General features: G+C 70.3%; 47 protein-coding genes and 2 pseudogenes (1 of these 49 running past the window's edge). 30 read left to right on the top strand and 19 right to left on the bottom strand.

The window, feature by feature from the left end; all coding sequences use genetic code 11:
* Nucleotides 1-107: 107 nt before the first annotated feature.
* Together OG883_RS28320 and OG883_RS28315 are read left to right on the top strand one after the other, a co-directional pair.
* Nucleotides 108-536: pseudogene (locus OG883_RS28320) on the top strand (transposase); the annotation flags it as partial.
* Nucleotides 537-758: 222 nt separating this feature from the next.
* Entirely contained in the window at nucleotides 759-1274 is a 516-nt protein-coding gene (locus OG883_RS28315) for a ricin-type beta-trefoil lectin domain protein (RefSeq protein ID WP_266546429.1), read from the top strand.
* Between the two features lie 318 nt (nucleotides 1275-1592).
* On the opposite strand, the pseudogene OG883_RS28310 reads toward OG883_RS28315, so the two are convergent.
* Both OG883_RS28310 and OG883_RS28305 read right to left on the bottom strand, forming a co-directional pair.
* Nucleotides 1593-2905: pseudogene (locus OG883_RS28310) on the bottom strand (IS30 family transposase).
* Nucleotides 2906-3341: 436 nt separating this feature from the next.
* Nucleotides 3342-6680 (bottom strand): S41 family peptidase, encoded by a 3339-nt coding sequence (locus OG883_RS28305; RefSeq protein WP_266546426.1) that lies wholly within the window; start codon nucleotides 6678-6680, stop codon nucleotides 3342-3344.
* Between the two features lie 180 nt (nucleotides 6681-6860).
* On the opposite strand from OG883_RS28305, the gene OG883_RS28300 reads away from it, so the two are divergent.
* Nucleotides 6861-7433, top strand: coding sequence for a TetR/AcrR family transcriptional regulator (locus OG883_RS28300; protein WP_266546423.1), 573 nt, complete (start codon nucleotides 6861-6863; stop codon nucleotides 7431-7433).
* Between the two features lie 135 nt (nucleotides 7434-7568).
* Entirely contained in the window at nucleotides 7569-9731 is a 2163-nt protein-coding gene (locus OG883_RS28295; protein WP_266546420.1) for an MMPL family transporter, read from the top strand.
* A 121-nt stretch (nucleotides 9732-9852) separates the two neighbouring features.
* Here OG883_RS28295 and OG883_RS28290 read toward each other — a convergent pair whose 3' ends face one another.
* Nucleotides 9853-10200, bottom strand: a complete 348-nt coding sequence (locus OG883_RS28290) for an SsgA family sporulation/cell division regulator (protein WP_266546417.1) — start codon at nucleotides 10198-10200, stop codon at nucleotides 9853-9855.
* A gap of 153 nt (nucleotides 10201-10353) precedes the next feature.
* Here OG883_RS28290 and OG883_RS28285 point away from each other — a divergent pair, with 153 nt between their 5' ends.
* From OG883_RS28285 to OG883_RS28265, 5 genes are all read left to right on the top strand, one after another.
* A complete protein-coding gene (locus tag OG883_RS28285; protein WP_266546414.1) occupies nucleotides 10354-11442 on the top strand; it encodes an energy-coupling factor ABC transporter permease in 1089 nt (362 codons plus the stop codon).
* 1 nt (nucleotide 11443) lies between these two features.
* Nucleotides 11444-12205, top strand: a complete 762-nt coding sequence (cbiQ, locus tag OG883_RS28280) for a cobalt ECF transporter T component CbiQ (RefSeq protein WP_266546411.1) — start codon at nucleotides 11444-11446, stop codon at nucleotides 12203-12205.
* Nucleotides 12202-12948 carry an energy-coupling factor ABC transporter ATP-binding protein gene (locus OG883_RS28275; RefSeq protein ID WP_266546408.1) on the top strand — a complete coding sequence of 249 codons (747 nt, stop codon included), beginning with the start codon at nucleotides 12202-12204 and terminating at the stop codon, nucleotides 12946-12948. Before cbiQ ends, OG883_RS28275 begins: the two co-directional genes overlap by 4 nt.
* Nucleotides 12949-13062: 114 nt before the next feature.
* Nucleotides 13063-14247: a serine hydrolase domain-containing protein gene (locus OG883_RS28270; protein ID WP_266546405.1), complete on the top strand. Its 1185-nt coding sequence runs from the start codon at nucleotides 13063-13065 to the stop codon at nucleotides 14245-14247.
* Nucleotides 14244-15011: an SDR family NAD(P)-dependent oxidoreductase gene (locus OG883_RS28265; RefSeq protein ID WP_266546402.1), complete on the top strand. Its 768-nt coding sequence runs from the start codon at nucleotides 14244-14246 to the stop codon at nucleotides 15009-15011. The genes OG883_RS28270 and OG883_RS28265 overlap by 4 nt, the downstream gene beginning before the upstream one ends.
* A 42-nt stretch (nucleotides 15012-15053) precedes the next feature.
* Here OG883_RS28265 and OG883_RS28260 read toward each other — a convergent pair whose 3' ends face one another.
* The 6 genes from OG883_RS28260 to OG883_RS28235 all read right to left on the bottom strand — a co-directional run bounded on the left by OG883_RS28260 (nucleotide 15054) and on the right by OG883_RS28235 (nucleotide 21801).
* Complete coding sequence (locus OG883_RS28260) at nucleotides 15054-15839, bottom strand: DUF817 domain-containing protein (RefSeq protein ID WP_266546399.1); 786 nt, start codon at nucleotides 15837-15839, stop codon at nucleotides 15054-15056.
* A gap of 60 nt (nucleotides 15840-15899) precedes the next feature.
* Nucleotides 15900-16751 carry a DMT family transporter gene (locus tag OG883_RS28255; protein WP_266546396.1) on the bottom strand — a complete coding sequence of 284 codons (852 nt, stop codon included), beginning with the start codon at nucleotides 16749-16751 and terminating at the stop codon, nucleotides 15900-15902.
* Nucleotides 16748-17266 carry a YbaK/EbsC family protein gene (locus OG883_RS28250; RefSeq protein WP_266546393.1) on the bottom strand — a complete coding sequence of 173 codons (519 nt, stop codon included), beginning with the start codon at nucleotides 17264-17266 and terminating at the stop codon, nucleotides 16748-16750. Before OG883_RS28250 ends, OG883_RS28255 begins: the two co-directional genes overlap by 4 nt.
* A gap of 51 nt (nucleotides 17267-17317) precedes the next feature.
* Nucleotides 17318-18970 carry a penicillin-binding transpeptidase domain-containing protein gene (locus OG883_RS28245; protein ID WP_266546390.1) on the bottom strand — a complete coding sequence of 551 codons (1653 nt, stop codon included), beginning with the start codon at nucleotides 18968-18970 and terminating at the stop codon, nucleotides 17318-17320.
* Nucleotides 18971-19278: 308 nt separating this feature from the next.
* On the bottom strand, nucleotides 19279-19812 hold the full coding sequence (locus OG883_RS28240) for an NUDIX hydrolase (protein WP_266546387.1): 534 nt from the start codon (nucleotides 19810-19812) through the stop codon (nucleotides 19279-19281).
* A gap of 264 nt (nucleotides 19813-20076) precedes the next feature.
* Complete coding sequence (locus OG883_RS28235; protein ID WP_266546384.1) at nucleotides 20077-21801, bottom strand: dolichyl-phosphate-mannose--protein mannosyltransferase; 1725 nt, start codon at nucleotides 21799-21801, stop codon at nucleotides 20077-20079.
* A 53-nt stretch (nucleotides 21802-21854) separates the two neighbouring features.
* Here OG883_RS28235 and rsmI point away from each other — a divergent pair, with 53 nt between their 5' ends.
* From rsmI to galK, 15 genes are all read left to right on the top strand, one after another.
* Complete coding sequence (gene rsmI / locus OG883_RS28230) at nucleotides 21855-22742, top strand: 16S rRNA (cytidine(1402)-2'-O)-methyltransferase (protein WP_266546381.1); 888 nt, start codon at nucleotides 21855-21857, stop codon at nucleotides 22740-22742.
* A gap of 128 nt (nucleotides 22743-22870) precedes the next feature.
* Entirely contained in the window at nucleotides 22871-23272 is a 402-nt protein-coding gene (locus tag OG883_RS28225) for a hypothetical protein (protein WP_266546378.1), read from the top strand.
* A 33-nt stretch (nucleotides 23273-23305) separates the two neighbouring features.
* On the top strand, nucleotides 23306-24175 hold the full coding sequence (locus OG883_RS28220) for a TatD family hydrolase (protein ID WP_266546375.1): 870 nt from the start codon (nucleotides 23306-23308) through the stop codon (nucleotides 24173-24175).
* A 172-nt stretch (nucleotides 24176-24347) separates the two neighbouring features.
* On the top strand, nucleotides 24348-25751 hold the full coding sequence (locus OG883_RS28215) for a ubiquitin-like domain-containing protein (RefSeq protein WP_323180997.1): 1404 nt from the start codon (nucleotides 24348-24350) through the stop codon (nucleotides 25749-25751).
* Entirely contained in the window at nucleotides 25748-26614 is an 867-nt protein-coding gene (gene rsmA, locus OG883_RS28210) for a 16S rRNA (adenine(1518)-N(6)/adenine(1519)-N(6))-dimethyltransferase RsmA (RefSeq protein WP_266546372.1), read from the top strand. The genes OG883_RS28215 and rsmA overlap by 4 nt, the downstream gene beginning before the upstream one ends.
* The gene (locus OG883_RS28205) at nucleotides 26611-27504 is read left to right on the top strand and encodes a 4-(cytidine 5'-diphospho)-2-C-methyl-D-erythritol kinase (RefSeq protein ID WP_266546370.1); all 894 of its coding nucleotides are present in this window, start codon (nucleotides 26611-26613) and stop codon (nucleotides 27502-27504) included. Before rsmA ends, OG883_RS28205 begins: the two co-directional genes overlap by 4 nt.
* Nucleotides 27505-27639: 135 nt before the next feature.
* Complete coding sequence (locus OG883_RS28200) at nucleotides 27640-28998, top strand: acyltransferase (RefSeq protein ID WP_266546368.1); 1359 nt, start codon at nucleotides 27640-27642, stop codon at nucleotides 28996-28998.
* A gap of 106 nt (nucleotides 28999-29104) precedes the next feature.
* On the top strand, nucleotides 29105-30913 hold the full coding sequence (locus OG883_RS28195) for an ABC-F family ATP-binding cassette domain-containing protein (RefSeq protein WP_266546365.1): 1809 nt from the start codon (nucleotides 29105-29107) through the stop codon (nucleotides 30911-30913).
* 437 nt (nucleotides 30914-31350) lie between these two features.
* Nucleotides 31351-31518 carry a hypothetical protein gene (locus OG883_RS28190; RefSeq protein ID WP_266546362.1) on the top strand — a complete coding sequence of 56 codons (168 nt, stop codon included), beginning with the start codon at nucleotides 31351-31353 and terminating at the stop codon, nucleotides 31516-31518.
* A 64-nt stretch (nucleotides 31519-31582) separates the two neighbouring features.
* Nucleotides 31583-33397, top strand: a complete 1815-nt coding sequence (locus tag OG883_RS28185) for a PQQ-binding-like beta-propeller repeat protein (protein ID WP_266546359.1) — start codon at nucleotides 31583-31585, stop codon at nucleotides 33395-33397.
* Nucleotides 33398-33475: 78 nt separating this feature from the next.
* A complete protein-coding gene (locus OG883_RS28180; protein ID WP_266546356.1) occupies nucleotides 33476-35341 on the top strand; it encodes a PQQ-binding-like beta-propeller repeat protein in 1866 nt (621 codons plus the stop codon).
* A 205-nt stretch (nucleotides 35342-35546) separates the two neighbouring features.
* On the top strand, nucleotides 35547-36242 hold the full coding sequence (locus tag OG883_RS28175; RefSeq protein ID WP_266546353.1) for a LuxR C-terminal-related transcriptional regulator: 696 nt from the start codon (nucleotides 35547-35549) through the stop codon (nucleotides 36240-36242).
* Nucleotides 36243-36486: 244 nt separating this feature from the next.
* Nucleotides 36487-37539, top strand: a complete 1053-nt coding sequence (gene galT, locus OG883_RS28170; protein WP_266546351.1) for a galactose-1-phosphate uridylyltransferase — start codon at nucleotides 36487-36489, stop codon at nucleotides 37537-37539.
* Nucleotides 37540-37550: 11 nt separating this feature from the next.
* A complete protein-coding gene (gene galE / locus OG883_RS28165) occupies nucleotides 37551-38504 on the top strand; it encodes a UDP-glucose 4-epimerase GalE (protein ID WP_266549518.1) in 954 nt (317 codons plus the stop codon).
* Nucleotides 38501-39625 (top strand): galactokinase, encoded by a 1125-nt coding sequence (gene galK / locus OG883_RS28160; protein WP_266546348.1) that lies wholly within the window; start codon nucleotides 38501-38503, stop codon nucleotides 39623-39625. The genes galE and galK overlap by 4 nt, the downstream gene beginning before the upstream one ends.
* Nucleotides 39626-39891: 266 nt before the next feature.
* Here galK and OG883_RS28155 read toward each other — a convergent pair whose 3' ends face one another.
* Nucleotides 39892-40341, bottom strand: coding sequence for an N-acetyltransferase (locus OG883_RS28155; protein ID WP_266546345.1), 450 nt, complete (start codon nucleotides 40339-40341; stop codon nucleotides 39892-39894).
* Between the two features lie 241 nt (nucleotides 40342-40582).
* On the opposite strand from OG883_RS28155, the gene OG883_RS28150 reads away from it, so the two are divergent.
* Nucleotides 40583-41362, top strand: a complete 780-nt coding sequence (locus OG883_RS28150; RefSeq protein ID WP_266546342.1) for a response regulator transcription factor — start codon at nucleotides 40583-40585, stop codon at nucleotides 41360-41362.
* Here the strand turns inward: OG883_RS28150 and tamR are convergent.
* Entirely contained in the window at nucleotides 41321-41818 is a 498-nt protein-coding gene (tamR, locus tag OG883_RS28145; RefSeq protein ID WP_266546340.1) for a MarR family transcriptional regulator TamR, read from the bottom strand. The genes OG883_RS28150 and tamR overlap by 42 nt on opposite strands.
* A 132-nt stretch (nucleotides 41819-41950) precedes the next feature.
* Between tamR and OG883_RS28140 the strand changes: the two genes are divergently transcribed.
* Nucleotides 41951-42772, top strand: coding sequence for a trans-aconitate 2-methyltransferase (locus OG883_RS28140; protein WP_266546337.1), 822 nt, complete (start codon nucleotides 41951-41953; stop codon nucleotides 42770-42772).
* 133 nt (nucleotides 42773-42905) lie between these two features.
* Here the strand turns inward: OG883_RS28140 and OG883_RS28135 are convergent, their stop codons facing one another.
* The 3 genes from OG883_RS28135 to OG883_RS28125 form a co-directional block, all read right to left on the bottom strand.
* Nucleotides 42906-44654 carry a VCBS repeat-containing protein gene (locus OG883_RS28135; protein WP_266546334.1) on the bottom strand — a complete coding sequence of 583 codons (1749 nt, stop codon included), beginning with the start codon at nucleotides 44652-44654 and terminating at the stop codon, nucleotides 42906-42908.
* Nucleotides 44655-44903: 249 nt separating this feature from the next.
* Complete coding sequence (locus tag OG883_RS28130; RefSeq protein WP_266546331.1) at nucleotides 44904-45596, bottom strand: TetR/AcrR family transcriptional regulator; 693 nt, start codon at nucleotides 45594-45596, stop codon at nucleotides 44904-44906.
* Entirely contained in the window at nucleotides 45593-46573 is a 981-nt protein-coding gene (locus tag OG883_RS28125; RefSeq protein ID WP_266546328.1) for a fatty acid desaturase, read from the bottom strand. The genes OG883_RS28130 and OG883_RS28125 overlap by 4 nt, the downstream gene beginning before the upstream one ends.
* A 212-nt stretch (nucleotides 46574-46785) precedes the next feature.
* Here OG883_RS28125 and ppc point away from each other — a divergent pair, with 212 nt between their 5' ends.
* Both ppc and OG883_RS28115 read left to right on the top strand, forming a co-directional pair.
* Nucleotides 46786-49515, top strand: a complete 2730-nt coding sequence (gene ppc, locus OG883_RS28120; protein WP_266546325.1) for a phosphoenolpyruvate carboxylase — start codon at nucleotides 46786-46788, stop codon at nucleotides 49513-49515.
* A gap of 96 nt (nucleotides 49516-49611) precedes the next feature.
* Entirely contained in the window at nucleotides 49612-50208 is a 597-nt protein-coding gene (locus OG883_RS28115; protein ID WP_266546322.1) for a Uma2 family endonuclease, read from the top strand.
* 43 nt (nucleotides 50209-50251) lie between these two features.
* On the opposite strand, the gene OG883_RS28110 is transcribed toward OG883_RS28115, so the two are convergent.
* From OG883_RS28110 to OG883_RS28095, 4 genes are all read right to left on the bottom strand, one after another.
* Nucleotides 50252-50671 (bottom strand): hypothetical protein, encoded by a 420-nt coding sequence (locus tag OG883_RS28110; RefSeq protein WP_266549515.1) that lies wholly within the window; start codon nucleotides 50669-50671, stop codon nucleotides 50252-50254.
* A gap of 168 nt (nucleotides 50672-50839) precedes the next feature.
* Nucleotides 50840-51433, bottom strand: a complete 594-nt coding sequence (pth, locus tag OG883_RS28105; RefSeq protein WP_266546320.1) for an aminoacyl-tRNA hydrolase — start codon at nucleotides 51431-51433, stop codon at nucleotides 50840-50842.
* An 84-nt stretch (nucleotides 51434-51517) separates the two neighbouring features.
* Nucleotides 51518-52111, bottom strand: coding sequence for a 50S ribosomal protein L25/general stress protein Ctc (locus tag OG883_RS28100; RefSeq protein WP_266546317.1), 594 nt, complete (start codon nucleotides 52109-52111; stop codon nucleotides 51518-51520).
* A 291-nt stretch (nucleotides 52112-52402) separates the two neighbouring features.
* Complete coding sequence (locus tag OG883_RS28095; RefSeq protein ID WP_266546315.1) at nucleotides 52403-53923, bottom strand: penicillin-binding transpeptidase domain-containing protein; 1521 nt, start codon at nucleotides 53921-53923, stop codon at nucleotides 52403-52405.
* A 148-nt stretch (nucleotides 53924-54071) separates the two neighbouring features.
* Here OG883_RS28095 and OG883_RS28090 point away from each other — a divergent pair, with 148 nt between their 5' ends.
* Both OG883_RS28090 and OG883_RS28085 read left to right on the top strand, forming a co-directional pair.
* Complete coding sequence (locus tag OG883_RS28090; protein WP_266546312.1) at nucleotides 54072-55019, top strand: LysR family transcriptional regulator; 948 nt, start codon at nucleotides 54072-54074, stop codon at nucleotides 55017-55019.
* Nucleotides 55016-55945 carry a serine hydrolase gene (locus OG883_RS28085; RefSeq protein ID WP_266546274.1) on the top strand — a complete coding sequence of 310 codons (930 nt, stop codon included), beginning with the start codon at nucleotides 55016-55018 and terminating at the stop codon, nucleotides 55943-55945. The genes OG883_RS28090 and OG883_RS28085 overlap by 4 nt, the downstream gene beginning before the upstream one ends.
* 211 nt (nucleotides 55946-56156) lie before the next feature.
* On the opposite strand, the gene OG883_RS28080 is transcribed toward OG883_RS28085, so the two are convergent.
* Nucleotides 56157-57038 carry the 3' portion of a ribose-phosphate diphosphokinase gene (locus tag OG883_RS28080; RefSeq protein ID WP_266546271.1) on the bottom strand. The gene runs 96 nt beyond the window's last position, so 882 of the gene's 978 nt are visible here — the last part of the coding sequence; the start codon falls outside the window, past its right edge — the gene reads right to left on this strand; it ends in the stop codon at nucleotides 56157-56159.

The following is a 57038-nucleotide window of genomic DNA, read 5'->3' as shown; positions in this document are numbered from 1 at the left end:
TGCCACGGTCTCGAATGGCGTCTCGAACGGATTCGCTCGCATGGGGATTCACCGGACGCGGGGGCGGCCTCCGTCTGATCATGTGCTCCGACCAAGGTGCACGTGACATGACGAAGGCGGTGAGGGTGAGTCTGCTGCCTGATGCTGTCCGGAGGAAGGCGTTCCCGGAAGCGTCACGCTTCCGGGGCGAGTTCTACGAGTGTCTGACCGCCCGGCGTGACGAGTTGTTCGAGCTCGTGGACGCGGTGCTGTGCGCGGACGGTGCGGTGAGGTCCCCGGTGGACCTGACTCTGCTGCCCGAGCACCGTCGGGGGCACGGAGCGATGTACGGCGGCTTGAACCACGGCCGCATCGACATCGGCCGACTGCGGGCCGTGCTGCCGCTGCCGCATTTCGACGGTGGGCGCCTGGTCTTGGCGGTCGATGTGTCGCCGTGGCTCCGCTCGGACGCGCCGTGCTCGGCGGACCCTCTGTTCTGCCACGTCTACGGCCGTGCGAAGACGGCGTCGCAGTTCATTCCGGGCTGGCCGTACTCCTTACATTCATGCGAGAGACGGCACCCATGCCAAGAAGCCTGCCTGGAAACCAATCTCGGGGGGCGAAGAGAGGCTGAAGCGGAGCGTCCTATTCCAGCTCAAATGTTGATCAAGTTATTGTCTATTTCAAACTCTCTCGTCTAAAGTTCAAGGCATGTCGAGGGAATCTAGCAATATCATCCCTTACTCGGTTTCGACTGCCTAGGTGAACGGTAAACATTTATGCGCAAGTCTTCGAAAATTCGCGCCGCGATGGTGATGGTATCGGTGCCGGTGATTGTGGCGGCCGTCTCCACGCCTGCATCGGCATCGTCCAACATTACCTGGCGCAACAAGGCCACAGGTGCTTGCCTTAGGGTCTGGAACAACACTGCTGTCGACACCGACGCCCAGGGTCTGTTGCACTGTTTCCACCCGCAAAAGTATGTAAGCGATAAATGGGATGACTCGCAGAGTGGTCTCGAGAATCCGAACGGCGCCTGGAAGATCACGACCAACAATACGTTTTTCTCCGGCCGCTGCCTGGCTAGCTGGTATGCCGACGAGAGCGGGCTTGGTAAGGTCCTTATCGAGCCCTGTGACAAGCCGGCCAACTATTACCAGCAGTGGTATGAGAATTGGACGGGTGACGGCATGCAGATCGTAAACCGGCAGACCGGCCTGTGTCTCGACAGTGATGCCAAGGGCCGTGTCTACACCAACAAGTGCGATGGTGGGGACTGGCAGGTCTGGAAGTAACTCCCGTCCGAGGCGCAGGAAATCTGTAAGATTCCTCCCGGCTTCGCCTGCGTGTGGGGACGCTGGCGCGTCTTGACTTGGCGGCGCGGTCAAGCATTGAAGCTGGGCGTGCCGCCGCCAGAAACGGCGGCCACACCGGCTCCTGCGCCCCGTTTCATGGCCCGCGGGGTCGCAGTCAGATGCGGTACGCGCCGACGGGTCACGGACGTGAGTGCCTGCCTCTGATAGACCGAATCGGCTGTCGAACGCACAGCAGAAGCCCCGCCCGGCATTGCTTGGGCAGATTCTAGAGATCGTCGCAACACATGATCGGTTGTGTCAGACGGCGAGCAGTTTATGCAGACGCTCGGCTGGGGTTTCCCAGTCGAGCGTTTTGCGTGGGCGTCCGTTGAGTTGGGCGGCGACGGCGTCGAGGTGCTCACGGGTATGGACGGACAGGTCGGTGCCCTTGGGGAAGTACTGCCGGAGCAGGCCGTTGGTGTTTTCGTTCGAGCCGCGCTGCCAGGGGCTGCCGGGGTTGCAGAAGTAGACCCGGATGTCCGTGGCGAGAGTGAAGCTGCGGTGGGCGGCCATCTCGGAGCCCTGGTCCCAGGTCAGAGACCGTTTGAGGTGCTGCGGGAGTCTCTGTGCGGTCTCCGTCAAGGCGTCTCGGACGCTGGCTGCGGTGTGGTCGGTGGGCAGGTGCAGGAGCATCACATAGCGGGTGCTGCGTTCGACGAGGGTGCCGATCGCCGAGCCGCTGTTCTTGCCGATGATCAGGTCGCCTTCCCAGTGGCCGGGCACGGCCCGGTCGTCCGCTTCGGCGGGACGTTCGCTGATCATGACCATGGGATCGGTGAAGCGAGGCTGTCGGCAGTTGGCCTGGCAGTGGGGCTTGCGGCGGGCTCGTCCACTGCGTAGGGCGCCGGCCAGCTCGCGCCGCAGTGCTCCGCGTCCCTGAACGTAGAGCGCCTGGTAGATCGTCTCGTGGACACGTGCATCTCCGGCCGGTGGGGGAACTGCCTGCGCAGAGCGTGACAGATCTGCTCTGGGCTCCACTGCACGTCCAGGCCCGCCTGGACGGCGTCCCGCAGCTCGGTGTTCTGGCTGATCTTCCGCGGTTTCGGGCGGGGACGACGGGCGTCGGCACGGGCCTGGGCGGCGAACGGCCGGTAGTGCCACTGGACGCGAGTACCGACAGTGCGGTTGCGGCGGATCTCCCGGCTGACCGTCGAGGGACTACGGCCGAGCTCGGCAGCGATCGCGCGGATCGATGCCTTCTCCCCGAGCCGGTCAGCGATGTGGATCCGCTCCAGCTCCGATAGATACCGCGACGGCGCAGCCGCGGCGGTTGTCAGCCCTTGACCGGTGCCGGGTACCCGCTCCTGGGGAACGGGTACCCGACCGGTGTAGGACTGTGGCCGGTCGGCCTGAGCAGCTGCCCACTGGGCATCCGCCGGCTTCCTGAGCCGCTGCGGATCCCACCGGCCATTGCGCCACTCACGGCCGGTCCGCTCGTTCACGCCGACGATCCGGCATGCGTCCTTGTTGCTGTAGCCCGCTTTCACGAGCCGGAAGTATTCCGCCCGCTCAGCGCGGAGCTTCCTGGGCCCCTGAGCCACCGTCCGGACCTTACGGACCTCGAACTCCATCGCACCCCTTGAGCTGGGGTGTTGCGACGACCGCTAGAACCCAAGATCTGCCCACACCGGGGCGGGGCTTCGGGGTGTTCCCGTGCCACGCGCGGCAGCGGCAGCTTCGCGCCGTCGAGGGTGCGGGGGCTGGGGCCCCTGCGGGTGCGGGAGTCCGTCCCCGGCTGATGAGTGGGTGTAACTGATGCCGCGCGTGGCACGGGTGCCTTCGCCGGGGCGTCGATGGGCCGGCGCTTCCTCCCTCACGCACACCGGGGCGGGGCTTCGGGGTGTTGCCGTGCCACGCGCGGCAGCGGCAGCTTCGCGTCGTCGAGGGCGCGGGGGCTGGGGCCCCTGCGGGTGCGGGAGTCCGTCCCCGGCTGATGGGTAGGTGGAACTGATGCCGCGCGTGGCGCGGGTGTTCTCGCCGGGCCCGGGGAAGCCTGCGCCCGGCCCCTCACGCACCCCGGGGCGGGAGCTTCGGGCGGCGGAGGTTCGGGGCGTCGCTGTAGTCCGGGGGCATAGCCGGGGAGTGCGTTCTCAGGAGGTCCAGGGCCAGGTGGATCGCGTCGTCCATCTCGGTGTGGCGGCCCTCCGCCCAGTCCAGGGGAGTGCGCAGCGCGTCCAGGTCCGGTTCCACGCCGTGGTTCTCGATCGACCAGCCGTACGCGTCGAACCACGCCGCGTTCATCGGGACCGTGATCACCGTGCCGTCTCCCAGGCGGTGGCGGCCCGTCATCCCCACCACCCCGCCCCACGTCCGGCAGCCCACCACCGGGCCCAGGCCCAGGAGTTTGAATGCCGCCGTGATCATGTCGCCGTCCGAGGACGTCGCCTCGTCGGCCAGCGCGACCACCGGGCCGCGTGGCGCGTTGGAGGCGTACGAGACGGGCTGGGCGTTGCGCGTCAGGTCCCAGCCCAGGATCTTGCGGGTGAGCTTCTCCACCACCAGCTCGCTGATGTGGCCTCCCGCATTGCCCCGTACGTCCACGATCAGCGCCGGCCGGGACACTTCGAGGCGCAGATCGCGGTTGAACTGGGCCCAGCCCGAACCGCCCATGTCCGGGATGTGCAGGTAGCCGCATTTGCCGCCGCTCAACTCCCGTACGACCTCCCGGCGTTTGGCCACCCAGTCCTGGTACCGCAGCGGCCGCTCGTCGATCAGGGGGATCACCGCGACCCGGCGGGCGGGCCCTTCGCCCTCCGTCGGATGGAAGGTGAGCTCGACCGTCGTGCCGCCCGCCGCAGCGAGCATCGGGTAGGGACCGGTCACCGGGTCCACCGGACGGCCGTCCACATGCGTGAGCACCGCGCCCTCGCGGATGCCCGTACCGGCCAGCGGCGAGCGCGCCTTGGAGTCGGACGATTCGCCGGGCAGGATCCGGGAGACCATCCAACTCCCGTCGCGGCAGACCAGATTCGCGCCCAGCAGGCCCATCGGCCGCTGGTAGTGCGGCGGCCCTTCGTTGCGCCGGGCCGGGCTGACGTACGCGTGGGACGTGCCCAGTTCGCCCAGCACCTCGCGCAGCAGATCCGCGAACTCGTCAGGCGACGCGACCCGTTCGACCAGCGGACGGTACTGCGCGAGCACCGCGTCCCAGTCGATGCCGCACATCCCCGGCTCCCAGAAGTACGCGCGGATGATGCGGCCCGCCTCCCCGTACGCCTGACGCCATTCGGACGCCGGGTCGACGTCGTGCAGGATCCGGCGCAGGTCCAGATAGACCGTCGAGTCGCTGTCGCCCGACTCCGTGGCCGGGACGGCGCGCAGCTCCCCGTCGTCCACGACCACCAGCCGGGTGCCGTCGCGGCTCACCGAGAACCAGTCCAGATGGCCCATCAGTTCGGTCTTGCGCGCCTTGGTGATGTCGAAGTGTTCCAGCGTGGGGCGGCCGGAGGTGTCCGCAGGGTTGGCGAAGGTCTCGCCGAGCGCACCGGAGATCGGCCAGCGCAGCCAGACCAGACCGCCGCCGCTGACCGGATGGAGTGCCGAGTACTTGGAGGCGGACACGGGGAACGGCGTCACCCTGCTCTCCAGGCCCTCGATCTCGACCGTCACCGCCGTACCCTCCTCGGAGTCGTCCAGCGGGTCGAGTCCGCCCGCCGCCGGCCGTCCGTCCGGCGACAGTGCGAACGGGGAGGGCGTCGCGGAGGACAGCGGCAGCAGATAGGGGCGGCAGCCCAGCGGGAAGGACAGGTCCCCGGTGTGCACGTCGTACACGGGGTCGAAGCCCCGCCAGGAAAGGAAGGCGAGATAGCGGCCGTCCCGGGTGAAGACCGGATTCTCGTCCTCGAAGCGGCCGTTGGTGACATCCACGATCGTACGGTCGGCGATCCGGGCCATCTTGATCTGGCGCAGCGAGCGGCCGATGCCGGGCTGCGACCAGGTGAGCCACCCGCCGTCCGGTGAGAAGGCCAGGTCGCGGACGGGGCCGTTGATGGAGCGGATCAGCTCCGTGACGTCCCCGTCGGACTCCTCGGTCGCGTCGATGAGCAGCAGCCGCCCGTCGTGCGAGGCGATGGCGATCCGTTCCCCGTCCGGGTCGGAGACCAGCTCCTGGACGTGGCCCAGCTCTCCGGAGGCCAGCCGCCGCGGCTCCCGTTCGCCGCTTGCGCGCGGCAGATAGGCGATCTCCACGGCGTCTTCGCCGTCCGCGTCCGTGACATAGGCGACCTGGCCGCCGCTGCCGAGCATCTCGGGCTGCCGGACCCGTACGCCCGGGGTGTCCGCGATCGTGCGGGCCGGGCCGTCGCGGTGCGTCAGCCAGTACAGGCTGCCGCGTACGTTGACGGCGCTGGCCCGCCCCGTCGTGTCGACCGAGATCGCGTCGACGTGATTGGCGGCGGGCACCTGGTAGGTGCGGCGTCCGGCGCGCGGGCCCCCGAGCCGTACCTCCAGCTTGCGCGGCGCCGCGTCCGGGACGGTCAGGTCGTCGACGATCCACAACTCGCCGGCGCACTGGTACACGACCCTGCGACCGTCGCTCGAGGCGTGCCGGGCATAGAAGTCGTCATGGTCGGTGTGGCGCAGGAGGCCGGTCCCGTCGGGCAGGCAGGAGTAGAGATTGCCGATGCCTTCGTGGTCCGAGAGGAACGCGATCCGCCCCGAGACGAACATCGGGCAGTCCAGATGGCCGTTCAGGTCGGGGAGCAGTCGCTTGCCGTGCAGCCACAGCCGGCCCGTCGCCCCGCCCCGGTAGCGCTTCCACGCGGCCGGTTCGTGCGGGGGCTTGCCGGTGAGCAGCAGGGTGCGGCGTTCTGTCCCGGAGTCGGCGGGCCGGGAGGAGTCGCCGGACTGGGAGTCGTCTCCTGGCGGGGAGTCGTCTGCGGGCCGGGAGGAGCTGCCGTTGAGGTCCGTGACGGCGATGTCGGCGACCGGCCCCCAGGGCAGCTTTCCGCCGGGGTGGCCGTCGGTCGGGACGGTGTAGGCCCAGGAGAAGTACGAGAAGGGCTGGCCGTGCGAGGAGACGGCGAGGATATGGCCGTCCGGAGTCCAGCCGCAGACCCGGGTGTCGGTCGAGCCCCAGTAGCTCAGCCGGCGGGCCGGCCCGCCGTCGACCGGTGCGAGATGGATCTCCGGGTCGAGGCTGCGCCAGGTCGTGTAGGCGATCTGGCGGCCGTCGGGGGAGAAGCGTGGATGGCCGATCCTGGTCCGGTCGACGGTGATACGCCAGGCGCGCCCCGGGCGGTGCCCCTCCGGCACCAGAGGGGCGACCCAGAGATCGTCCTCGGCGGCGAAGCACAGCAAGTCTTCGTGCAGATGCGGAAAACGGAGATACGCGACGTCGGTACTCACCCCCCAATGCTTTCCGCGGTAAGGGGGTGCGGCAACTCGTGGAGCCGGGTGAACCTTCTTCGCCGCCGTGCGGGCCGCGTGACCCACACCACAAGCGAAACGATTTCGTTTCGCTCGCGGTCCGGGCTATGGTCGTCCTGTACGAAACCGTTTCGTTCGGCTGGTGATGGGAGGTCGACCATGACGCGCACCCGGCTCACACCCGAGCGCGAGGCAGAGCTGTACGAAGCCGTGCTCGACCTGCTTCGCGAGGTCGGCTACGACGCCGTGACCATGGACGCCGTCGCCGCCCGCACCCGATCGAGCAAGGCCACGCTCTACCGCCAGTGGCGGAGCAAACCGGAGCTGGTCGCCAAGGCGCTGAGGCACAACAAGCCGGTGAGTGTCGCCGACATCGACACCGGCACCCTGCGTGGTGACTTCCACACAATGCTGGACCGCACCGACGACTGTCAGATGGAGAAGGACTCCGCGCTGATGCGGGGTCTGGCCCAGGCCATCCACGGAAACCCCGATCTCCACGAAGCCCTGCGGGAGCTGCTGATAGAGCCCGAGATCACCGGACTCGACGTGCTGTTGCGGCGGGCCGTGGACCGGGACGAGGTCGGCGCGGACAACCCCGCGCTGAAATACGTCCCGCACATGCTGGTCGGCGCCTTCGTCGCCCGGCAGCTGATCGAGGACCGGACCCCCGACCGGACCTTCCTCACCGACTACCTGGACGCAGTGGTGCTCCCCGCCCTCGGCGTCTGAACTCCTCCCAGCTCCCCACAGCTCCCCGCAGGTCCCCGTACCGCCAGTTCCGCCAGTTCCACCTGACGTGCGCCGCTCTCGTCGTCGGGCCGGCTCCCCATGCCCTGTTCACCTCACACACGGGAGTACGCCCTCGTGGCCACGTTCCTCTACAAACTCGGACGGTCCGCCTTCCGGCGCCGCCGTCTCGTCGCCCTGCTGTGGGTGGCGCTGCTGGCGCTCGCCGGCTTCGGTGCGGCCTCCGCGTCCACCGCTACCTCTTCCTCGTTCTCCATGCCGGGCACGGAGGCCCAGAAGGCCTTCGACCTGCTGGAACAGCGCTTCCCCGGGGGCAGCGCCGACGGCGCAACCGCCCGCGTGGTCTTCAAGGCCCCCGCCGGCCAGAAGATGACCGAACCCGGTCACAAGGCCGAGGTGAACAAGGCGGTCGGCGAGCTGAAGTCCGGCTCCGACCAGATCGCCTCCGTCACCGACCCGTACCTCACCAAGGCCGTCTCCAAGGACGGCGGGACCGCGTACGTGTCCGTCACGTACAAGGTCAACTCGATGGAGCTGACCGAGGAGACGCGCGAGGAGCTCAAGGAGGCCGGCGCCGAGGCCCGTGACGCCGGGCTGACGGTGGAGATCGGCGGCGACGCGCTGCAGGCCGCCCCCGAGAGCGGCCCCGGCGAGATCATCGGTGTCGCGGTCGCCGCGGTCGTCCTGGTCATCACCTTCGGCTCGCTGGTCGCCGCCGGGCTGCCGCTGCTCACCGCCATCATCGGCGTGGGCATAGGCATCTCCACGATCACCGCGCTCGCGAACGTCCTCGACCTCGGCTCCACCACCTCCACGCTGGCGACGATGATCGGCCTCGCGGTCGGCATCGACTACGCGCTCTTCATCGTCTCCCGCTACCGCGCCGAACTGGCCGAGGGCCGCGAGCACGAGGAAGCGGCCGGACGGGCCGTGGGCACCGCGGGCTCCGCGGTCGTCTTCGCGGGCCTGACGGTCGTCATCGCCCTCGTCGGCCTTGCCGTCGTCAATATCCCGATGCTCAGCAAGATGGGCTTCGCCGCGGCCGGCACGGTCGTGATCGCGGTCCTCATCGCGCTCACCCTCATACCCGCGCTGCTCGGCTTCGCCGGCAAGCGGGTGCTCGGCCGCAAGGCCCGCAAGGGCAAGCCGGTCGAAGAGAAGCCGAACATGGGCACCCGCTGGGCGCGCTTCGTGCTGCGGCGTCCGGTCACCGTGCTGCTCGCCGGTGTGGTGGGCCTGGGCGCCATCGCCCTGCCTGCCGCTTCGCTGGAGATGGGGCTGCCCGACGACGGATCGCAGCCCACGAGCACCACCCAGCGCAAGGCGTACGACCTGCTCTCCGACGGTTTCGGCCCCGGCTTCAACGGTCCGCTGATGGTGGTCGTCGACGGCGACAAGGGCACCGCCGACCGTACCGTCAAGGACATCCAGGGCCTGGACGGAGTCGCGGCCGTCACCCCGCCGACCCTCAACAAGGCCGGCGACACCGCGATGATCACGGTCGTGCCGAAGGACCGCCCCTCGTCCCTCGAGACGGAGGACCTGGTTCACTCCATCCGCGACGGCAGCGGCGACGACGTACTGGTCACCGGCGCCACGGCGATGAACATCGACTTCTCGCAGAAGATGAACGACGCGCTGCTGCCCTATCTCGCGCTCGTCGTCGGTCTCGCCTTCCTGCTGCTGATGCTGGTCTTCCGCTCGGTGCTGGTGCCGTTGAAGGCGGCCCTCGGCTTCCTGCTCTCCGTGGTCGCGGCGCTGGGCGCGGTCGTCGCCGTCTTCCAGTGGGGCTGGCTCGGTTCGCTCTTCGGTGTGGAACAGACCGGCCCGATCATGTCGATGATGCCGATCTTCATGGTGGGTGTCGTCTTCGGCCTCGCCATGGACTACGAGGTCTTCCTCGTGACGCGGATGCGGGAGGCGTACGTCCACGGGGAGCGGCCCGGCGAGGCGATCGTCACCGGATTCCGGCACGGCGCCCGGGTGGTCACCGCCGCCGCCGTGATCATGATCGCGGTGTTCTCCGGCTTCATCGGCTCCAGTGAGCAGATGGTCAAGATGATCGGCTTCGGCCTCGCGATCGCGGTCTTCTTCGACGCCTTCGTCGTCCGGATGGCGATCGTGCCGGCGGTGCTCGCGCTGCTGGGCGAGAAGGCCTGGTGGCTGCCGCGCTGGCTGGACCGGGCACTGCCCAACGTGGATGTGGAGGGCGAGAAGCTGCACAAGGAGCTCGCCACGGACGGGGACCCGGACGAGAAGCGGGAGTTGGTACGCGTCTGACTCCGGCAGCCTGCGTCAGGCACAGGACCCCGGGGGCGCCGCTTGAGCGGAGCGCGCGTCCCCGGTAGCGCGGCGGCACCGTGGGGACGGGGGCCGGCGCGGTGCGCGGTGGTCGTATCCGTCAGCCAGTGGGGGCGGGTGCGGCCGCTTCGTATGTGTGGTTCAGAAAGCGGATCAGCACCTTGGTGTCGAACTGGAGCACCGCGACACCGTCGGGGGTGTGGAACTCGACCACTGCCTGGACCCGTCCGCACGGCCAGACCTCGACATCGCCGCGCCGTGCCGGCGCGCGCAGTCCCGTCTCCAGCAGTTCGCGGGGGAAGGTCCATTCGCGTCCGCTGGGGAAGGCGAAGCGCACCGCCAGCGGATCGCCGGCGGGGTCGTAGCAGAGGGAGACGCGGACGGGGCGGTACTGCGGAGCATCGGTGACAATCCTGGCCAATGCGGGGTCTTCGACGGTGATCGGCATATCCAGCTCCTTGCACTCGTCCGATTCATCCTCTAATGTCGCATATTTTGGACGGAAGGCTCGAACTCTTTTGTGACTTGTTCGCTCTTGCGAGTTGTTTGCAACAGGCCGCATCATCGAGAGGTTCACCGACTGTCCGAAGCGGAGCCCGCCATGCACGTACCCGACGGATTCATCAATGCACCCGTCTCAGTGGCCGCAGGCGCCGCCGCCGCAGGGGCCGTTGCCGTCAGCCTGCGCGGCGCCCGCCGTGAACTGGGCGGTTCACCCGTGGCACTGGCCGGCGCGGACCGCACCGCACCGCTGGCCGGGCTCGTCGCCGCCTTCATCTTCGCCGTACAGATGCTGAACTTCCCCGTCGCGGCCGGCACCAGCGGACATCTGCTGGGCGGCGCGCTCGCCGCGATCCTCGTCGGTCCGTTCACCGGCGTGCTCTGCATATCCGTCGTGCTGCTGATGCAGGGCCTCCTCTTCGCGGACGGCGGACTCACCGCGCTCGGCGTGAACATCACCGTCATGGGCGTGATCACGGTCCTCGTCGCGTACGGACTCTTCCGCGGCCTGGTCAAGGTCCTGCCGCGCACCCGCCGCTCGATCACCGCCGCGTCCTTCGTCGCCGCGCTGGTCTCCGTGCCGGCCGCGGCCGCGGCCTTCACCCTGCTCTACGCCGTCGGCGGCCTCACCGAGGTCCCGGTCGGCACCGTGCTCTCCGCGATGGTCGGCGTCCACGTCCTGATCGGCATCGGCGAAGCCGCGATCACCATGCTGACGGTCGGTGCCGTCATCGCCGTACGGCCGGATCTGGTCTACGGGGCCCGCGGGCTCTCCGCCCCGCTCAAGCTGCGCGTCGGCGGGGAGCTGGTCGACGCCGCGCCCTCGCCCGCACCCGTCTCCGCGCCGGTCGCCGCAGGCTCACCCCGCAAGCTCTGGCTGGCCGGCCTGGCCACCGCCCTCGTCCTCGCCGGCTTCGGCTCCTTCTACGCCTCCGCCAGCCCCGACGGCCTGGAGAAGGTCGCCGCCGACAAGGGCATCGACAAGACGGTCGAGGAGCACGCCGCCGCCGACTCCCCGCTCGCCGACTACGGCATCAAGGACATCTCCAACGCCCGGATCTCCGGCGGCCTCGCCGGCGTGATCGGCGTCGGCGCCACGGTCGTCGTGGGCACCGGCATCTTCTGGGTGGTGCGCAGCCGCCGTACCACCACCGACGCCGGCCCCGCCCGCGTACCGGACTCCGTCTGACATGGGCGCGGGACACAGCCACAAGCTCTACCGGCACGGCCACTCGCCGGTCCACGAACTGCCCGCACACTGCAAGCTCGCTGCCGTCTTCTGCTTCGTCCTGGTGGTCGTCTCCACCCCCCGCGAGGCGGTCTGGGCCTTCGGTCTGTACGCAGTGCTGCTCGCGGTCGTCGCGGGCGTGTCCCGTGTCCCCGCCGGTTTTCTGCTGCGCCGGCTCCTCATCGAGATCCCGTTCGTGGCCTTCGCGTTCCTGATGCCCTTCGTGGTGCCCGGTGAGCAGATCTCCGTACTGGGCATCTCGCTCAGCGTCCCCGGACTGTGGGGCGCGTGGAACATCCTGGCCAAGGGGACGCTGGGTGTCGCCGCCTCCGTCCTCCTCGCCTCGACGACCGATCTGCGCTCCCTGCTGCTCGGTCTGCAACGCCTCAAACTGCCGCCGATGCTGGTCCAGATCGCGTCCTTCATGATCCGTTACGGCGATGTCATCAGCGACGAGATGCGCCGGATGTCGATCGCACGCAGGTCGCGCGGGTTCGAGGCGAGCGGTGTGCGCCACTGGGGCGTCCTCGCCAAATCCGCGGGCGCGCTCTTCATCCGCTCCTACGAGCGCGGTGAGCGGGTACATCTGGCCATGGTGAGCCGGGGGTACACGGGGACCATGCCGGTCATCGACGAGGTGACCGCGAGCCGTACGCAGTGGTCGCAGGCCGCCGCACTCCCGCTGACCGCTCTCGCGGTCTGTCTGCTTGGCTGGACCCTATGACCACCGCTCCTTCTCTCGAGGTCAAGGGCCTGGCCTACGCCTACCCCGACGGCCACCAGGCTCTCTTCGGCGTCGATCTGACGGTCGGGCGCGGCGATCGGGTCGCCCTGCTCGGCCCCAACGGCGCCGGCAAGACCACGCTCGTTCTGCACCTCAACGGCATCCTGGCCGCCGGCGCGGGCTCCGTGTCGGTCGCGGGACTGCCGGTCGCCCGGCAGAACCTCGCCGAGATCCGCCGCCAGGTCGGCATCGTCTTCCAGGACCCGGACGACCAGCTGTTCATGCCGACGGTCCGGGAGGACGTGGCCTTCGGCCCGGCGGCGTCGGGCCTGCGCGGCGCGGAGCTCGAGGCACGCGTCCGCAAGGCGCTGGAACGGGTCGGCATGGCGGAGTTCGCGGACCGGCCGCCGCACCATCTCTCCTTCGGCCAGCGCCGCCGCGTCGCGGTCGCCACCGTGCTCGCGATGGAGCCGGAGATCCTGGTACTCGACGAGCCCTCGTCCAACCTCGACCCGGCCTCACGGCGTGAACTGGCCGACATCCTGAGGTCGTTGGACGTCACCGTACTGATGGTCACGCACGACCTCCCCTACGCACTGGAGCTGTGCCCGCGTGCGGTGATCCTCAGCGACGGCGTGATCGCGGCGGACGGGCGTACGCGGGATCTGCTGAGCGACGAGGAGCTGATGCGGGCGCACCGCCTGGAACTTCCCTTCGGGTTCAACCCGCGGGCCGCGGTCTGACCCGGGCCGAAAGAACCGGGCCCGTCCGGCGACCGAGGACAAGCATGTCCGGAGGCCGTGTCAACCCACCCCCCGGCGGCACCGCCCGCACACGCCGCACCGCACCATGGAGGCATGAGCGGGAGAGCAGGCACAGTGGACGTCCGGGGCACAGTGGCGGAAGGTTTCGAGGCGGTCGAGGACGCCTTCGTACGCAACTTCGAACAGCGCGGCGAGCGCGGCGCGGCCGTCGCCGTCTACCGGGACGGGCGCAAGGTCGTCGACCTGTGGGCCGGTACCCGCGACGTGGACGGTCACGAGCCCTGGGCCGTGGACACCGCGCAGACCGTCCGCTCCGCGACCAAGGGCATCGCCGCTGCCGTGGTGCTCCTGCTCCACCAGCGCGGCCAGATCGACCTGGACGCCCCCGTCGGCACGTACTGGCCGGAGTTCAAGGCGGCCGGCAAGGAACGGGTGCTCGTACGACAGCTGCTGTCGCACCGCGCCGGGCTGCCGGTCCTGGACCGCCCGCTCACCCCGGCCGAGGCACAGGACGGTGTGAGCGGCCCCGCCGCGCTCGCCGCGCAGCGCCCCGAGTGGCAGCCCGGTACCGACCACGGCTACCACGCGCAGACGTACAGCTGGCTGATCGGCGAACTCGTACGCCGCGTCACCGGCCGCACCATCGGCCGCTGGACCGCCGAGGAGATCGCCCGCCCGCTCGGCCTGGACTTCTGGATCGGGCTGCCCGAGGACGAAATCCGGCGGATCGGCAGGATCGGCCCGGTCGACGAGCCGGCCGCGGCGGACGGGGGCGGCCTCAAGCTGCGCCCCAAGCGCGCCGTCTCCGAGGCCTACCGCGACCCCGGCTCCCTCACCCGCCGGGCGTTCGGGGCGATCGATCCGCTGCCCGACGAGAACGACCCCGCCTACCGCGCCGCCGAACTCCCCGCGTCCAACGGCATCTCCACCGCCCGCGCGCTGGCCCGCTTCTACGCCTCGACGATCGGCGAGGTCGACGGCGGACCGCGTCTCTTCGCCCCGGCGACGCTCACCCTCGCCCGCACCGAGGAGTCCGCGGGCCCCGACCGCGTCCTGGTCGTGCCCACCCGTTTCGGCCTCGGCTACATGCTGCACGGCCCCGCCTCCCCGCTCCTCGGCCCCGGCTCCTTCGGTCACCCGGGCCGCGGTGGCTCGCTCGGCTTCGCCGACCCGGAGTCGGGTATCGCGCTCGGCTACGCAACCAACGGCATGCGCAAGGGAGTTACGGCCGATCCGCGTGCCCAGGCACTGATCAGGGCGGTACGGTCGGCTCTATGAGGCGATTCGAGGGGTACGGCGTACTGATCACGGGCGGGGCACGCGGCATCGGCGAGGCGACCGCCCGCCGGCTCGCCTCCGAAGGGGCCCGCGTCCTGGTCGCCGACGTGGACGAGGCACGCGCCGCGAAGACGGCCGGGTCGATCGAGGGAGCCGACTCCTTCGGCTGCGACGTGAGCGACCGTACGGCGGTCGAGGCGGCCGTCGCGTACGCCGTCGAACGCTTCGGCGCCCTGGACGTTCTGGTCAACAACGCACACTCGTGCAGCCCCGACACCCCGCTGCTCGAGGACCAGCCCGACGAGTCCTGGCACCGGGACCTGGACATCACGCTGACCGGCGCCTTCCGCTGTGCCCGCGCCGCACTGCCCCACCTGGCCGCCACCGGCCGCGGCGCGATCGTCAACATCGGCTCCGTCAACGGCGAGCAGGACTTCGGCAACCACGCCTACAGCGCGGCCAAGGCGGGCCTGGCGTCCCTGACCCGCACGCTGGCGGGCGACGCGGCCCCGCGCGGGGTCCGCGTCAACCAGATCAACCCCGGTACGGTCCGGACGCCCACGTGGTCGGGCCGCGAGGCACGCATCGCCCAGCTCGACGGGGTCTACCCGCTGGGCCGGGTCGGTGAGCCGGAGGACATCGCGGCGGCGGTGGCCTTCCTGGCCTCGCGCGACGCGGCGTGGATCACGGGCACGACGCTGCGGGTGGACGGCGGACTGCTCGCGGTGAACACGGCGGTCGGCCGGATTCTGTCGGAGGGGTGACGAGGCTCGCCCGGAAGTGTCCGGGGTGCTCCGGCAGTCCGCCTACGACAGCCGGGGCGCGGCCGGGGCCGCGGTACGACGCTGCCCCGCCGCCAGTACGAAGGTGACGCTGATCAGCAGCGCCCACGCCCCGAACTTCGCCACCGACACCGGCTGCCAGCCGCCGAGCTGGTCCGGATAGCTCCAGGCACCCACGTACGTCGCGATGTTCTCCGCGACCCAGAGGAAGAACCCGATGAGCACGAACGCCAGGGCGAGCGGCATGCGGTAGGCGTGCGCCCCCACCCGGTAGCCCACCCATGTCCCGGCGGTCGCGCACACCAGCAGCGCGGCCAGCGCCCAGCGGATGTCGGGCAGCCAGTGGTGGCTGAAGAAGTTCAGATAGACGGCGCCGGCGAGGGCGGCCATGATCCGCGGCCGGTAGCCGTCCAGGCGCAGTTCGAGGAGGTGCCAGGAGCGGCAGACATAGCTGCCCACGGCCGCGTACAGAAAGCCGCCGTACAGCGGCACGCCCCCGACCTTCGTCAGCGCCTCCTCGGGGTAGACCCAGGACCCCATCCGCACCTTGACCAGCTCGAAGATCAGCCCGATGAGATGGCAGCCGGCGATCACCGCGGTGTCGCGTGCGCTGTCCCACCCGAGCTTCCTGGCCAGTACCGCGAGCAGGATCCCGTACAGCAGCACCAGGTCGTAACGGGCGATCGGCAGTTCGGGCAGCAGGGCCGAGACGGCGATGCCGCCGACGAGCGCGACCGCGAAGGCGCAGCAGCGGGCCTGCAGCCAGCCGAAGCGGAGCAGCTGTTGTGTCCAGTGCACGATCGTTCCCATGCAGGGGAGGACGCCCGGAGCGGCTCCCGCGGTTCGATCAGGGATTCGGGTGGTTCAGGTTTAGCTCGCCCGGAGCATCAGGCCGATGCCCACCACCATCAGCCCGGCCGCCGCGATCCTCGGTGCCCCGAACCGTTCCTTGAAGAAGACCGCCCCTATCGCCGCGCCCACGATGATCGACGACTCGCGCAGTGCCGCGACCGGTGCCAGCGGCGCCCGGGTCTGCGCCCACAGCACCAGCCCGTACGCGCCCATCGACAGTGCGGCGCCGAGCAGCCCACGGGCCGCGTGCGGCCGCAGCAGGGCCGGCAGGTCGCCCCGGTGCACGTACAGCGTGTACGCGGGGATGAGCAGCCCCTCAAGGATCATCAGCCAGGCGATGTAGCCGATCGCGGTCCCCGACGCGCGTACGCCGACACCGTCCACGACCGTGTACGCGGCGATGGACACGCCGGTCGCCAGCGCGGCCAGCAGGGCGGGCCAGTGCGGCCGGGTGCCGGAGCCTCTGATGCCCCACAGGGCCACCCCGACCAGGCCCGTGGACGCGAGCACCACGCCCGCCAGTTGCCAGCCGTTGAGCGTCTCGCCGACGAAGAGCGCGGCGAGCACGGTCACCAGCAGTGGTGCGGTGCCGCGGGCGATCGGGTACATCTGGCCGAAGTCGCCGAGGCTGAACGACCGCATCAGCAGCAGCTGGTAGCCGACGTGCAGCAGCGCGGAGACGATCAGATACGGCCAGGCCCCGCCTGCCGGCAGCGGGCTGAAACAGGCGATGACACCCCCGATGGCCGCCGCTCCGCCGCCGATGAGGGTGAACGCGATCCGCTGGTCCTCGATGGTGTGCGCGAGGGCGTTCCAACTGGCGTGTGTCACCGCGGCGATCAGGACCGCCGTGGCGACCAGGAGCGTCACGCCGTACGCTCGCGGACGTCCACCAGCGTGCCGCCCGCGTGAGCGATCAGCGACGTGGGGTCGAGCGGGAAGACCGTGTGCGGGGTTCCGGCCGCCGCCCACACCACCTCGTGGTCGAGCAGACCGCGGTCCGCCAGGACGCGGGTCCTGGTGGCGTGCCCGAAGGGCGGTACACCGCCGATCGCGTAACCGGTGGTCTCGCGGACCAGGCCGGCGTCGGCGCGCTCGACCTTCTCGGCGCCGAGCTCCTCCCGTACCCGCTCGAGGTCCACCCGCGACGAGCCGTCCATCAGCACCAGCACCGGCGCCCTTCCCCCGGAGCCGCCGGCCCGGGGGGACCACCATGCCTCGAAGACCAGAGACTTGACGATCTCGCTGACGTCGCAGCCGATCGCGGCGGCCGCCTCGGCCGCGGTGCGGGTGGCGTCGGGGAAGCGGCGGACCGGGACCTGGAGTCCGAGCTCGCGCAGCGCCTCGGCGAAACGGGGATGGGCGTCGGTGTCCTGAGTGCTCATGGCCCGCACGCTAGCGGTAGCTGTACGGGCCATGCGAGTGGCTTTCCGGCGTCAGCGGGCGCGCAGCACCTGGGCGACCACCGGGCCCGCCGCGTCACTGCCGTGCCCGCCGGACTGCACGACCGCGGCCGCTGCCAGGTCGTCGGCGTATCCGGTGAACCAGCTGTTGGACTTGCCCTGCCCGTCGACCTCGGCCGATCCGGTCTTGGCGCCCTTCTCGCCACCGACCACGGACATGGCGCTCGCGCCGGTGCCGCTGGTCGCGGTGGTCCTCATCATCTCGCGCAGGGCCTGGGCGATGTTGCCGGGAAGCGGCCGCGCCACGGCCAGTTCACGGTCGTCGAGGGTCCTCGAGACGATCACCGGCTGCTTGAAGGCCCCGTTCTTCGCGGTGGCGGCGACGGACGCCATCGTGAGCGCGTTCATCGTGATCCTGCCCTGGCCGATGTACGACGCGGCGGTCTCCGATCCCGTCGACTGCGGCACACTGCCGTCGACGGTGGTGATGCCCGTCTGCCAGTCGAGCCCGATACCGAAGTACTTCCGGGCGGTGTCGCCCAGCGCGGTACCGGCGATCCCGCGTGCGGTGAGCGGCTTGATCGCCTTGATGAAGGCGGTGTTGCACGAGCGGCTGAAGCTGTCCCTGAGGGTGCCGCCCGGGATGTCGAAGTTCTTGAGGTTGTGGAAGGGCACGCCGTCCCACGTGACGGTCGCGGGGCACTCCACCGCCGAGCCGGGGCCGCTCACCAGCCCGTTGTCCATCATCATCGCCGTCGTCACGATCTTCATCGTCGAGCCGGGAGCCTGCGCCCCCTGCACCGCCGTGTTGAAGCCGCCCGCCGGGCTGTTGGCGATCGCGCGGATCTCTCCCGTGCTGGGCCTGACCGCGACGACCGACGCCTGTCCGTACTTCTTCACCGCCTGCTCGGCGGCAGCCTGTACGCCCGCGTCCAGCGTGGTCGGCAGCCTGCCCTCCTTGCCCTTGGTCAGGGCCAGCAGGGTCTGGTCGTGCGCGGCTTCGTCCGCGGACGTGATCGCCAGCTCGATGCCGGGTGTCCCGCCCGCGTCCTTGCCGTACTTCTTGCGCAGCACGTCCAGGACCGGCCCGAGCGACGGGTACTTCTCCTTCGTCAGCTCGACGCCATTGCGGTCGACCGCCTTGATCGGCGGGGCCGAGGCCTTCTCCGTGGTGAGGGCGGCGCCCTTGGTCAGCTTCGGGTGGACCACGGTCGGCGCCCAGTCGACGAGCGCCTTGCCGGTGGTCAGCCCGCGCACCACGGTCAGCTCGGAGGCGTACGACCAGGGCTTGCTCTGCCCTTCGTACGTCACCGTCGCGCTGACCGTGAACGGCACCTTCGCGCCGACCGCCCTGCCCGGCGTGATCACGGCCTTGGAGACATGGGCCCGGTCGCGGTAGCCGGCCAGCAGGGGCCCGGCGTCGACGGCGTTGTTGGTCAGCTGCGCGGCTTCGGGTGCGTTGCCCCCTGCCCACGCGGTCAGGAAGTCCTCGGCGGTCTTGTCGATCTCGTCCGCACTGGGCGGTCCGGTCTTCCTCGGCGCGGAGGCGGTCTTGGCGTCGGTGCCGTCGCCTCCGCCGTTCCCGCCGGTCATCCCGTTGTACAGGTTGTAGCCGCCGTAGCCCACGCCACTGGCGACCACGAGAAATATGCCGCCGACGACGGCAACCTTCGCTCCACTGCGCATAATGTGCAGTCCCCCTCCCCAGGAGCACTACTTGAACATGTTCAAGTAATTGCTCGGAGAACTTTACGGGACAGGCGTGACGGTGGTGACGGCCGTTACGCGAACGGAACATCGGACCTGCCGACGCCGACAACGACCGCGGCGGGCACGGAAGGGGTGGTCCGGCCTTTCGTGGCCCGCAACTGCGGTCGCCTCCGAGCGCGTAGCGGAACACCTTGGGGAGTTCTACGGAGAGTTGGCCCCGCACCGACGGGAGCCGGTGGCCGTAGCCTTCGAGTCACGTCTGCGGGAAATCCTCCCTACGCAGGTCAGCGGATCCCCTCATCCATGAGCACGTACAAGAGACCAACGAGGGATCCACTGCTGACGATCTCGCGGCGGTCGATCATGCCCCGGATGTCCGCCAACGGGATCCACTCGATGCGGTCGGACTCGTTCTTCTCGGTTGGCGGACCGACGTATGCGGCCCCGTCGGCGCGGAACAGATGGTGCTGTGAGTCCGTGATCCCGTTCGCCGGTTCCGCGTAGATCAGCGGCTTCATCGACCCCGGTCGCCAGCCCGTCTCTTCCAGTACTTCACGCGCGGCAGCCTCAGCGGGAGTCTCCCCAACCTCGACAAGGCCCATGGGCAGTTCCCAAGCCCATGCGTCCGTGATGAAGCGGTGGCGCCACATCATCAGGATCTCTTGCCGGTCGTTGATCACAGCAGCCACGGCCAGGTGGCGAAGCTTGACGACGTGGTACTCCCACCGGCGTCCGTCCGGCTGCTCCACATCGGTCAACCACACGTTGACCCATGGGTTTTCGTAGATCGGACGTTCCCCGTGGATCTTCCACTGCATCGCTGCGGCCCTTCTCGATGGGCCCCTAGCATCGCAGAGCGGGGTCCGCTGAGGATCAGGTTCCGGCAAATTAACGTCAAACTGACGAATACCGTGCAGCTACTCCTCAAGCGTCTTGAGGATTTCGTCCCGCGTGTTCGCTCCCTCTTCCGTCAGCGGGAGTGCAGGTGCGAGGTGCGCCAACGACATAGGCGTCCCTGGCAGCCCGAGCGCTGGGCCGGCTGTGGGCCGTCAAGGGTCGCCCCCGGACCACCGGGGGCCCTGCTACACCCAGCTGTCCAGCCACATCCTGTTGCGCCACTCCTCGACCGGGATCGGTCTGCCCGTGTACAGCGGATAGAAGTAGATGAAGTTCCAGATGATCAGCAGTACCAGCACCCCGGCGCCGATCGCCCCGATCGCCCGCCGCCGTTCGTCCGAGCCCGGTGGCCCCAGGATCGCGCCGATCATCATCGCCACCGCCAGACACAGGTACGGCACGAACACGACCGCGTAGAACAGGAAGATCGTGCGCTCCTGGTAGTGCAGCCAGGGCACCCAGCCCGCCGCGATCGCGCCGGCGATCGCGCCCGCCCGCCAGTCGCGGCGGAACAGCCAGCGCCACAGGATGTAGCAGATCGCGAAACAGGCCGCCCACCACAGCAGCGGTGTGCCCAGCGCCAGAACCTCGCTGGCGCACTTGTCGGCGGTGCCCGCCGGGCACCCGCCGTGGCCCGCCTTCGGGTCCTCGTAGTAGTACGAGACCGGGCGGCCCAGCACGAGCCAGCTCCAGGCGTTGGACTCGTAGGTGTGCCCGGAGGTCAGCTCGACGTGGAAGTCGTAGACCCGGTTCTCGTAGTGCCACAGGCTGCGCCACCAGTCCGGGAACAGCCAGCTCCAGCTGCTGTCCTTCCCGTCCGTCGCCGCCCAGTTCCTGAAGTACCCCTTGTCCGTGACGATCCAGCCGGTCCAGGACGCGATGTACGTCACGATCGCCACGGGGACCGTCGAGACGAACGCGGGCACGAGGTCCTTCAGGAGGACCGCTTTGTACGGCTGCACCGCGCCGGCCGTCCGCCGCGAGCCCACGTCCCACAGCACAGTCATCACACAGAACACGGCCATCACCACGAGGCCGTTCCACTTGGTGCCCGCGGCAAGTCCCAGCATCACGCCCGCCGTCAGCCGCCACGGCCGCCAGCCGAGCCGCAGCCTCTCCGCGACCATCGCGTCCGGTCGCAGCACCCCGTCGGGATCCGTTGGCAGTGCCGCCGCGAGGCGCCGTCGCGCCCAGTCCCGGTCGATGACCAGACACCCGAAGGCGGCCAGCACGAAGAACGTCAGCACCTGGTCGAGCAGCGCCGTGCGGCTCATCACGAAGTGCAGCCCGTCGAAGGTGAGCAGCACGCCCGCCACACAGCCCAGGAACGTCGAGCGGAACAGCCGTCGGCCGATCCGGCAGAGCATCAGCACCGACAGCGTGCCGAGCACGGCGACCATGAAGCGCCAGCCGAAGGGCGTGAAGCCGATGAGCTGCTCGCCGAGGCCGATGACCCACTTGCCGACCGGTGGATGCACCACATAGCCGGGGTCGTCCGGGATCGGAACCGACGAGGGGTCCTTGAGGATCCGCGCGTCGACGTCCTTCGGCCAGCTGCCCTCGTACCCCTGATTGATCAGGGCCCAGGCGTCCTTGGCGTAGTACGTCTCGTCGAATATCACCGCCTTGGGCTTGCCGAGGTTCCAGAACCGCAGCACTCCCGCGACCAGCGCGACCAGCAGCGGACCGCCCCATGCGGCGAGCTTGAGTACCCACTCCGCGGCCACCGGAGGGATCCCGAACACCGGCCACAGCCGCCCGGACGGGCGGGTGTACGGCGGTACCAGGCGCTCACGCAGCCCGATCACGGGCTGCGGAACGTAGCCGAATCTGCGCAGCCGCTGCTGCCAGCCGGGCGGCTGTTGCTCGGCGGCCTTGCCCTGCAGGGTCTCTGGCGCGGTACTGGTCACCGCGCCATCGTAGGGAACGCGGCTGTGCGAGTCGTGCGGCCGGTCCTGCGAGGATGGCGTATGTGACTGGAACGCTGGTACTCGCAGGGACCCCCATCGGTGATGTCGCGGACGCGCCGCCCCGGCTCGCCGCCGAACTGGAGCGCGCCGACGTCGTGGCCGCGGAGGACACCAGGCGGCTGCGCAGGCTCACCCAGGCGCTCGGTGTGCACACCCGGGGGCGGGTCGTGTCGTATTTCGAGGGCAATGAGTCCGCCCGTACGCCCGAGCTGGTCGAGGCGCTCACCGGCGGGGCCCGGGTGCTGCTGGTCACCGACGCCGGCATGCCGTCCGTCTCCGACCCCGGCTACCGCCTGGTCGCCGCCGCCGTCGAGAAGGACATCAAGGTCACGGCGGTGCCCGGACCGTCCGCGGTGCTGACCGCGCTCGCCCTGTCCGGCCTGCCCGTGGACCGCTTCTGCTTCGAGGGATTCCTGCCGCGCAAGGCGGGCGAGCGGCTCGGCAGGCTGCGCGAGGTCGAGGGCGAGCGGCGCACCCTCGTCTACTTCGAGGCCCCGCACCGGCTCGACGACACGCTCGCCGCAATGGCGGAGGTGTTCGGCGCCGAACGGCGGGCCGCCGTCTGCCGCGAGCTGACCAAGACCTACGAGGAAGTGAAGCGCGGCGGTCTCGCCGAGCTGGCCGCGTGGGCCGCCGACGGCGTACGCGGGGAGATCACCGTCGTCGTCGAGGGCGCTCCCGAGGCGGGGCCCGGTGATCTCGACCCCGCCGAGCTGGTGCGCAGGGTGCGGGTGCGCGAGGAGGCGGGGGAGCGGCGCAAGGAGGCGATTGCGGCGGTCGCCGCCGAGGCGGGGGTACCCAAGCGCGAGGTGTTCGATGCCGTGGTGGCGGCAAAGAATGCGGACCGATCGGTTCCTGCGGACGGTAAAGGTCTATCGTGAAAGGCAAAGCGCAGACCGTGTCCTGAGCCTTTGTGCATGGGAAGGCCAAAGACCAGACCATTTCTCGACAGGCGCTGATGCGCTCCAGCCGGAACAGGCGTCCACTGGGTCAGTGGAAAGGAGCTGGCATGAGTGAGATCACAGGCACCGCCAAGGTCCATGAGGCGTACGCCTTTGCCTGCATGCGCTGTGGGCACGGCTGGGAGCAGTCCTACGAGATAGCACACCACATGGACGCCTCGGGCCAGGAATTCGTCGTCTACGTCGCCGACGGCGAGCGGGTGCCGTCCCCGCTCTCGAGCCCGACCTGCCTGAACTGCGGCGGGCATGTCGTACGGATCATGAGGGCCGGGCAGGTGTCATCGGTGCTGGACCTGATGGCGCATCCCACGCCGAAGCCCGCGGCGAAGACCGCGGCGGCAGCGGCGGTGAAGGAGGGCGAGCAGCCGGCGTCGGCCGAGCAGCCCCCGCCGGCCCGGTCCCACCACTGGCATCTCTCCGATCTCCTGCACCCCTTCCACCACCGGTGAGGCCAGGGGCGCGCGCCTCGTAGGATCGCGCCCATGAGTTCGAAGTCCACCCCACCGCCGCTGCCCGAGCCTCTCGGAGTGCCGGTCGCCGATTCGCACACCCACCTGGACATGCAGGAGGGCACCGTCGAGGAGGCGCTGGCCAGGGCCGCCGCGGTAGGGGTGACTGCCGTGGTCCAGGTGGGTTGCGACATCAAGGGTTCCCGCTGGGCCGCGGAGACGGCCGCCGCGCACGCGAGCGTGCATGCCGCCGTGGCCCTGCACCCCAATGAGGCCCCGCGCATCGTCCACGGAGATCCGGACGGCTGGTCGCGCCAGGGTGCGCGCGAGGGCGGCGGCGACGGGGGGCTCGACGACGCGCTCGCCGAGATCGACGCGCTGGCCGCACTGGAGCAGGTGCGCGCGGTCGGTGAGACGGGCCTGGACTACTTCCGTACGGGAGCCGAGGGCATGGCCGCCCAGGAGCGGTCCTTCCGCGCCCATATCGAGATCGCCAAGCGGCACGACAAGGCCCTGGTCATCCATGACCGCGAGGCACACGCCGATGTCCTGCGGATTCTCGCCGAGGAGGGCGCTCCCGAGCGCACCGTCTTCCACTGCTATTCGGGCGACGCGGAAATGGCCCGGGTGTGCGCGGCCGCGGGCTACTTCATGTCCTTCGCGGGCAATGTGACCTTCAAGAACGCCCAGCCGCTGCGCGATGCGCTGGCCGTTGCCCCGGAAGAACTCGTACTCGTCGAAACGGACGCGCCCTTTCTCACCCCGGCGCCCTACCGCGGACGGCCTAATGCGCCGTATCTCATTCCGGTCACGCTGCGCGCGATGGCGGCGGTGAAGGGTCTGCACGAGGACACCCTGGCCGCTGCGATCTCGGCCAACACAGCACGCGCATTTGGCTACTGAGCGATAGCGCAGGACGCCCGGCCGGCCGCACGGACGGCTCAGAGGCGGGGCTCGGCGCGGAGTAGCCTCACGACACTCCGTAGTCGAGTGGCTTTGGAGAGTGATCGTCACTCCGCTAGTGTCCCGGCCCGCAACGCCATCGAGCGGACCGGACCGGACCTTACGGAGCGTCGTGAGCAATTCGCAGGGCAGTCACCGTGCCGCGCGCGGCGGGCACCGCGCCGCCGCCAGGGCAGCGGATCCGTACGAAACGCCTGTGTACGACGGCTACGACCCGGGCGCGGCGGCGTACGAGGCCCGCGACCTCCGTGAGGCGGCGCCGCTGCCGCGCCAGAACCAGAGCCAGGCTCCCACTCTCCCCGCCGTTCCCCCTGTCGTCCCTGTTCCCACTCTCCCCGACGTCCCCGCGGTGAATGTGCCGGCGGGAGGCGGCGGCCGTGCCGAGGCCCGCCGCGCCGACCGCCGCCGCAGAGCCGGCCGGAAGCCCGACACCCTGCGCAGACTCCTCCCCCAAGTCCTCGTCGTCGCCTTCCTGGCCGGCGGCACGGCGGCCTTCGTCGCCAGCGACAAGGCGGTACGGCTGAGCGTCGACGGCGTACCGCACACGAGGCACACCTTCGCCGACGATGTGCGCGAGCTCCTGGAGGACGAGGGCCTCGAGGTCAGCGCGCACGACATCGTCGCCCCCGCCCCCGGCGCGGCCCTCGTCAGCGGCGACGAGATCGTCGTCCGCTACGGCCGTCCGCTCACCCTCACCCTGGACGGGCAGCGGCGCTGGGTGTGGACCACCGCCCGCACGGTCGACGACGCGCTGCACCAGCTCGGGGTGCGGGCCGAAGGCGCGTATCTGTCCACCTCCCGCTCCTCCGCGATCTCCCGGCAGGGCCTCGCGCTGGATGTGCGGACGGAGCGGACCGTCACCCTCATGGCCGACGGGCGCGAGCGCACCATCCGTACGAACGCGGCGACGGTGCACGAGGCGCTGGCCGAGGCAGGCATCGCGCTGCGCGGACAGGACACCACCTCCGTGCCGCCCACGAGCTTCCCCGGCGACGGCCAGACCATCACCGTCATGCGGATCACCAACAGCAGGGAGATCCGCGAGATGCCCATCGCCTTCACCGTCGACAAGACCCTCGACTCCTCGCTGTTCGCGGGCACCGAGGTCGTCGTACGGCAGGGCGAGCAGGGCGCGCGCCGCGTCACCTTCGCCCTGCGGACGGTCAACGGAGTCAGGCAGAAGCCGCGGAAGATCGACGACGAGGTGGTGCGGGAGCCCGTCACGCAGCTGGTGAAGGTCGGTACCAGGCCGCTGCCGTACTCGGTGCAGGGCGCGGACGGGCTGAACTGGGACTCACTGGCCGACTGCGAGTCGGGCGGGCGGCCGGGGGCGGTCGATCCGTCGGGGACGTACGGCGGGCTGTACCAGTTCGACACCGGGACCTGGCGGTCCCTGGGCGGCAGCGGCCGGCCGCAGGACGCCACCGCGGAGGAGCAGACGTACCGGGCGAAGAAGCTCTTCGCGAAGCGGGGGGCGAGTCCGTGGCCGCACTGCGGCCGTAGGCTGTATCGGTGAGCACCACTGAGCCCGACGCACTCCTCGGCCCCGCCGACATCCGTGAACTGGCCGCAGCGCTGGGCGTACGCCCCACCAAGCAGCGCGGGCAGAACTTCGTCATCGACGCCAATACGGTCCGCCGGATCGTACGGACGGCCGAGGTGCGGGGGGACGACGTGGTCGTCGAGGTCGGCCCCGGGCTCGGATCACTGACCCTGGCGCTGCTGGAGACGGCGGACCGGGTCATCGCCGTCGAGATCGACGATGTGCTCGCCGGTGCGCTGCCGTCGACGATCGCGGCCCGTCTGCCGAAGCGCGCCGACCACTTCGCGCTGGTGCACACCGACGCGATGCAGGTGCAGGAGCTGCCGGGCCCCGCGCCGACCGCGCTGGTCGCGAACCTTCCGTACAACGTGGCTGTGCCCGTCCTCCTCCATATGCTGGCCCGCTTCCCGACGATCGAGCGCACGCTGGTCATGGTCCAGGCGGAGGTCGCGGACCGGCTCGCGGCGCGGCCGGGCAACAAGGTGTACGGCGTCCCGTCGGTGAAGGCCAACTGGTACGCCGAGGTGAAGCGGGCGGGCTCGATCGGCCGCAACGTCTTCTGGCCCGCCCCGAATGTCGACTCGGGTCTGGTCTCGCTGGTGCGCCGCGACCCGCCGAAGACCACCGCCACCAGGGCAGAGGTCTTCGCGGCGGTCGACGCGGCGTTCGCGCAGCGGCGCAAGACGCTGCGGGCGGCGCTGGCGGGCTGGGCGGGTTCCCCGGCGGCGGCCGAGGCGGCGCTGGTCGCGGCGGGGATCTCGCCGCAGGCGCGCGGGGAGGCGCTGACGGTCGAGGAGTTCGCGCGGATCGCGGAGAACCGGGGGGCCGGTCAGTGAGTGTCACCGTACGAGTCCCGGCGAAGGTCAATGTGCAACTGGCGGTGGGCGGAGTCCGGTCCGACGGCTTCCACGACCTCGCCAATGTCTTTCTGGCGGTCGGCCTGTACGACGAGGTCACGGTGACGCCGGCCGAGTCGCTGCGGATCACGTGCTCCGGCCCGGACGCGCATCAGGTACCGCTCGACCGCACCAACCTGGCGGCCCGCGCGGCCGGACTCCTTGCCGCACGCCATGGCATCGACCCTGCCGTCCACATCCACATCGCCAAGGACATCCCGGTCGCGGGCGGCATGGCGGGCGGCAGCGCGGACGGCGCGGGGGCGCTGCTCGCGTGCGACGCGCTGTGGGGTACGGGCTCCTCCCGCGACGAACTCCTCGCGATCTGCGCCGAGTTGGGCAGCGATGTGCCGTTCAGTCTGGTGGGCGGTGCGGCGCTGGGCACCGGACGCGGAGAGCAGCTGACGGAGCTCGAGGTCGGCGGGGACTTCCACTGGGTGTTCGCGGTGGCGGACGGCGGTCTGTCCACGCCCGCGGTGTACCGGGAGTTCGACCGGCTGGCCGAGGGCTTGGACGTCCCCGCGCCGGTGGCCTCACCGGGCCTGCTGGACGCCCTGCGCACCGGCGATGCGTCGGCGCTGGCGGGCGCCCTGCTGAACGACCTCCAGCCGGCGGCCCTGTCCCTGCGCCCGTCCCTGGCCGACACGCTCGCGGCGGGCACGGCGGCGGGTGCGCTGGCGTCGCTGGTCTCGGGCTCGGGCCCGACGACGGCGTTCCTGACGAAGACCCCGGACGACGCGCAGCAGGTGGCCGAGGCGCTCCTGACCTCAGGCACCTGCCGCACGGCGAGGGTGGCGGGGTCCCCGGCGGGGGGCGCGCTGGTCGTCTAGGGCGGCTGGATTTCCCTACCCCGCTCCTTTGCAGGGGGCGGGGGCCTGCCCCGGGTTTCGGGAGTGGGGTACTCAGGCCACGGATGAGTATCTGAGCGCTCACGGAACCCGGTGGCCCCGCGGCACCGTATCCCCATGGGATCAAGCGTTCGCGAGCTCGCCGCTGCCACGCCCGGTACGCGGGACCGGTACATCGACCTGCTGCGGGTCGCCTCACTGGGGACCGTCGTCCTCGGGCACTGGCTGATGGCCGTCGTCACCGGCGACGGGGTGGACAATCTCCTCGCCGTCGTGCCCGAGCTGCAACTGCTCACCTGGGCGCTGCAGATCATGCCGGTCTTCTTCTTCGTCGGCGGCTTCTCGCACGCCCTCTCGTACCGCTCGCTGTCCCGCAGGACGGATGGTTCCGTCTACGCCGCCTTCCTGCGCGCCCGGCTCCAGCGGCTGCTGCGTCCCACCATGGTCTTCATCCTCGTCTGGGGCGCGGCCGCACTGATCGTCCAACTTCTCGGTGGGGGCGGTGAAACGACGGGGCTGACGGGCGTCGCGCTGCGGCTCGTCGCCCAGCCGCTCTGGTTCATCGGGATCTATCTGGCCATGGTCGCCTTCACACCGCCGCTGCTGAAGCTGCACGAGCGGTACGGCTGGGGAGCCTTCGGCGCGCTGGTCGCGGGCGCCTGCCTCGTCGACGGGCTGCGGTTCCTCGGTGGGGTGCCGTTCGTGGAGTTCCTGAACTTCGCCTTCGTCTGGCTGGCCGTGCACCAGCTCGGGTTCCTGCGTGCGGACGGGCGGATCCGGATGCCTTCGGCGCTGGCCGCGGCCGGGCTCGCCGGGGCCGCGGGGCTCGTCGCGTTCGGGCCGTACCCCCTGAGCATGGTCGGGATGCCCGGCGAGAAGGTCTCCAACATGGCCCCGCCCACCCTCGCCCTCCTCTGCCACGGGCTGTGGCTGGTCGGCGCGGTGGAGCTGCTCCGTACGCCCGGCACCCGTCTGGTGCAGCGGGCCCGGGTCTGGCGGGCCGTCGTCGCCGCCAACGGGATCGCGATGACCGCGTTCCTGTGGCATCTGACCGCCATGCTCGGGGTGTACGGCGCGATGCTCGCGCTCGACGTGCCGCTGCCCGCACCGGCGTCCGGCGCCTGGTGGGCACAGGTCCCGGTCCGTATCGCGGTGGCGGCCGCGCTGACCGCCGTACTCGTCGCCGCCTTCCGCAGCTTCGAGCGTCCGGCGGCTGTCCGCCCCGCGGCAGGCCCGGACGGGCCGGCGCCGGCGTCGCGCGCGGCGAGGGCGGCCTCGGGGTCCGGTCCCGCCGCGGCCCTCGGGATCGCGCTCTGCCTGTTCGGGGTGCTCGGTCTGTCCATGGTCGGCTTCGGCGGGATGCTGGAGGGCAAGTCAGCGATGCTGGTCGCCGTACGCGTCACCGCCCCCGTCGCCGTCACGATGGCGCTGGCCGGCTGGCTGCTGGTCGAGCGGGCGGGCCGCCACCGCTCCTGAGACGGGCGCGCGGACCGGGGCTTGCCCCGGTGGTCGATCGCCGCACGCCCCCGCCCCCCGCGGCGACTACTCTGGGACGTCGATCGTCCCCCCTGTCAGGAGAGAAATGGCCGTCAACCTCGTCAATGTCGAGGCAGTCAGCAAGGTGTACGGAACACGTGCCCTGCTCGACGGAGTCTCCCTCGGCGTGTCCGAGGGAGACCGCATCGGCGTCGTCGGCCGCAACGGCGACGGCAAGACGACCCTCATCCGGATGCTCGCCAAGCTGGAGGAGCCCGACTCCGGCCGGGTCACCCAGAGCGGCGGGCTGCGCCTCGGTGTGCTCACCCAGCACGACTCCCTCGACCCGGCGGCCACGGTCCGGCACGAGGTCATCGGGGACATGGCCGACCACGAGTGGGCGGGCAACGCCAAGATCCGCGACGTACTCACCGGGCTCTTCGGCGATCTGCACCTGCCGGGCTTCGAGCAGGGGCTGGACACGGTCATCGGGCCGTTGTCCGGCGGTGAGCGCCGCCGGATCGCGCTCGCCAAGCTGCTCATCGCCGAGCAGGACCTGATCGTCCTCGACGAGCCCACCAACCATCTCGACGTGGAGGGCATCGCCTGGCTGGCGAAGCATCTGCGGACGCGCCGTTCGGCGCTCGTCTGCGTCACCCACGACCGCTGGTTCCTCGACCAGGTCTGTACGCGGATGTGGGACGTCCAGCGCGGCGCGGTGCACGAGTACGAGGGCGGCTACAGCGACTACGTCTTCGCGCGCGCCGAGCGCGAGCGCATCGCGGCGACAGAGGAGTCCAAGCGGCAGAACCTGATGCGCAAGGAGCTGGCCTGGCTGCGGCGCGGTGCCCCGGCCCGTACCTCCAAGCCGCGCTACCGCATCGAGGCGGCCAACGAGCTGATCGCCGATGTGCCGCCGCCGCGCGACACCTCCGAGCTGATGAAGTTCGCCAATGCCCGCCTCGGCAAGACCGTCTTCGAGCTGGAGGACGTGACCGTCCAGGCCGGCCCGAAGGTGCTGCTGAAGCACCTCACCTGGCAGCTCGGCCCCGGCGACCGCATCGGCCTGGTCGGCGTCAACGGCGCGGGCAAGACCTCGCTGCTGCGCGCCCTGGCGCAGGCGGCCCGCAGCGACGGCGACGTACAGCCCGCGGCCGGGCGTGTCGTCGTCGGCAAGACCGTGAAGCTGGCCTACCTCTCCCAGGAGGTCGGTGAACTCGACCCGGCCCTGCGGGTGCTGGAGGCTGTGCAGCAGGTGCGGGACCGGGTCGACCTCGGCAAGGGCCGGGAGATGACCGCGGGTCAGCTGTGCGAGCAGTTCGGCTTCACCAAGGACAAGCAGTGGACGCCCGTCGGCGACCTCTCCGGCGGTGAGCGGCGCCGGCTCCAGATCCTGCGGCTGCTGATGGACGAGCCGAACGTCCTCTTCCTCGACGAGCCCACCAACGACCTCGACATCGAGACGCTGACCCAGCTGGAGGACCTGCTCGACGGCTGGCCGGGCTCGATGGTCGTCATCTCCCACGACCGTTTCTTCATCGAGCGGACGACGGACCGGACGTTCGCGCTGCTCGGCGACGCGACGCTGCGGATGCTGCCGCGCGGTATCGACGAGTATCTGGAGCGCAGGCAGCGGATGATCGAGTCCGCCGTTCCGGCGCCGGCACCCGCGCCCACCGCGAAGGAGAAGCCGGAGAAGTCGGCGGGCGACGTCCGCGCGGCGAAGAAGGAACTGCAGAAGATCGAGCGGCAGCTGAACAAGTGCTCCGACCGGGAAACCAGCCTGCACGCCCAAATCGCCGATAACGCCACGGACTTCGAGAAGGTGGCGAAACTGGACGCGGAGTTGCGTGAACTGATCGTCCAGCGCGATGAGTTGGAAATGCGTTGGCTGGAGCTCGCGGAAGACGCGTAGAGAAGCCGTGCAGGGCGCGTAACAACCGCATTACGGGCCGGTCCTCCCTTGGGAACAGGGGCGGACCGGCCCGTTGTTCGACTCCCCCCGAGTGATAGAAAGAAGTTCCGCTCGACTGACGTGACGCAGCGGAATCCATGTCCGAATCGCTCCGTTCCGGAGACACGTGCTCGCCGGAACAGCGGGGGAAGCCGACGGGCAGCGGACGGCACGAAGGGGGAAGTACTGATGACTCAGCCACCCGGCCAGCCGCCGGCGCAGGGAGGCTTCGGCGCTTCGTACGGCCCGCAGTACGGGGTTCCTCAACCGCCCGCACAGCCGCCGCAGATGCCACCGGTTCCGCAGATGCCGCCCACGCCGCCGTCCGGTGCGCCGCCCACGCTGACGCCCACGCCGCCGCCCGGTGCGCAGGTCCCGGGTGCGACGGCTCCCGGCGCATGAATATCCGCAGACGCCACCCGCTCGGCCCGGTGGCGGCTACTCCCAGCAGGCCTCCGGCCACGGCGTATGCGGACGGCCGGTTCTTCATCGCCAGCAGCTCGGTCAGTGCCGGAAACGACGCGGAGGAAAAGGAGACGAAGACGATGATGGCCTTCGGTAAGTAACCGCGCGTTCTGAGTCATTCGGACATCTCCACTCCTTCTTCCTATCTTCAGAGGTAAGCACGCCATGACGCAGCCGCCGAACCAGCCGCCCCAGCCGCCGAGTCAGCCCCCGCAGGGTGGCTACGGAGCTCCTCAGCCGCCCGCCCAGCCGCCGCAGATGCCGCCCACGCCGCCGCCCGGTGCGCCGGCCCCGGATGCGCCGGCTCCCGGTTACGGATATCCGCAGACGCCGCCCGCCCAGCCCGGTTACGGCTACCCCCAGCAGGCCCCCGGCCAGCCGGGTCCGTACGGGCAGCAGCCCGGTCCTTACGCCCAGCAGCCGGGGCCGTACGCCCAGCAGCCCGGTCCGTATGCCCAGCAGCAGGGTCCGTACAGCGGCTACCCCACCCAGCCGCAGTACCCCGGTGCGCCCACCCCGCCCGGTGGCGGCGGTGGCGGCTTCTTCAAGGGCAGGCCCGGCATCGTGATTGCCGCGGCCGTGGCCGGGCTGCTGGTGGTCGGCGGCGGAACCTGGTTCGCCCTCAGCGGTGACGGGAAGGACGAGAAGCCCGACGTCAGCAAGAGCAGCCCCGCCCCCAAGCCGACCGGCTCGGACACCGTCGACCAGGGCGACGGCGAAGGCACCGGCCGCGACGGCGAGGACGACCTCAACGCCGGGCGTCAGCCGGGCGAGGCCAAGGCCCTGTTCCTGCTGAAGAACGACGTCGACCTGCCGCGCAACGGCTCCGACGTCTTCGGCCCGTGGGTCGTCGGCGACACCGTCGTCAAGGCCATGTACCGGGAGGTCGCCGGGTACTCGGTGACCGACGGCAAGAAGAAGTGGAGCGTGCCGCTCGGCACCGAGGTGTGCTCCGCTCCGGTGCAGACCTCGACCGACGGCAAGATCGTCGTGGGGATCAAGAACGGCCTCACCGAAAAGGCCGACTGCCTCGATATGCAGATGATCGACCTCAAGACCGGCAAGGCCGGCTGGAAGAAGCCGATCCCCAAGAGCAGCGGCGCCTTCAGCTCGCTCTCCGACTTCACCCTGTCGATCAGCGGCAACACTCTCGCGGCGGGTGGCACGGGCAACTCCTACGGCTTCTCGGTGTCCGACGGAAAGCAGCTGTTCGGCAAGCCGGACGGCGACTGCAAGCCGTTCGCGTTCGCGGGTGGCCCCAAACTGATCGCCGCCGCGAGCTGCCCCACCTCGGACTACAAGAACCCCAAGCACCAGGTGCAGGAGGTCGATCCGGCCACCGGCAAGGCCAAGTGGACGTACAACACGCCCACCGGCTGGGAGATCGACAAGGTCTATTCGGTCAGCCCGCTGGTCATCAACATCGTCCAGCGTGAGAAGAAGACGCGGTCGATCATCGCGCTGACCGACAGCGGCAAGCTGCGCTCGCAGATCGACGGTGGCAAGGACAAGTACGCGACGCGCTGCGGTGGTTCGTTCGTGATCTTCGGCCAGAACCTGGAGGGCTGCACCGGCGTCGCCGCCGATGCGGGCACCTTCTACATGTCCACCGAGCCCGCCACGGTCCGCAGCCCCAACCACGTCGTGGCGTTCAGCCTCGACACCGGCAAGGAGAAGTGGCGTTCAGCCTCCGGCGGCGAGACGGGGATGACGCCTCTGGGCATGGAGGGCGGAAACGTTCTCGTCTACAAGGGCGCCTCGTACGACAAGGGCGGCGAGGTCGCCACGATCGCCCCGACCGGTGGTGCGCCCAAGACACTCCTCAAGCACCCGGTCTCGACCGCGGAGATCGAGAACTCCTTCTACTCCCCGAAGATGGCGTACGCGGAAGGCCGGTTCTTCCTGGCCAGCGGCCGCGTCAGTGCCTCGAACGACGCGGAGGAGAAGGAGACGAAGACCATGCTGGCCTTCGGCAAGTGACCGCGCTCCGAAGTCAGTCGGACACTCCCACTCGTTTCTCCTCCGCTCCTTCTCTCCTTCTCCCGAGGTAAGCACCCCATGACCCAGCCACCGCCGCCACCGCCGAACCAGCCCCCGGGGCAGCCCCCGCAGGGCGGGTTCGGCGCTCCCCAGAACCCTCCGCCGGGCGGATTCGGAGCCCCGACGCCGCCCCCGCAGGGACCGCCGCAAGGACCGCCGCAGGGCCCTCCGCCGGCGCAGCCCGGTTACGGCTACCCGCAGACGCCGCCGCCGGCCCAGCCCGGTTACGGCTACCCGCAGACGCCGCCGGCCCAGGCCGGATACGCCTACCCGCAGACGCCGCCCGGACAGCCGCCGCAGGGGCCGCCGCCCGGACAGCCCGGTTACGGCTATCCGACCCAGCCCATGCAGCCGCAGCCCCCGTACATGCCGCCCCAGCCCGGAGTCGGTGGCGGCGGTAGCGGCGGCGGTGGCGGCAAGAAGCTGAGCACGCAGATGCAGATCATCATCGCGGCGTCCCTCGCCGTGGTGCTGATCGTCGTCGGCGGCATCGTGTACGCCTCCAGCAGCGACAGCGGCAAGAAGGACGAGAGCAAGAGCAGCTCGGGCGGTACGTCCGGGGGCTCCGACGACGACGGCGGCGGCAAGGCCGCCGACGGTCCCGGCAAGGAGAAGGCGCCCGCGAACGTCAACTCCAAGGTGGCCTTCCAGCTGCCGGAGCCGCCGATGGAGGATCTCACGGCCGTTGTGGGCTCCTGGGTCACCGACAAGGCCTTCGTCAAGCCCGGCGTCAACTCGATCGTCGGCTACGACGTGGCCAAGGGCACCCCGCTGTGGACCACCAAGCTGCCCGGCCAGATCTGCGCCGCCTCGCGCCATGTCACCAAGGACAACAAGACGGCGATCGTCTTCGAGGCCGTCAAGCGGACCGGGCCGGAGTTCTACGAGCCGTGCACCGAGGTCGGCGTGATCGACCTGACCACCGGCGAACTGAAGTGGAGCAAGTCCGTCACGGGCGACGCCACCGGTGACGAAAAGGCCAGGTTCGACGAGGTCACCCTCAGCGGCAACACGGTGGCCGCGGGCGATCTCTCCGGCAGTGCGGCCTTCGACCTCACCACCGGAGCCGTCCGCTGGAAGCCCACGGTCGACGGCAACGAGTGCCGCGACATCGGGTACGGAGGTGGCGAGGCTCTCGTCGCCGTGCGCCGGTGCGGTTCGTCCGGCGACGAGACGGTGACCATCCAGCCGGTCAACCCCGACAGCGGCGCCCCGCTCTCCACGTTCAAGATGCCGCCCGGCGTCGACAGCGCGCGGGTCGTCTCCACCAAGCCGCTGGTCGTCGCCGCCGACGTCGGTCGCACGGGAACGTTCGGCATCTCGGACTTCTTCTCCATCGATGCCAAGACCGGAAAGCTGCGGGCCAAGATTTCGGCCCCCGGCGACAAGTACGAGGCGAGGTGCCCGGCCTCGGACAACGTCGAGGGCTGCGTGTTCGTGGTCGTCGGCAACGACCGGATCTACGTGCCGACGCTGGAGCACGCAGGCTCCGGCGAGCCCGGCACCCGGACCAACGAGATCATCTCCTTCGACCTCGCCACCGGCAAGGGCACCAGCGACCGGGCCGACGCCGGCCCCGGGTACAAGGCCCTTCCGCTGCGCATGGACGGCGGCAACCTGATCGTCTACAAGTGGCCCCCCTACAACAAGGGTGGCCAGGTCGTGAGCATCGACGGTGCCACGGCCAAGCAGACCGTGCTCATGCAGAACCCCTCCGACAAGACGATCCGTGCGGCGGAGACCAGCAGTACCGAGACCGGCGCCGAGTACCGCTACGCGGCCGGCCGGCTGTTCATCTCGCAGCACCTGATGAGCAAGCGGGATTCGGCCGCTACGGCCTTCAACAAGAAGTATCTCGCCATCGCTTTCAGCGTGGTCGACTGACCCCGGACGGCACACCCCACGGCCCGTGGCCCGTCACATTGGATCTCCGATGTGACGGGCCACGGTCGTAAGTAGCCCTGTTTGGCGAAGAATTCGGCATTCTGGGGGGCTTCTGCCGAGTTAGGGGCGCGCAATGTCGAACAAGCGTGTAGCTTGCCGGGGCAGGAGCCGGGGGGCCAGCTCCAGCGGGGATGGGGGTTGCTCGATGGGCGTGCGGCTCATGGTGGTCGACGACCACAGACTGCTCGCCGAGGCACTCGCCTCGGCCTTGAAACTGCGTGGGCACCGGGTGCTCGCGGCGGCCGCGCCCGCGGCCGGAGCGGCCGAGCTGGTGGTGGCCAGAGCGCCCGAGGTGTGCCTGCTGGGCACGGCGACGCCCGCGGAGCCGGGCGCCTTCGACCCGATCGTACGGATCAAGCGGGAGCGCCCTCAGGTGGCCGTGGTGGTCCTCGGCCCGGTGCCGAGCCCCCGCGGGATCGCCGCGGCCTTCGCGGCCGGTGCATCCGGTTACGTACGCCACGACGAGCGCATCGAGGGCGTCGAGCGGGCCATGGTCAAAGCGCGCGCGGGCGAGGCGGTGGTGGCGCCGCAGCTGCTGCAGGGCGCCTTCGCCGAGCTGCTCAACCCGGCCGCCCAGCCGGACGACGAAGGGCAGCGGCTGCTGCAACTGCTCACCCCGCGCGAGGTCGAGGTACTGGTCAGGGTCGCGGAGGGCGAGGACACCCGGCTGATCGCGGCCGGGATGGGGATCGCGCCGAGCACGGCCCGTACGCATGTGCAGCGGGTGCTGATGAAGCTGGGGGTGGGCTCCCGGCTGGAGGCGGCGGCGCTGGCCGCGCGCACCGGACTGCTGGACCGGGCGACGATCGTGACCGGGCCCGGACGGCCGGCAGCGGAGTAGCCGTCGCCGGAGCCGTCGGGCGCGGCTCCCGCCGATCAGATACGTCACCGTCAGCCTTTTCCCTGAGCTCTCGTCGTCCTCGTCGTCCTCGTCGTCCTGGTTGTCCTGGTCGTCGTGGTCGTGGTCGTGCTCGTTCTTGTCCTCGTCGGGATGTCGGTCTTGCTGTTCACCCATTGACGCTACTGTTGGCTTGTGATTTTTTGTGTGCGGTTCTGTTTGATGGGTGCGGTGAGGGAGCTTCACAGTGAAGAAGACGTCGACCCGGCTCGCCGACGGTCGTGAACTGCTCTACTACGACTCCCGGGACGACGCCGTACGCGACGCCGTCGACCGGCGGCCGCTCGATCCGATCTCCACCACCGCCGAGGTCCGCGGCGACCCGCTGCTCGGCGACGCGGTGGCCATCGCCTCGCACCGACAGGCCCGCACCTACCACCCACCGGCCGACGAATGTCCGCTCTGCCCCTCCCGGGACGGGCGGCTGAGCGAGATCCCGGCCGCCGACTACGACGTCGCCGTCTTCGAGAACCGCTTCCCGTCGCTGGCCGGCGACTCGGGCCGGTGCGAGGTCGTCTGCTTCACCTCCGACCACGACGCCTCGTTCGCCGACCTCACCGAGGACCGGGCGGGCCTGGTCCTCGAGGCGTGGACGGACCGCACCGCCGAGCTCGCCGAGCTCCCACAGGTGAAGCAGGTCTTCTGCTTCGAGAACCGGGGCGCCGAGATCGGGGTCACGCTGGGGCACCCGCACGGCCAGATCTACGCGTACCCCTTCGTGACCCCGCGCACCGAGCTGATGCTGCGCTCGGCGGGCGAGCACCGGGCGAGTACCGGCCGCAACCTCTTCGACGACCTCGTCGCACGCGAGCGGGCGGACGGGGTACGGGTCGTGCTGGAGGGCGAGCACTGGGTGGCCTTCGTGCCGTACGCGGCGCACTGGCCGTACGAGGTGCACCTCTACCCCCGGCGGCGGGTGCCGGATCTGCGGGCGCTGGACGACGCGGCGCGCACAGAGTTCCCACAGATCTATCTGGAACTGTTGAGGCGCTTCGACCGGATCTTCGGGGACGCCGAACCGCCGACGCCGTACATCGCGGCCTGGCACCAGGCGCCGTTCGTCGAGATGCGGGGCGTCAACCGGAGCGACTTCGGCCTCCATCTCGAGCTTTTCACCATTCGCCGCACTTCCGGCAAGCTGAAGTTCCTCGCGGGTTCCGAGTCCGGTATGAGCGTGTTCATCAATGACGTGCCGCCGGAAACCGCGGCAGAGCGACTGCGAGAGGTAGCGAGCGAGTGAGCAAGAAGTACATGGTCACGGGCGGCGCGGGGTATGTCGGCAGCGTGGTTGCCCAGCATCTGCTGGAGGCCGGGCACCGAGTGACCGTGCTCGACGATCTCTCCACCGGGTTCCGGGAGGGGGTGCCGGCGGGCGCGGAGTTCATCGAGGGCCGGATCCAGGACGCTGAGAAGTGGCTGGACTCCTCGTACGACGGGGTGCTGCACTTCGCGGCGTTCTCGCAGGTCGGCGAGTCCGTCGTGAAGCCGGAGAAGTACTGGGCGAACAATGTCGGCGGGACGATGGAGCTGCTCGCCGCGATGCGGTCCGCGGGGGTGCGAAGGCTCGTCTTCTCCTCCACCGCGGCGACGTACGGAGAGCCCGTCTCGACCCCGATCACCGAGGCCGACCCGACCGCCCCCACCAGCCCCTACGGCGCGTCCAAGCTCGCGGTCGACCACCTGATCACGGGCGAGGCGACCGCGCACGGTCTCGCGGCGGTCTCCCTCCGGTACTTCAACGTGGCGGGCGCGTACGGGAATTACGGGGAGCGCCACGACCCGGAGTCGCACCTCATCCCGCTGGTGCTGCAGGTCGCCCTCGGCAAGCGGGCGTCGATCTCGGTGTACGGGGACGACTACCCGACCCCGGACGGCACCTGCGTACGCGACTACATCCATGTCGCGGATCTGGCGGAAGCCCATCTGCTCGCGCTGGACGCGGCGAGGTCCGGCGAGCACCTGATCTGCAATCTCGGCAACGGCAACGGATTCTCGGTCCGCGAGGTCATCGAGACCGTCCGCAAGGTCACGGGGCACCCGGTCCCGGAGGTCATGGCCGCGCGCCGCGGCGGCGACCCGGCGGTGCTGGTCGCCTCGGCGGCGACCGCCCAGGAACGCCTGGGCTGGCACCCGAGCCGCGCCGACCTGGCAGGCATCGTGGCGGACGCCTGGGCCTTTGCCCGTGGGAGGGGAAGCGCGTCATGAGCCAGGGTGTGTGGGCGGCCCCCGGTCGGGTGAACCTGATCGGTGAGCACACCGACTACAACGACGGTTTCGTGATGCCCTTCGCGCTGCCGCACACCACTGTCGCGACCGTGGCGCGCCGGAACGACGGCGTGCTGCGGCTCCACACGGCGGACACGGCGGACACGGCGGGCGCGGCGGGCGGCGCGGTCGAACTGCGCATCGACGAACTCGCGCCGGGGCGGGGTCCGGGCGGCTGGACGGACTACCCGGCGGGGGTCGTGTGGGCGCTGCGGGACGCGGGGCACGCGGTGGGCGGCGCGGACGTCCACTTCGAGTCGACGGTCCCGGCGGGCGCGGGACTCTCGTCGTCCGCCGCGCTGGAGGTCGTCACCGCCCTCGCCCTGAACGACCTGTACGAACTGGGCCTGGAGCGGTGGCGGATGGCCCGGCTGTGCCAGCGCGCCGAGAACGTCTACGTCGGCGCCCCCACCGGGATCATGGACCAGACGGCCTCGGCATGCTGCACCGCGGGCCACGCGCTGTATCTGGACACCCGGGATCTCTCGCAGCGCCAGATCCCCTTCGACCTGGCGGCGCTCGGTCTGGAACTCCTGGTCGTCGACACCCGGGTCAAGCACGCGCACAGCGAGGGCGAGTACGGCAAGCGCCGCGCGGGCTGCGAGGCGGGAGCGGCGGCGCTGGGGGTGCCGGCGCTGCGGGACATCCCGTACGCGGACCTGCCGGCGGCTCTGTCCCGGCTGGACGACCCGGAGGTACGCGCTCTGGTACGCCACATCGTGACGGAGAACCACCGGGTGGAGCGAGTGATCGCCCTCCTCGAGGCGGGCGAGGTCCCGGCGATCGGCCCGGTCCTCACGGAGGGGCACGCCTCGCTGCGGGACGACTTCCGGGTCTCCTGCCCGGAGCTGGACCTGGTGGTCGACGCGGCCCTGTCGGCGGGCGCACTGGGCGCGAGGATGACGGGCGGCGGCTTCGGCGGCTCGGCGATCGTCCTGACGGACGTGTCGACGGCCCCGACCGTGACGAAGTCGATCGAGGAGGCATTCGCGTCCGGATCCCACGCGGACCCACGCATCTTCCCGGCCACCCCGTCCAAGGGCGCAACGCGCCTGTCCTGAGGGGGTGCTCACTCCGGCAGTGCTCATGCCCCCGCGAGGTCGCCGGAGCTGCCGCACGTCTCCTTGCGCCGGCGGCATGTGCGGGTCACCGTGCCGCTGAGGCCCGTGCCCGCCGGGCCCGCCATACCGCCGCCGCCGGGCCGACGGCGCCGCGAAGCAGGCGCTTTGGGGGTGTGGGGGGCGAAGCCCCCCATGGCCCCCGGTTGGCCCCCGGTTCAGGGATAGGGACGGGGTGGGGGAGAGCACCCCCTCAGACCGCGAGGCGCTCAGGCGCTCAGGCGCTTCGCGAGGATGAACTCCGTCGCCCCCGGCGGATAGTCCTCCACCCGGCCCACCACCTCGTACCCTCTCTTCCCGTAGAACCCCGGCGCCTGGAAGTCCCAAGTCTCCACACGCGCCCACCCGCAGCCCCTCTCCTCCCGCGCCGCGCGTTCCGCTTCCGTCAGGAGGCGGGTGCCCAGGCCCGTGCCGCGGTGACGGTCCGCGACCCAGAGCAGGTCCACGTGGAGCCATCGCGCCCAGGTGAAGGCCGTCAGGCCGGCGGCCAGTTCGCCCGATGCGTCCTCGAACGCCCAGACCTCCAGCGGCACTTCGTCCTCGTGCGGCGTACCCCGCAACACCCGTATCGCCGGTGACCGTTCCGCGTTGCTCTGCTCCAGCCGTTCGCCGAGCAGGATCCGCCGATCTTTGTCGACTTCTGTCTCCATACGAAACATGAGGCACACCCTAAACACCCTGGCCAGTCAGTTCTGCAAATAGCCTTCCGCTCCAGCCCCCCAGCCGTACTCTGATGCTCAACACCGGTGGGGGCCGGTGCTGATCAGGGGGCGAGACAGCCGGGTACGACGCCCGGGGCGGGGTATCAGTCACAGCACGGCGGCCGGGCGAAGGCTGTAGTACTCCATCTGCCCGGGCGCCGTATCCGCGCCGGTCCGTCCTCCGACACTGGGGGTGTCTGTGGTTCGTATCCGGGTCCTGGTGGTGGACGACCACCGCATCTTCGCCGAGTCGCTCGCAGCGGCCCTCGCGGCCGAGCCCGACGTCGACGTCGCGGCGGCCGGCAGCGGTCCCGCCGCGTTGCGCTGCCTGGAGCGGGCGGCCGCCGAGGGGCGCAGATTCGATGTGATGCTGGTCGACGCCGACCTCGGCGCCCTCGCGGTGCCCGGCGGCCACATCGCGCCGGTGGCCCGCGCCGTCCCGGACAACGGCGAGGAGGGCCTCGTCGACGGCATCTCCCTGGTCGCCGGAGTCCGTACCGGGCAGCCAGCCGTCCGTACCGTCGTGCTCGCCGAGAAGGACGACCCGCGCCGCGCGGCCCTCGCGCTCCAGGCGGGCGCCTCGGGCTGGGTCGCCAAGGACTGCTCGCTGCAGCGCCTGCTCGTGGTGATACGGGGGGTGCTGCGGGACGAGACGCATCTGCCACCCGCCCTGCTCACCGGCGTACTGCGGGAGTTGACCGCAGCCCGCAAGCACCGCACCGAGAGTGAGCGGCTCGTGGAGTCGCTCACCCCGCGTGAGCGGGAGGTGCTGCGGTGCATGGTTGCGGGTCTGGGGCGCAAGGCCGTCGCCGAGCGCCTCTTCCTGTCCCCGCACACCGTTCGTACGCATATGCAGAACGTTCTGGGGAAGCTGGGCGTGCACTCCACGCTCGCCGCGGTCGCCCTCGCGCGCCGCGCCGGGGTGGGTCCGGTCGACCTAGCCGGGGATGTTGTCGAACGGGGCGGTCAACTGGCGTAGCAAACCCGCCAGTTCACCCCGTTGTGCGGGTGACAGCTCGGAGAGGATGGCGCGTTCCTGGGCGAGCAGACCGGCCAGTGCCTGGTCGGCGCGGTCGCGGCCCTCGGGGGTGAGGCGCACCAGCACCCCTCGCCGGTCGCTGGGGTCGGGCAGCCGCTCGACCAGGTCTTTCTTGGCGAGCCGGTCGATGCGGTTGGTCATGGTGCCCGAGGTGACCAGCGTCTGAGTGAGCAGCTGGCCGGGCGAGAGCTGGTACGGAGCCCCCGCTCGCCGCAGCGAGGTCAGTACGTCGAACTCCCACGGCTCCAGATTGTGCTCGGAAAAGGCAAGCCGCCGGGCCCGGTCGAGATGGCGTGCAAGCCTGGAGACGCGGCTGAGCACCTCGAGTGGTTCCACGTCGAGGTCGGGGCGCTCACGGCGCCATGCTGCGACCAGTCGATCGACCTCGTCCTCCATGTCGATCAGTGTAGATGGTCTGTCGACGTGAAGTCTCTTGACATCAAGATATATTCGGGCGCAAGCTTGGGCATGGTCGGGCTGGAACTACCGTTCCGCTTCGGCGCACCGTTCCTGTAAGGGGGCTCGAGCATGCATTCCGCACCAACTTGGGATCCGTACCAGTACCTGCGCCACGCCGACCATCGCACCAGACCCTTCCTTGATCTGCTCGCCCGAATATCCCGGCTGCCCCACGGCGACCGTCCCGCCCGCATAGCCGACATCGGCTGCGGCCCCGGCAATGTCACCGCGCTCCTCGCCGACCGCTGGCCCGCCGCCCATATCACCGGCTTCGATCTCTCGCCCGAGATGCTCGCGCTTGCGGACAAGGAATACGCGGGCACCACGGCCGGCGGCGGCTGGCTCGATTTCAGGCCTGCCGATGCCGCGCACTGGACGCCCGACGAGCCGTACGACCTGATCGTCTCCAACGCCGCACTGCAATGGGTTCCCAATCACCCCGAGTCCTTCCCTCTGTGGATCGAGGGCCTCGCCCCGGGTGGCACGCTCGCCTTTCAGGTTCCGGGCAACTTCACCGCCCCCAGCCATGCTCTCCTCGCCGAACTCTGCGAAACGCCGCAGTGGCGCAGCCGCCTGGGCGACCATGGACGGCGCTATATCCACATACTGGAGCCGGCCGACTATCTCGCCCGCCTCGTGGACCTCGACTGCGAGGCGGACGCCTGGGAGACGACCTACCTCCAACTCCTCACCGGGGACGACCCGGTGCTCGACTGGGTCAAGGGCACGGCCCTGCGCCCGGTCCTCACCGAGCTCGCCGACGACTCCGCGGCGGTGAACGAATTCCTGGGCCAGTACCGCGATCTGCTCCGCAAGGCCTACCCACCGGGCCCGCACGGCACGGTGTTTCCGTTCCGCAGGATCTTTGCCGTCGCGCGGAAGGTGTCGTGATGCCCGCCGCTGCCGAGCGCCACCAACTCGCGGCCGACCGACAGGAGTTCTGGGGCACGGCCCGTTGAGCGGACGCAGAAGCGCCCCGCCGCCGGTGCACGGCGACGGGGCGCTTCAGGTGGGACCGGCAGCGTCAGTGCAGGCTGCTGTAGGTGTTCCAGCCGGTGCCGATCTTGGCCTTGGCCTTGAAGCCGCCGGCGCCGTTGGCGTCGTAGCGGAACAGCTCGCCCGCGGAGGTCCGGGCGAGGAGGTCGCCCCGGCCGTCGCCGGTGAGGTCACCGGGCGCCGCCAGCTGGGTGAACTGCTGCCAGCCGCCGCCGATCAGCTTCTTCGCCGCGAAGGGGGCAGTGGCGACGCCCGTACCCGGGTACAGGTAGAGCTTGCCGTCCTTGGCACGGGCGAGGAGGTCCGCCCTGCCGTCGCCGGTGAGGTCACCGGCGCCGGCCAGCTTGTTGAACTGCTGCCAGCCGCCGCCGATCCTGACCTTGGTGGCGAACGCGGTACCGGTGCCGTTGCCGCGGTACAGGTACAGCGCGCCGGAGCCGTCACGCGCCAGCAGGTCGCCCTTGCCGTCGCCGCTCAGGTCACCGGGGCCGACGAGGGTGTTGTAGACGCCCCAGCCGGTGCCGATCGTCTGTACCTGGCCCGAGGTGTGGCTGTAGTTGAACAGCGTGTTGTTGTACACCTCGAGCAGGTCGGAGAACCCGTTGTTGTCGAGCGACGAGACAAGGGTGGGCTTCGCTCCCTTCCAGCCGCCGACGTCGCTGATCCGCTCACGGGCGCTCAGCTGACCGTTGTTCAGGCTGTAGTAGGAGTAGAGCGTGCCCTTGGTGTCGAGCCCGAGGAGCTCGCTCTTGCCCCACGTGGGATTGTTGCCCGCCCCGCCGAACTGCACGGCGACGTTCCAGCCGGAACCGAACTCCGCACGGGGGAGGAACGTGCCCGTGCCCGTCGAGCTGTAGCTGTAGAGCACGCCCGCGGTGTTGCGGGCGATGAGCTCGCTCAGCCCGTCGCCGTTGATGTCGTCGAGGCCGAAGAGCTGGTTGTACTGCTGCCAGCCCGTGCCGAGCGCGACCTTGTCCTTGAACGGCCGGGCGACGTCCCCGGTGCCGGAGTAGAAGTAGAGCGTGCCGGCCGGATTGCGGGCGAAGAGATCGGCGACACCGTCGCTGTTGACGTCGTTCACGCCGACGAGCTGGTCGAACTGCTGCCAGCCGCCACCGATCCTGACCTTGCCCGCGAACGGCGAGGCCGCTCCCGGAGTGGCCCGGTACAGGTACAGATCGCCGGCGTTCGTACGCGCCAGCACATCACCGACGCCGTCACCGGTCAGGTCGCCGGGGGAGAAGACCTTGTTGAACTGCTGCCAGCCGGTGCCGGACCAGATGATGTCGCCCTGGTCGGCGGAGCTGCGGTACGCCGAGAGCCGTCCGGACGCGCCCAGCGTGAAGTGGACGGGGCCGCTCTCCTCCAGCCCGGCGATGGAGAAGACATCCTTGTACGTCTCGTTGGGCGACTCGTGGATGCCCGCGTTGAACCGGTACTCGTACGTATCTGCACCGCTGGACGGAGCGACGTAGGTCTTGCCGTTGGGGGCCCGGTAGAACAGCTCGCTGAATCCGTCGCCGTCGACGTCGCTGCGCGGCATCGCCGGGGAGACATCGGCCGCCCCGATCGCCTCGGACCGCTTCTTGCCGCCGTTGCCGCCGGAGCGCGGCGGGAACGTCAGCTTCGGCTGCTGTCCCGAGCCGGGAGTGACCTGCTCGACCGGCGCGCGCGGCGCCGGAGCGTCGTCCGCGTGAGCCGGGAGGGCGAGCAGCATGCCCGCCGAGAGGGCGAGCGCGGTGCAGGCCGCGATGCGCCGGGCGGGTCTGAAACGCATTCCGGCAGCACGGCCGGGTTCCACTGAAGACAAAGTCCCCCTGGGGAATGGAGTGAGGCCGGGTGAAGGAGCTCGTACCGTCTTCACGTCTGTGGCGAAACGTCTGTGGCGAACTCGCCCCGGAGTGATGCGGATCGTACAACCTCGGGGTGACAGTGGGGGGTTGATGTCGCAGAGGTCAGAAGTACGGGAAGGGCCGGCCGGCCGGCGGCGGCCCGCCGGGGATCGTCCGCCGACAGCCGTCGGGCCTCAGTTCTTGCGGTGCCCTATCAACCGCGGCTTCGCCTCCAGGCTGCCCAGCCCGTGCCACGCCAGGTTCACCAGATGCGCCGCGACCTCCGCCTTCTTCGGGCGGCGGGCGTCCACCCACCACTGCCCGGTCAGCGCCACCATGCCGACCAGCGCCTGCGCGTACAGCGGGGCGAGCTTGGGGTCGAAGCCGCGGGACTTGAACTCACCGGCCAGAATGTCCTCGACCTGTGTCGCGATATCGCTGATCAGCGACGCGAAAGTGCCGGTGGACTGGGCGACAGGGGAGTCGCGCACCAGGATGCGGAAGCCGTCGGTGTACATCTCGATGTAGTCGAGGAGCGCGAACGCCGCCTGCTCGAGCAGCTCGCGCGGATGCCCCGCGGTGAGCGCGCCGTTCACCATTTCCAGCAGCTGGCGCATCTCGCGGTCCACCACGACGGCGTACAGACCCTCCTTGCCGCCGAAGTGCTCGTACACGACCGGCTTGGACACACCGGCCTTCGCCGCGATCTCCTCGACCGAGGTGCCCTCGAAGCCCTTCTCGGCGAACAAGGTGCGGCCGATGTCGAGCAGTTGTTCGCGGCGTTCCGCGCCGGTCATCCGCACACGGCGGGTGCGCCGGCTCCCGGAGGGCCGGCTGCTCTTGTCCGCATTGCTGGTACCGCCGTCGATCGCCACGTCGTCAATCATGCCGGGTCTGCGGAGTTGCTCTTGCGTCGGGCCGCGATGCGAGACGCATCCGGCCAGCGCACGTCGTACGCCCAGCCCAGCTGCTCGAACCAGCGGATCAGCCGGGCGCTGGAGTCGATCTGGCCCCGCAGCACACCGTGCCGCGCACTGGTCGGGTCCGCGTGGTGGAGGTTGTGCCACGACTCGCCGCAGGACAGCACCGCCAGCCACCAGACATTGCCCGAGCGGTCGCGGGACTTGAAGGGGCGCTTGCCGACCGCGTGGCAGATGGAGTTGATGGACCAGGTGACGTGGTGCAGCAGGGCCACCCGCACCAGCGAACCCCAGAAGAAGGCGGTGAACGCACCCCACCACGACATGGTGACCAGACCGCCGACCAGCGGCGGGATGGCGAGCGAGAGGATCGTCCAGTAGATGAAGTCGCGGGAGATCCGGCGGATCGCCGGGTCCTTGATCAGGTCGGGTGCGTACTTGGCCTGCGATGTCCGCTCCTCGTCGAACATCCAGGCGATGTGTGCCCACCACAGGCCCTTCATCAGCGCGGGCACCGTCTCGCCGAAACGCCACGGCGAGTGGGGGTCGCCCTCGGCGTCCGAGAACTTGTGGTGCTTGCGGTGGTCGGCCACCCAGCGCACCAGCGGACCCTCGACCGCCAGCGAGCCCGCGATCGCGAGCGCGATGCGCAGCGGGCGCTTCGCCTTGAAGGCGCCGTGCGTGAAATAGCGGTGGAAGCCGATCGTGATGCCGTGGCAGCCGATGTAGTACATGGCCACCAGCAGACCCAGATCGAGCCAGCTGACCCCCCAGCCCCAGGCCAGCGGCACCGCGGCGAGTACAGCGACGAAGGGCACCGTGATGAACAGCAGCAGGGCGATCTGCTCGATCGACCGCTTGCTGTCGCCGCCCAGCGTGGCAGGGGGCAGCTCGCCCGACTGTGGCTTCGGGGCGTCGTCCAGCAGATTCTGGCTTCTGGTCATGGGGTCCCCTGTGGGGTGGGAGATTCGAAGGAACCGGGCTACGGATGCGTAACCTACGGCATCGTAAGTATGGCAGTGAGCGGCGTGGCGGCAAGAGACCTGTGGATAACGTCTCGGAAATGGACACCTATCCTGGGTGTCGTCGGACAGCGCGGTCCGCAAGCCTCCAGTACCCCTCCAGACGTGCTCAAACACTGCAAGGAGCCGCACCTGTGAGCAGTGCCGACCAGACCCCAACCGCCAGCGCCGAACTGCGTGCCGACATCCGCCGACTGGGCGATCTCCTGGGCGAGACCCTCGTCCGCCAGGAGGGCCCCGAGCTTCTCGAGCTCGTCGAGCGTGTCCGTGCGCTGACGCGCAGTGACGGTGAGGCCGCAGCCGAGCTGCTCGGCGACACCGACCTGGAGACCGCAACCAAGCTGGTGCGTGCCTTCTCCACCTACTTCCATCTGGCCAACGTCACCGAGCAGGTGCACCGCGGCCACGAGATGCGCGAGCGGCGTGCCGTCGAGGGCGGGCTGCTGGCCCGTACCGCGGACCGGCTCAAGGACGCCGACCCCGAGCATCTGCGGGAGACCGTCAAGAATCTGAACGTACGGCCCGTGTTCACCGCGCACCCCACCGAGGCGGCGCGGCGTTCCGTACTGAACAAGCTGCGTCGCATCGCCGAGCTCCTCGAGAGCCCGGTCATCGAAGCGGACCGGCGCCGGCACGATCTGCGGCTGGCCGAGAACATCGACCTGATCTGGCAGACCGACGAGCTGCGCGTGGTGCGGCCCGAACCGGCCGACGAGGCGCGCAACGCGATCTACTACCTCGACGAGCTGCACGCGGGCGCCGTCGGCGATGTGCTCGAGGACCTGGCCGCCGAGCTGGAGCGGGTCGGCGTGGAGCTGCCCGCCGGGACCCGGCCGCTGACCTTCGGCACCTGGATCGGCGGCGACCGCGACGGCAACCCCAACGTCACCCCCGCGGTGACCTGGGAGGTGCTGATCCTCCAGCACGAGCACGGCATCACCGACGCCATCGAGGTCATCGACTATCTGCGCGGGCTGCTGTCGAACTCAGTCCGCTATGCGGGCGCCACGGAGGAGCTGCTGGCGTCGTTGCAGACCGACCTGGAGCGACTGCCCGAGATCAGCCCCCGCTACAAGCGGCTGAACGCCGAGGAGCCGTACCGCCTCAAGGCCACCTGCATCCGGCAGAAGCTCGTCAACACCCGCGAGCGCCTCGCCAAGGGCACGCCCCACGAGGAGGGCCGCGACTACCTCGGCACCGCCGAACTGGTGCAGGACCTGACGCTGATCCAGACGTCGCTGCGCGCGCACCGCGGCGGGCTCTTCGCCGACGGCCGGATGGACCGGGTGATCCGTACGCTCGCGGCGTTCGGACTGCAGCTCGCCACCATGGACGTACGCGAGCATGCCGACGCGCATCACTATGCGCTCGGTCAGCTCTTCGACCGGCTCGGCGAGGAGACCTGGCGGTACGCGGACATGCCGCGCGACTACCGGCAGAAGCTGCTGGCGAAGGAGCTCAGGTCGCGCAGGCCGCTCACCCCGACGCCCGCGCCGCTGGACGCCGCGGGGGCGAAGACCCTCGGCGTCTTCCACACCGTCAAGCAGGCCTTCGAGCGCTTCGGGCCCGAAGTCATCGAGTCGTACATCATCTCGATGTGCCAGGGCGCGGACGATGTCTTCGCCGCGGCGGTGCTGGCGCGCGAGGCCGGGCTGATCGATCTGCACGGCGGCTGGGCGAAGATCGGCATTGTGCCGCTGCTGGAGACGACCGACGAGCTCAAGGCCGCGGACGTGATCCTGGACGGGATGCTCGCCGACCCGTCGTACCGCCGGCTGGTCTCGCTGCGCGGCGATGTGCAGGAGGTCATGCTCGGATACTCCGACTCGTCCAAGTTCGGCGGCATCACCACCTCGCAGTGGGAGATCCACCGGGCGCAGCGCAGGCTCCGTGACGTCGCGCACCGGTACGGCGTCCGGCTGCGGCTCTTCCACGGCCGCGGCGGCACGGTGGGCCGTGGCGGCGGCCCCTCGCACGACGCGATCCTCGCGCAGCCGTGGGGCACGCTGGAGGGCGAGATCAAGGTGACCGAGCAGGGCGAGGTCATCTCCGACAAGTATCTGATCCCGTCGCTGGCCAGGGAGAACCTGGAACTGACGGTTGCCGCCACGCTGCAGGCCTCGGCGCTGCACACCTCGCCGCGTCAGTCGGACGAGGAGCTGGCGCGCTGGGACGCGGCGATGGACACGGTCTCGGAAGCCGCGCACGACGCGTACCGGCGCCTGGTCGAGGACCCGGATCTGCCCGCGTACTTCTTCGCCTCCACTCCGGTGGACCAGCTGGCGGAGCTGCACCTGGGCTCGCGGCCCTCGCGCCGGCCGGACTCGGGCGCGGGCCTCGACGGCCTGCGGGCGATCCCGTGGGTCTTCGGCTGGACGCAGTCACGGCAGATCGTGCCGGGCTGGTTCGGTGTCGGGTCGGGGCTGAAGGCCCTGCGCGAGGCGGGCCTGGACACGGTCCTGGACGAGATGCACGAGCAGTGGCACTTCTTCCGGAACTTCATCGCGAATGTGGAGATGACCCTGGCGAAGACCGATCTGCGGATCGCCCGCCACTACGTCGACACGCTGGTGCCCGAGAACCTGAAGCATGTCTTCACGGCGATCGAGGCGGAGCACGCGCTGACGGTCAGCGAGGTCCTGAAGGTGACGGGCGGCGAGCGGCTGCTGGGCTCCAATCCGGTGCTGCAGCAGACGTTCGGGATCCGTGACGCCTATCTGGACCCGATCTCCTACCTCCAGGTCTCGCTGCTGGCGCGCCAGCGCGCGGCCGCGGAACGGGGAGAGGAGCCGGACCCGATGCTGGCGCGTGCGCTGCTGCTGACGGTGAACGGCGTCGCGGCGGGTCTGCGCAACACGGGCTGACGCCCTTTTCGCCTTGCTTCCGGCCCCGTCACTCGTTGTGATGACGGGGCCGGAAGCGTACCGCTGTCGTGGAACATCCGGGCCAGGATCCCGCCCATGCGAGAAACCAGGACCGACGAGTCCGTACCTCACTGGCCGGTGCCGCCTCAGGACGGGTACACCGTGGACGACCTGCTGACGCTGCCCGACCTCCCGCGGCACACAGAGCTGATCGACGGGAGCCTGGTTTTTGCGAGTCCGCAGCGCTGTTTCCATTTCATCGTGATCGACCTTCTCGTGGCCGGCTTGCGCCGTACAGTGCCACCGGAGCTGAGGGTCTGTCGCGAGATGACCGTGGTGATCGACAAGCGCAACGGCCCGGAGCCGGACATCTCCGTCGTCCGTGCCGAGAGTGTGACCGGTCCGGACACGACTCACTTCCTGGTCGCGGACGTCGTGCTCGCTGTCGAGGTCGTCTCGCCCGACTCCGAGGCCCGGGACAAGGACACCAAGCCCCACAAGTACGCCAGGGCGGGTATTCCGCACTTCTGGCTGGTCGACCGTTCCGGGGAGGGCAGCCGCCCGGTGGTCCGTGTGTACGAACTCGACGCGGAGACCAGCGCGTACACCTTGAAGGGCATCCATCACGACGTACTGAAGATGAGCAGCCCGTTCCACATCGACATCGATCTCACCGAGATCGACCACCTCTGACGGCTCGGAGCGCGACGTCGGAGCGAGACGTCGGAGCGCGACGTCAGAGCGCGAAGAACGCTCCCACCAGCAGCGCCCCGCCGACTGCCGCCGTTCCCCAGGCGGTACGGGTCAGGCGCAGGCCTCCGCCGATCACCAGGGCCGCGAGCAGCAGGGCGCCGCCGAACGGGAGCCAGGCGTGCAGACTGCCCGCCAATCCCGTGCGTACCACCTCGGCCGAGCTGGGCTTCACCACCACCGTCAGCGTCCTGCCCTTCGGCGCGGCCACCGACTTCTCGATCGTCATGCCCTTGCGCGGCGCGGCGGAGCCCTCGGGGTCGTACGGGCCGGTGCAGGTGCGCTCGCCGCAGCTGGTGACCTTCAGGGTGCCGTGCTCGCGGCCTTTGGAGAGCAGTACATGCTGCGCCGTGCCCCAGGACGACGAGAAGCCGGCCACGAGGAGCAGGAGGGCGACGCAGGCCATCGCGGCACGGCGGCCGTACAGGAACGCGTGATTGCCGGGGGTCCGGGGGGTCCGGGTGCGGTGTCCCCTGGAAGAGAGGTGCATGGGGCGCGATCCTTGGCCATGTGGGCGCGCTCGGTCAACCTGTGGCCAGAATTTGGGGCACGAGGGGCCCGGTAAGGCACGGCATCAGGAGTTATAGGTACTTTGCGCGCGCTCCAGGCCGTCGATGACCAGGCACTCGACCGCATCCGCCGCCCGGTCCACCAGGTACCCGAGTTCCTTGCGCTCCGTCGACGAGAAATCCTTCAGTACGAAGTCGGCGACCTGCATCCGGCCCGGCGGGCGGCCGATCCCGAACCGCACCCGGTGATAGTCCGCGCCCATCGACTTGGTCATGGACTTCAGGCCGTTGTGCCCGTTGTCGCCGCCGCCCAGCTTGAGCCGCAGCGTGCCGTAGTCGATGTCCAACTCGTCATGGATCGCGACGATATTGGCCGTCGGCACCTTGTAGAAGTCCCGCAGCGCCGTGACCGGGCCACCGGAGAGATTCATGTACGACATGGGCTTGGCCAGCACGATCCGCCGGTTCGACGGGCCGGGTGCCCCGATCCGGCCCTCGAGGACCTGTGCCTGCGCCTTCGGCGCGCGCTTGAAGTTGCCGCCGATGCGCTCCGCGAGCAGGTCGGCGACCATGAACCCGACGTTGTGCCGGTTCGCTGCGTAATCGGGCCCGGGATTGCCGAGGCCCACGACGAGCCAAGGGGCGTTCGCGTCCGACATCTGCGCTGCGTCTCCTCGCGTGCGGATACAGGGAAACGGGGTGGCGGGCCGCAGCCCGCCACCCCGTCAAGCAGAGCCTACGGCTCAGGCCTCGGTGCCCTCGGCACCCTCGCCCTCGGCGTCCGCGGACGGCTCCTCGGCCTGCGCGGCCAGGACCTGCAGGACGACGGTGTCGTCCTCGACGGCCAGGGTCGTGCCGGACGGCAGCGGCACGTCCTTGGCGAGGATGGAGTCACCGGCCGCCAGGCCCGCGATGGAGACCGTGACGGACTCGGGGATGTGCGTGGCCTCGGCCTCGACCGGCAGGGCGTTCAGCACGTGCTCGACCAGGTACGCACCCGGGGCCAGGTCGCCCTCGGTGTGCACGGGGATCTCGACGTTGACCTTCTCGCCGCGCTTCACGATGAGGAGGTCGACGTGCTCGAGGTAGCCCTTCAGCGGGTCGCGCACGACGGCCTTCGGGATGGCCAGCTCGGTCTTGCCCTCGATGTCCACGGCGAGCAGAACGTTGGACGTACGCAGGGCGAGCAGCAGCTCGTGGCCCGGCAGCGAGATGTGGATCGGGTCGGAGCCGTGGCCGTACAGAACGCCGGGAACCTTGTTCTCGCGGCGGATGCGGCGGGCGGCGCCCTTGCCGAACTCGGAACGGAGCTCGGCGGCGAGCTTCACCTCGGACATGTGCACTCCTCGTATGGCAGAAAAGAATCTGGTGGCGGTCACCCGGCCACGACAGGCCTGCTACGAAGAGCGCGTCGATAACGGACCGCCGCACACACAGGTGCGGCCTCCCTCGCCGAGCAACTCGGACAGTCTACCCAGCGCCGGTCCAGCGCCCAAAGTGGATCACTCACGGGGTCCGATTCGCCGGCTCTGACCCGCCGGACCGGACCCCTGACCCGCCGGGCCGGGACCCCCCTCGCCCCTGCCGGGAACCTCGCCCGCCGGGCCGGGCCCTCCACCCGCCCGGCCTCAGTCGCCCACCGTCGCCAGGACGTCCCGCACGATCGGCCCCGCCGACCCCGACCCCCGGTTCGCGCCCTCCACCACGCACGCCACCGCCACATTCCCGCGGTACGCCACCAGCCAGCCGTTGTTCCCGTTCTCGGTCACCTCGGCCGTACCCGTCTTCGCCCCGACGTCCCCGCCCAGCTCCGCCAGCACCTTCGCCGACCCGTCCGTGACCGTCGCCCGCATCAGCCCGCGCAGCTGGGTGACCACCTTCCCCGGCAGCTCGCGGGTCTCCACCCGTGCCTCCTTCTGCCCGCGTACGAGAACGGGCGGCTGGAAGCGGCCCGAGGCCGCCGTCGCCGTCGCCGAGGCCATCACCAGTGGGTTGGCCCGCAGCCTGCCCTGACCGAAGAGCGCCGCCGCCTTCTCCGTCTCGTTCGCGGGCACCGGCACCTCGCCGTCGAACGAGCCGACGCCCGTGCGCCACTCCTGTCCGATCCCGAAGTAGTCGTGGGCGAACCGGGTCAGCTCGTCGTTCGCCAGCTTGCCGCGCAGTGCCACGAACGCCGTGTTGCAGGAGTGGATGAAGTCGTCCCGGAAGGTCGCGCCCTTGATCTCCGAGGTCTCCACATTGTGGAACTGCTTGCCGACCGTGAGGTACTTGGGGCACTCCACGCGCTGCTCCGGCGTGACCGCTCCCTTGGAGAGCAGCGCCGCGCTGGTGATCACCTTCATCGTCGAGCCGGGGGCGTACGTCCCCAGAAAGGCCCGGTTGAAGCCCGTGGCGGGGGAGTTGGTGACCGCGAGCACCTCGCCGTTGTCGATGCGCAGTGCCACCAGACCGACATTGCGGCCCTCCGCGTGCCGCTCCACCGCCCGCTCGGCCGCCTGCTGCAGACCCGCGTCGACCGTGGTCCGCAGCGGACCGTCGCCCTTCGGCGCCGCCGGGCCGAACTGAGCCTCCGTGGAACGGACTTCGCCGCTCGCCCGGTCCACCACCTGCACCGAGCCGCGCGGCTTGCCACCGCCCAGGCCGAGGGCCGCGGCCAGCGAGGGATGGCCGGAGGCGGAGACCGCCCTGCCGTCCCGGTCCACCGCGTTCAGCTCCTCCGACTCCTCCCTGGTCAGCCTGAACTTCTGCTCGTCGTTCAACTCCGGGTGGATCAACGGGAGTTCCCAGTGCACCGCCCACTTCCCGGCGGATTTCCTCAGGCCGATCCCGGAGCCGTACGCCCAGGTCCCGAGCCCGCCCACCGGCATCTTCGCCGTGTACGCGACCGTCGCACCGTCCTTGCCCTCCGCGCGGGCGGCGCCCGCCGCGAGGACCGGCTTCTTTATCTCCAGGCCTGCGGTGAAGTTCCGCAGTGTCTGCTCCGCGGTGTCCGGGGAGTCCGTGAGCCGCGCGGCCGCCGGCAGATCGCCCTTCGCCCAGTGCGCGAGAAACATCCGCGCGGTCTGTACCGCCTCCGGGTCCGCGGCCGACGGTGCGGCCTCGCTCCTCAGCGGCCCGTACAGCACCGCCCAGCCCGCTGTGCCCGCCACCACCCCCCCGTCAGGGCCACCGCCGGCCGAAGCCGCCGCCCCACCCGATGTGTCGTCGTCATGCCGTCAGCAGAACAGACCCGTCGGCGGTCGGTCCAAGACCCATATCGGGATCCACATCATTCGATTCTGCCTATCATTGCTGTTCATGGACCTGCTGCTGCATCTGCGGTACTTCCGTACGGTCGCCGAGGAAGCTCACTTCGGCCGCGCCGCCGAGCGGCTGCGCATCGCCCAGCCCTCCCTCTCCCAGCGCATCCAGCGCCTTGAGCGCGAGCTCGGCGTACGGCTCTTCGACCGCACCAGCAGAGGCACCGCCCTCACCCCCGCCGGACGCCTGGTCCTCGCCGAGGCCGACGGGCTCCTCGAAGCCGCCGACCGGCTCAGGGCCGCCGTCGCCCGGGTGCAGAGCGGCGCGGCCGGCACCCTGCGCGCAGCCGTACCGCCCCAGCTCGGCGGCGCGGCCGTCGCCGCCCTCCTCACCGGCTTCCGCGACCGCTCACCCGGCGGCACCCTCGAACTGCGCGAGCTCACCACCGCCGACCAGAGCGCCGAACTCGCCGCGGGCACGCTCGACGCCGGCATCGTCCGCCACCCGTGCCCCGCCCCCGGACTCGGCTTCGGCCCGCTCCTGCACCAGCCGCTGGGGGCGCTGCTCGCCGCCGACGACCCCCTCGCCGACCGGGACGAGGTGGCCGCCGCCGAACTCACCGGCCGCGAACTGGTCCTCTTCCCCCGTGCCACCGCCCCCGCTCTGCACGACGAGACCCTCACCGCCTGCGCCCGGCACGGCTGCACCCCCGCGGCCGTGCACGAGGCGGCGGGAGCCGACTTCACCCGTGCGCTGGTCCTGTCCGGGGCCGCCGCCGCCCTGGTGCCGAAGCCCGCCCCCGAGCCCGGTACGGTGTGGCGGCCGCTGCGCGGCACCCCCGTCACCTGGCGCACCTCGGCGGCCTGGCCGCAGGGCCGGGACGGGCCCGCCGTACGGATCTTCGCCGAGGCCGCGTACGAGGCCCTGCTCGCGCACGCCGGAATGTTCGCCGCCCGCCTCGAAAGGCCCCTGTTCCCCCGCCCCGCATCGGAGTTCCCGCTGTGACAGCCGTGCCGACGCCCGCAGCACGCACCCGTATCGTCGAGGCCTTCGCCGACGCCGGTGTCACCGGGCAGCTGTACGCCGCCGACATCGACAGCGGCACCAGGATCGCCGTGGGCGGCGACGCGGACGTCTCCACCGCCAGCGTCCACAAGGTGTGCCTGGTCGCCACCCTCTACCGCGAGGCCGCGGCCGGCCGCATCGACCTGCGGCGGCAGACCGAGATCCCCGCCGGGGCGCGCAGTGCGGGACCCACCGGCCTGGGGGTGATGCGCGACGCGGCCCGCCTCTCGCTGCGCGACCTCGCTTCCCTCGCCGTCGCCGTCAGCGACAACGCCGCCGCCGATCTGCTGTGGGACGCCGTGGGCCGGGACACCGTCAATCGCACCATGGGCGAACTGGGCCTGCGCCGTACCGTCGCCGTGCAGACCATGCGCGAGCTGTACGCCTCCATGGCCGAGGACGCCGGCGCGGGCGGCGCGGCAGCGCTGGTCGACCCGGCGGCGGTATCCCGGCTCAGGGTCCTCGACCCGGCCCGTACCAACCGCAGCACGCCGCGCGAGATGGCCGCGCTGCTGGCCGCGATCTGGCGCGACGAGGTGTGCGAGGGAGCGCGCGGGGCGGAGGGCGAGGAGGGGGAGGAATACGGAGCCGAACTGCGGGCGCTGCTCGGCCTCCAGGCCTGGAGCCACCGGCTCGCCTCGGGCTTCCCCTTCGACGACGTGCGGGTCTCGGGCAAGACCGGAACCCTGCCGACCCTCCGCCACGAGGTGGGGGTCGTCGAATATCCCGACGGCGGGCGGTACGCGGTCGCGGTCTTCACCCGGGCCGCGTCCACGGCCGTCACGCTGCCGGCGGCCGACGCGGCGATCGGCCGGGCGGCACGTATCGCCGTCGACGCGCTGAGGGCATCAGCGCTGCGGGCATGAGCGCTGCGGGCATGAGTGCGCTGCGGGCGTCGGCCGCGCCGCGGCATGAGCGCCGCGGGCATCGGCGCCACGGCATGAGCGCCGCGGCATGAGCATCGTGGGCATCGGCGCCACGGCATGAGCGCCGCGGCATGAGCATCGTGGGCATCGGCGCCGCGGGCATGAGAAAGGACCGTCCCGGGAGCACCGGGACGGCCCTTCTCGTACGTACTTAGGCCTGCTCCTCGAAGAGGCTCGTCACCGAACCGTCCTCGAAGACCTCGCGCACCGCACGCGCGATCGTCGGCGCCATCGACAGCACCGTGATCTTGTCGAGCTCGAGGTCGCCCGGGTCGGGCAGGGTGTTCGTGAAGACGAACTCGCTGACCTTGGAGTTCTTCAGACGGTCCGCTGCCGGGCCCGACAGAATGCCGTGCGTCGCCGTCACGATGACGTCCTCGGCACCATTGGCGAACAGCGCGTCCGCGGCGGCGCAGATCGTGCCGCCGGTGTCGATCATGTCGTCGACCAGGACACAGACGCGGCCCTTGACCTCGCCCACGACCTCGTGGACGGTCACCTGGTTGGCGACGTCCTTGTCGCGGCGCTTGTGCACGATCGCCAGCGGGGCGTCGAGACGGTCGCACCAGCGGTCGGCGACGCGTACGCGGCCGGCGTCGGGGGAGACGACGGTGAGCTTGGCACGGTCCACCTTCGCGCCCACGTAGTCGGCGAGGACCGGCAGCGCGGAGAGGTGGTCGACCGGGCCGTCGAAGAAGCCCTGGATCTGGTCGGTGTGCAGGTCGACCGTGAGGATGCGGTGCGCACCCGCGGTCTTCAGCAGGTCGGCGACCAGGCGGGCCGAGATCGGCTCGCGGCCGCGGTGCTTCTTGTCCTGACGGGCGTAGCCGTAGGACGGGATGATCACGGTGATGCTCCGGGCCGAGGCCCGCTTCAGCGCATCGATCATGATCAGCTGTTCCATGATCCACTTGTTGATCGGAGCCGTGTGGCTCTGTATCAGGAAGCAGTCGGCACCACGTGCCGACTCCTGGAAGCGGACGTAGATCTCGCCGTTTGCGAAGTCGAAAGCCTTCGTCGGCACCAGGCCGAC

It is taken from the genome of Streptomyces sp. NBC_01142 (assembly GCF_026341125.1).
Taxonomy (GTDB): Bacteria; Actinomycetota; Actinomycetes; order Streptomycetales; family Streptomycetaceae; genus Streptomyces.
The sequence above is the reverse complement of the archived record's forward strand: the minus strand, read 5'-3'. Positions and strand labels throughout refer to the sequence as shown.

What these genes read in the sequence shown, in the direction of transcription:
- OG883_RS28115 (WP_266546322.1), top strand. Translation starts at nt 49,612, where the DNA reads ATGCGAGAAACCAGGACCGACGAGTCCGTACCTCACTGGCCGGTGCCG.
- OG883_RS28195 (WP_266546365.1), top strand. Translation starts at nt 29,105, where the DNA reads ATGGCCGTCAACCTCGTCAATGTCGAGGCAGTCAGCAAGGTGTACGGA.
- OG883_RS28245 (WP_266546390.1), bottom strand. Translation starts at nt 18,970, where the DNA reads ATGCGCAGTGGAGCGAAGGTTGCCGTCGTCGGCGGCATATTTCTCGTG.
- rsmI (WP_266546381.1), top strand. Translation starts at nt 21,855, where the DNA reads ATGGCGTATGTGACTGGAACGCTGGTACTCGCAGGGACCCCCATCGGT.
- OG883_RS28225 (WP_266546378.1), top strand. Translation starts at nt 22,871, where the DNA reads ATGAGTGAGATCACAGGCACCGCCAAGGTCCATGAGGCGTACGCCTTT.
- OG883_RS28140 (WP_266546337.1), top strand. Translation starts at nt 41,951, where the DNA reads ATGCATTCCGCACCAACTTGGGATCCGTACCAGTACCTGCGCCACGCC.
- OG883_RS28300 (WP_266546423.1), top strand. Translation starts at nt 6,861, where the DNA reads ATGACGCGCACCCGGCTCACACCCGAGCGCGAGGCAGAGCTGTACGAA.
- OG883_RS28265 (WP_266546402.1), top strand. Translation starts at nt 14,244, where the DNA reads ATGAGGCGATTCGAGGGGTACGGCGTACTGATCACGGGCGGGGCACGC.
- OG883_RS28155 (WP_266546345.1), bottom strand. Translation starts at nt 40,341, where the DNA reads ATGTTTCGTATGGAGACAGAAGTCGACAAAGATCGGCGGATCCTGCTC.
- OG883_RS28100 (WP_266546317.1), bottom strand. Translation starts at nt 52,111, where the DNA reads ATGTCCGAGGTGAAGCTCGCCGCCGAGCTCCGTTCCGAGTTCGGCAAG.
- OG883_RS28285 (WP_266546414.1), top strand. Translation starts at nt 10,354, where the DNA reads ATGCACGTACCCGACGGATTCATCAATGCACCCGTCTCAGTGGCCGCA.
- OG883_RS28175 (WP_266546353.1), top strand. Translation starts at nt 35,547, where the DNA reads ATGGGCGTGCGGCTCATGGTGGTCGACGACCACAGACTGCTCGCCGAG.
- OG883_RS28130 (WP_266546331.1), bottom strand. Translation starts at nt 45,596, where the DNA reads ATGATTGACGACGTGGCGATCGACGGCGGTACCAGCAATGCGGACAAG.
- OG883_RS28290 (WP_266546417.1), bottom strand. Translation starts at nt 10,200, where the DNA reads ATGCCGATCACCGTCGAAGACCCCGCATTGGCCAGGATTGTCACCGAT.
- OG883_RS28270 (WP_266546405.1), top strand. Translation starts at nt 13,063, where the DNA reads ATGAGCGGGAGAGCAGGCACAGTGGACGTCCGGGGCACAGTGGCGGAA.
- OG883_RS28220 (WP_266546375.1), top strand. Translation starts at nt 23,306, where the DNA reads ATGAGTTCGAAGTCCACCCCACCGCCGCTGCCCGAGCCTCTCGGAGTG.
- OG883_RS28110 (WP_266549515.1), bottom strand. Translation starts at nt 50,671, where the DNA reads ATGGCCTGCGTCGCCCTCCTGCTCCTCGTGGCCGGCTTCTCGTCGTCC.
- OG883_RS28180 (WP_266546356.1), top strand. Translation starts at nt 33,476, where the DNA reads ATGACCCAGCCACCGCCGCCACCGCCGAACCAGCCCCCGGGGCAGCCC.
- OG883_RS28185 (WP_266546359.1), top strand. Translation starts at nt 31,583, where the DNA reads ATGACGCAGCCGCCGAACCAGCCGCCCCAGCCGCCGAGTCAGCCCCCG.
- OG883_RS28135 (WP_266546334.1), bottom strand. Translation starts at nt 44,654, where the DNA reads ATGCGTTTCAGACCCGCCCGGCGCATCGCGGCCTGCACCGCGCTCGCC.
- OG883_RS28275 (WP_266546408.1), top strand. Translation starts at nt 12,202, where the DNA reads ATGACCACCGCTCCTTCTCTCGAGGTCAAGGGCCTGGCCTACGCCTAC.
- OG883_RS28125 (WP_266546328.1), bottom strand. Translation starts at nt 46,573, where the DNA reads ATGACCAGAAGCCAGAATCTGCTGGACGACGCCCCGAAGCCACAGTCG.
- galE (WP_266549518.1), top strand. Translation starts at nt 37,551, where the DNA reads ATGGTCACGGGCGGCGCGGGGTATGTCGGCAGCGTGGTTGCCCAGCAT.
- pth (WP_266546320.1), bottom strand. Translation starts at nt 51,433, where the DNA reads ATGTCGGACGCGAACGCCCCTTGGCTCGTCGTGGGCCTCGGCAATCCC.
- tamR (WP_266546340.1), bottom strand. Translation starts at nt 41,818, where the DNA reads ATGGAGGACGAGGTCGATCGACTGGTCGCAGCATGGCGCCGTGAGCGC.
- galK (WP_266546348.1), top strand. Translation starts at nt 38,501, where the DNA reads ATGAGCCAGGGTGTGTGGGCGGCCCCCGGTCGGGTGAACCTGATCGGT.
- cbiQ (WP_266546411.1), top strand. Translation starts at nt 11,444, where the DNA reads ATGGGCGCGGGACACAGCCACAAGCTCTACCGGCACGGCCACTCGCCG.
- OG883_RS28190 (WP_266546362.1), top strand. Translation starts at nt 31,351, where the DNA reads ATGAATATCCGCAGACGCCACCCGCTCGGCCCGGTGGCGGCTACTCCC.
- OG883_RS28200 (WP_266546368.1), top strand. Translation starts at nt 27,640, where the DNA reads ATGGGATCAAGCGTTCGCGAGCTCGCCGCTGCCACGCCCGGTACGCGG.
- OG883_RS28240 (WP_266546387.1), bottom strand. Translation starts at nt 19,812, where the DNA reads ATGCAGTGGAAGATCCACGGGGAACGTCCGATCTACGAAAACCCATGG.
- OG883_RS28250 (WP_266546393.1), bottom strand. Translation starts at nt 17,266, where the DNA reads ATGAGCACTCAGGACACCGACGCCCATCCCCGTTTCGCCGAGGCGCTG.
- OG883_RS28260 (WP_266546399.1), bottom strand. Translation starts at nt 15,839, where the DNA reads ATGGGAACGATCGTGCACTGGACACAACAGCTGCTCCGCTTCGGCTGG.
- OG883_RS28315 (WP_266546429.1), top strand. Translation starts at nt 759, where the DNA reads ATGCGCAAGTCTTCGAAAATTCGCGCCGCGATGGTGATGGTATCGGTG.
- OG883_RS28090 (WP_266546312.1), top strand. Translation starts at nt 54,072, where the DNA reads ATGGACCTGCTGCTGCATCTGCGGTACTTCCGTACGGTCGCCGAGGAA.